Raw genomic sequence first — 54,537 nt, forward strand, 5'->3', positions numbered from 1 at the left:
ACCACGAGATTCCATCGGTCGCCAAAAAGGCTGCCTGGGGCTTGAAGTACACCCGTTCGATCTCCGATCCGAAGTTCGAAACCGGTACCGTTGAGACTGACAAAGAGCTGCTGCGCAACCTGGTGGCCTACTACTGCGTACTGGAAGGCATCTTCTTCTACTGCGGCTTTACCCAGATTTTGTCCATGGGCCGTCGCAACAAAATGACCGGCGTGGCCGAGCAGTTCCAGTACATCCTGCGGGATGAGTCGATGCACCTGAACTTCGGTATCGATGTGATCAACCAGATCAAAATCGAAAACCCGCACCTGTGGGATGCCGAGATGAAGGAAGAAGCGACCCAGATGATCCTGCAAGGGACTCAGCTGGAGATCGAATACGCGCGTGACACCATGCCGCGTGGGGTGCTGGGGATGAACGCGGCGATGATGGAGGACTACCTCAAGTTCATCGCTAACCGTCGTCTGTCGCAGATTGGATTGAAGGAAGAGTATCCAGGCACCACCAACCCGTTCCCGTGGATGAGCGAGATCATGGACTTGAAGAAAGAGAAGAATTTCTTTGAGACTCGTGTGATCGAGTATCAGACTGGTGGTGCGCTTAGCTGGGATTGATTCCTTAGCCAACTGAATAGCCCTGACTTGTTCAGGGCTTTTTTGTATTTGCAGAGTGCCAAATCCTACAGTCTCGTAGGAAATTTCGTAGACGTGCTAGTGGCCACTCAGTATCGTCCGAGGACTTTCTACCCTCGGCGACTGTATGGATATTACAAAAGACAGCATCGACTGGAGCGACGAGGAATTAGCCGCGGCAGTCGAGACCTACTTGAAGATGTTGGCGTTGGAGAAGAGCGGCCAACCCTTTAATAAAGCCCATGAAAACCGATTGCTACGTCAGGGACCAATCGCAGGTCGTACAGAAGGCTCCATCGAGTTTCGCATGCAGAATATCTCTGCGGTTCTGGTCCAAATGGGCCTGGATCGGATCAAGGGGTACAAACCTGCAAATAACGTGGGCTCGGGAGTAGAACAACAGATTCGCAAAGCCCTCACTGCCCTTCGTATATTTGAATCAGATGAAACAGCGCAAACTGCAGATGAACAAATCCTCGTCCGCCGAGCCTCCAAGCTACTGCAGCAGCCCATCGAGAAGGTGCCGGACGGAATTGCGAAGCCACAGAAAGTGTCCATTGTCGGTACGGCTTTTGTTCGCGATCCCAAAGTACGCGCTTGGGTATTGAATGAGGCCAATGGCATTTGCGAAGGCTGCGGTTCAAACGCTCCCTTCGAAGTGGATGGCTTGCCATTTCTTGAAGTACATCACGTCAAGCACCTCGCCCAGAAGGGTTCGGATCGCATCACCAATGCTGTAGCCTTGTGCCCGAATTGCCATCAGCGTTGTCACCGATCAAGTGACCGCGGTGACTTCACCAAAGGGCTTTACTCGAAAATCGAAAGATTGAAAGAAGAGTAAACTTCTGTGGTCACAACTGATGTATTACCAAAATTACGAGATAGGACCGAGACCCGCCCGTGAACCCAGACATGCTCGAATCCGGCCCCTTGGATGCCAAAGTACTCTCCGTCTTTGACTTCGACGGCACCCTGACCCACCACGACAGCTTCGTGCCGTTCCTGAAGTTCGCCTTTGGTAAAGGCGAGTTCGTGCGCAGGATGGTGAAGCTGGCGGTGCCTGGCGCGCAGTTTCTGTTGCGCGTCATCAGCCGTGATGAGCTCAAGGCGCAGTTGATCCGCACCTTTATGACCGGCGTGGACAAGGCGTGGGTTCAGCAGAAAGCGGAAGCGTATTGCCAGGCGTATTGGAACAAGCTGATGCGCCCAACCGGGCTGCAATCGGTGGCCGATGAGGTGAAGTCCGGGGCGGTGGTGACGCTGTGTTCGGCATCGCCGGCGTTGGTGTTGCAGCCGTTTGCGGATCGGCTTGGGATCCGGTTGATCGGCACTGAGCTTGAGGTGGTTGACGGAGTATTGACGGGCAAGCTCACGGGGAATAATTGCCGGTGTGAGAATAAGGTGCTTCGGCTTGAGGCGGTTTATGGGGATCTGGGGGAGTATCGGCTCAGGGCCTGGGGTGATACGCGCGGGGATCGGGAGTTGTTGGCGGCGGCGCAGGATGCGCATTTTCGGCATTTTCATGCGAAGAAGAAACGAATCAAGCAACGCTGAATCGCCTGGACGACCTATCTGTGTGCGCTGGATTGACTGCCGTAGGCGGCGATCCAGTTTTCCACGATCAAGCCATTCACTCGCTTGAACTCACCTTCGTTGTTAGTCACCAAGACCAATCCTGAGCTTCTGGCGTGGCCCGCGATGTGCAGGTCATTTACGCCGATTGGAGTGCCCTTCTTTTCGAGATCGGAGCGGATCGAGCCGTAGTGAAAAGCGGCCTTGTCATCGTAGTGAATGACGTCAAGCCGGGAGATGAAGTCCTCCACCGCCCGAGTATTTCTCTCAACAAACTGGCTTTTTTCGGCCCCGTGCATCAATTCCGCAAGGGTGATGGAAGAGATCACCATACGACCTACATTCGCATTGAATTTTTCCAGTATTTCCATAGGCCGACGCTTGATGATGTAGATCACGATGTTCGTATCAAGCATGTACTTAATCATCGAAGGACTCTCGCTCTTGCTGGGTTTGGTCGGCGCGCTCCTCCATAAAATCATCAGATACCGATTCGCTTGCAAGGAAAAAGCTGTCCCAAGTGTTTTCAACCGGCGAAATAATCAGTTCGCGCCCCACGGCACGCACCTCTACAGTTTTCACCCCAGCGGGAAAACGCATATCAGCAGGGATGCGGATATTTTGTGTACGGTTATTGGTGAAGATCGTTCCAGTAGACATAAGGAACACCTCTCTAGGCATGGGAAGACAGGTAAGAATGATAGTTTGCAGATGCTCTATTGCATAGCTCTATAGCAGCTACCCGACAAGCGTAGCCGAACAGGTAGCTGTTGGTAGCGGCGCAGGAAGCGCATTTTCATGCGAAGAAGAAGTTGGGCAAGTTGCGGCGGTGATGCGGGTGGATAGGGTCTGCGGGTAGACCGAGTTGATCCCATCGCAGCCTCGCTGGGGCTCGACAGCTCCCACAGGGGATCTCTGTAGGTTCTTAGGGGGTGGTGGGAATTCGTTAGATTGGCGCTTTGAGATCCACGCCGAGTGCCGTTGCGAAGGCTTTGACCAGCGGGCTTCGTGGGGCGTTGTGGCGCAGGATGAGGTTGAACGGTGTGCTCAGGTGGATCTGCTCCGGGCATAACACGCGTAGGCGCCCTTCCCTCACCAGCGGCGCGGCGTAGTGTTCGGGGAGGAAGCCCAGGAAGCGGCCGGTGAGGATGAGGATGGCGACGGCTTCTACCTGTGAGGCCGAGGCGGACTGGCTGTCGTAGCTGACGAAGTTGGCCTTGTCGCTGTGGATCGCGTAACGATGGTTGACCACTTCATGCTGGCGCAACACATCTGCGTTGATGTCACTCGCTTCAAACAGCGGATGCCCGACGGCGCAGTACGCGTGGGACTTTTCTTCGTATAGCGGGAAATAATCGAATTCTTCCCGCCGCTGGTACACCGGGACGATGCCGACAATCAGCCGCCCTTCCACCACGCCCCGTTCAACTTCGTCCAGTTGCGAGGCATGTAGACGTAATCTTATTTTTGGCGACTCTGTATGTAATCTTCCCAGCGCGTTAATCAATGGTGAATTAACGTCGGAGACGGTGTTATCAATAACGCCCACACTAAGGTCGCCGATCAGTTCATTCTGTGCCGAACTAAGCTTGTCTCTGAAACTGTCTACCGAGGCAAATAATTCAATGGACGCTTGATAGACTAATTTGCCTTCTTCGGTCAGGCCAAACCCTTCCCGCCCTCGCGTACACAGGCGCATGCCGATGCGAATTTCCAGGTCGGAAATCTGCTTGCTGATCGCCGCCAAGCCCACATTCAGCTCGTTCTGCGCCGCGCTGAAGCCGCCCGCTTCGACCACAGCCTTGAACACCCGCAGCAATTTGAAATCCAGGCCGCTGAGTTGCAGGGGCGGTCTTGTGCCGGGTTTTGGCGGTATGTTTCCAGAATTGGAAAGTGGGGTTTCCATAATACGTGTTGACCTCAAGTGCCATATTCAACAGGCTTTGACCTACTCCATGAACATCGCCGGGCGGCAATAATGAACATACTTAACCGCCCTTGGCAACCTTGAATATAGCGGGTTGAACAGCTTTTACCGGCTGATTTAACGCCCATAAAAACCTGACACTACGATCAGGACTTTTCGTTTTGCTACTGCCCTCCGAATCCATAAGGCCAAGCCACGTCCATCGGGCTTGTCACTTCTAAAAACAAGCGTGAGGAACACCATGTCTCAGCCCACCGATCGCCTCTGGGGTGCTCGTTTCAAGTCCGGCCCGTCTGCTGCTTTGGCGGCGCTGTCCCGTTGCCCCGAGCGCTATTTTCGCCTGACGCCCTACGACCTCGCCGGCTCCCGGGCCCATGCCCGTGAGTTGCAGCGCGCCGGGTTGCTGGATGAGTCGGAAACCTTGCGCACCCTGGAAGCGCTGGACCGCATCGGTGAGGACTTTGCCGCTGGCCGCCTGCACCCGACGCTGGATGACGAGGATGTGCACACCTTCATCGAGCGGGTGTTGACCGAGCGTTTGGGCGCCCTGGGCGGCAAGTTGCGCGCCGGACGTTCGCGCAATGACCAGACGGCCAACGATTTGCGCCTGTTCCTGCGAGACCACGCGCGCACCATCACCACCGAGGTGTTGGGCTTGCAGCAGGCGCTGGTGGACCAGGCCGAGCAGCATATCGAGAGCATCTGCCCGGGCTTCACCCATTTGCAGCAGGCGCAGCCGATTGTGTTCGCCCATCACTTGCTGGCTCATGCGCAGTCAATGCTGCGGGACGTGCAGCGCCTGGTGGATTGGGATGCGCGTACGGCGTTGTCGCCGCTGGGTGCTGCAGCGATGGCGGGCTCGGCAATTGCTCGCCAGCCGGAGCATTCGGCCAAGGAGATGGGTTACACCGGGCCGTGCGAAAACTCGATTGATGCTGTAGCCAGTCGTGACCACGTGGCGGAGTTTCTGTTTGTGGCGGGCATGCTCGGGGTGAATATTTCGCGGCTGTCGGAGGAGTTTTGCCTGTGGTCGTCGCGGCAGTTTCGCTGGGTGCAGTTGGACGATGCCTACGCCACCGGTAGCTCGATCATGCCGCAGAAGAAGAACCCGGACATTGCCGAACTGGCGCGGGGTAAAGCGGGGCGGTTGATTGGCAACCTGACCGGGCTGATGTCCACGCTCAAGTCCTTGCCGCTGTCGTACAACCGCGATTTGAGTGAAGACAAGCACAGTGTGTTGGACAGCGTGGATACGTTGCTGCTGGTGCTGCCGGCGATGGCCGGGATGGTCGCGACGATGAAGGTGCAGGTGGAAGAGCTGCGGCGTCAGGCGCCGATGGGTTTCACATTGGCAACTGAGGTGGCGGATTGGCTGGCCACTCGTGGTGTGCCATTCAAGGAGGCCCACGAGATTACCGGTGCCTTGGTGCAAGCCTGTGAGAAGCATGAAATTGAATTGTGGGAAGTCTCGCCGGCGTTGTTGGCAGAGGTGGATACGCGGCTGACGCCGCAAGTGCGTGAGTGCCTGACCCTGGAAGCGGCGATTGCGGCGCGCAGTGGTTGGGGCGGTACGGCGCCAGAGCGGGTGCGGGAGCAGATTGGGCGGTTGAAGGTGGCCCTGGCTGCGCAACAGAAGTGGGCAGAAAACTACACCGGCTTTCGAATTTAAAGATTGTTCCCACGCTCTGCGTGGGAATGCCTCTTGTGACGATCCGCGTCACGCTTTGGGGACGCAGAGCATCCCTTGCTGCATTCCCACGCAGAGCGTGGGAACGATCAGTGTATTCAGTTGTTTTGGAGAGTCACCATGAAACAAACCCCGGCAGAGCGCTTGCAAGCCGAGCGCCAGCAGACCGAGAACCAGTTCGATATCACCCAGTACGAGCATGTGCCCCGTCGCTATTACGGGCGGATGTTTTTTGCCACGTTGATCGTGATCGCACTGGCTGCCTTGCTGCGTGCATTCGCCAACGGCCAGATCGAATGGTCCTACATCGGTCAGTTCCTCACGTCCGAGGCGATCATCTGGGGCCTGGTGAACACCATCATCATGTCGATCCTGGCCATGGCGCTGGGGGTGGTGATCGGGGTGATCACGGCGATCATGCGCATGTCGGCCAACCCGATCCTGCGCTACGTGGCCATCACCTACACCTGGCTGTTCCGGGGTACGCCGCTGATTCTGCAACTGCTGTTGTGGTTCAACCTGGCGCTGATTTTCCCGGTGATCGCGATTCCCGGCCTGTTCAGCATCGACACCGTGGACCTGATGACGCCGTTCGTGGCCGCCCTCCTCGGCCTGAGCATCAACCAGGGTGCCTACACCGCTGAAGTGGTGCGCGCCGGCCTGTTGTCGGTGGACACCGGTCAGTACGAAGCCGCCAAGTCGATCGGCATGCCGAGCCTTCAGGCGCTGCGTAGGGTGATTCTGCCCCAGGCGATGCGGGTGATCATTCCGCCTGTAGGCAACGAGTTCATCAGCATGGTGAAAATGACCAGCCTGGCGAGTGTGATCCAGTACTCGGAGCTGCTGCACAACGCGCAAAACATCTACTACGCCAACGCCCGGGTCATGGAGCTGCTGATTGTTGCAGGCATCTGGTACCTGGCGGTGGTGACTGTTCTTTCATTCGGTCAGAGCCGCCTCGAGCGTCGTTTTGCCCGCGGCGCCGGCAAGCGCTCGTAAGCCCTGACTGAGGAGATTTGCCCATGAGAAGCATCGTCAAGGCCGTGAACCTGAACAAGTATTACGACCAGTATCACGCGTTGCAGGACATCAACCTGGAAGTCGAACAAGGCGAAGTGCTGTGCATCATCGGCCCGTCCGGTTCCGGCAAAAGTACCCTGCTGCGCTGCGTCAATCAGCTGGAAAAAATCGACAAGGGCGGCCTGTGGGTCGATGGCGAACTGGTGGGTTACCGGGTCGTCGGCAACAAGCTGCATGAGTTGAATGAATCACAGATTGCTCGTCAGCGCCTGGCCACCGGCATGGTGTTTCAGCGCTTCAATCTGTTCCCGCACATGACCGTGTTGCAGAACATCATCGAGGGCCCGTGCCAGGTGCTCAAGCGCTCGCCCAAGGAAGCCACCGAGGACGCGTTGGAGTTGCTGGCCCGCGTCGGCCTGGCGGACAAGCGCAATGCCTACCCGGTGGAGTTGTCCGGCGGCCAGCAACAACGTGTGGCAATTGCCCGTGCGCTGGCGATGCGCCCCAAGCTGATGTTGTTTGACGAACCCACGTCAGCCCTCGACCCGGAGCTGGTAGGAGAAGTGCTGTCGGTGATGCGCGATTTGGCCACCACCGGCATGACCATGATTGTGGTCACCCATGAGTTGGGCTTCGCCCGCGAAGTGTCCAACCGCATGGTGTTTATGGATGCCGGCCAGATTGTGGAAGCCGGCAGCCCGGAAGAAATTCTAATAAGCCCACAAAACCCGCGTACCCAAAGCTTTATTTCTGCCGTTCGCACTTAACTAAAAAACTAACGAGAACGCCCCCATGAAAAATCTGTTTCTTCCAAGTTTGCTCGTAGGCCTGATGGCCTCCACTTCGGTTTTGGCGGCATTGCCGGCAGCGATCAAGGACAAGGGTGAGATCAGCGCGGCCATCGTGCCGAACTACCCGCCGATGGATTTCAAGGACACCGCCACCAACAAGCTCACCGGCCTGGACTTTGACCTGGGCAACGCCCTGGCCGAGCGTTTGGGGGTGAAGATCAAGTGGCAGGAAACCGGCTTCGAACAAATGCTCAGCGGCCTGACCACCAAGCGCGTGGACATTGTGCTGTCGGGCATGACCGACACTGCCGAGCGTCAGAAGGCGGTGACCTTTATCGACTACTTCACCAGCGGCCCGCAGCTGTACACCCTGGCCAAGCGTGAAGACCTCAAGGAATTGACTGACCTGTGCGGTAAAAAAGTCGGCACCAGCCGACGTACGACCTGGCCGTCGGAAATTGCCGCGTGGAGCAAGGAAAACTGCGAGAAGGCCGGTAAGCCAGCCATCGTAGTGATTGGCACTGAGGGTTCGGCGGATGCGCGGGCACAGTTGCAGCAGAACCGTCTGGATGCGGCGATGCAAGGCAGTGAAACCATTCCTTACCTGATGTCGCTGGACAAAGGTAAATACAAGCCGGTGGGCCTGGCGATTTCCAAGCAGTTCACCGGGCTTGGGATTGAGAAGAGCAATACCGAGTTGGTCACGGCCATCAGCGAGGCGTTGCAGGGCATGATTGATGACGGGACGTACGGCAAGATTCTGAAGAAGTGGGATCTGGAGCAAGGTGCGGTGGAAAAAATCAGCATCAATGCCGGCCAGTAACTCGATCTAAATGTGGGAGCGGGCTTGCTCGCGAATGCGGTGGATCAGCCAGTACAGTTGGCACTGACACACCGCATTCGCGAGCAAGCCCGCTCCCACACTGGATCTTCATCGCCTTGAAAAAAGAATAAGGACATCCGCCCCACCGTGGCCACTTACTCCCTGGTAATCCGCCGCCTGATGATCTGCTCGGTGACCATCGTCGTCAGCCGCGCCATGACCAGCCCATTGCTCGCCCTGTTGCTGAGCACCCGCCTGGGCCTCAACCAGCAAGACATCGGCTTGCTGATGGGCATCGCCGTGTTCATCGCCACCCTGCTGGGCCTATATGGTGGCTACATCATCGACCGCCTGGAAAAGCGCAAGCTGCTGATCCTGGCGATGCTTTCCAGCTCCATCGGTTTTCTGTTGCTGACCTTCGCCAGCAACCTGTACCTGACCACCCTGACCCTGGTGATCACCGAAGCCGCTTCGGCACTGTTCCTGATCGGCTCTAAGGCGATCATCAGCGAGAACCTGCCGGTGGGCCAGCGGGCCAAGGTGTTTTCCCTGCGCTACACCCTGACCAATGTCGGCTACGCCACCGGCCCGATGCTCGGCGTGGTGATTGCCGGGCAGATGCCCCTGGCACCGTTCCTGATCGCCAGCGCGATTGCCTTTGGCAGCCTGTTCCTGATGATCGGCATCCCACCGACCCAGCGCGACGACAGCAACAAACCCTTAAGTTTTCTCAGCACCCTGAGGACGCTGCGCAGCGATCGCACCTTGATCCTATTCACCAGCGGCAGCCTGTTGAGCACCATTGTCCACGGGCGCTACACCCTCTATCTGTCGCAATTTCTGCTGGTGGCCTACAAGCCGGAGAACGCGCTGAAAATTCTCTCTGCGGTGCTGGCGTGCAACGCCATCACGGTGATCCTGATGCAGTACCAGATCGGCCGCTTCCTCAAGCGTGAACAACTGCGCTACTGGATCGTGCTCGGCACCTCACTGTTTATTGCCGGGTTGATCGGCTTCAGCATGGCGGACGGCCTGGTGTCGTGGTGTGTCGCGATGTTTGTGTTCACCCTCGGGGAGATGATCATCTACCCGTCCGAGTTCCTGTTTATCGACACCATCGCCCCGGACGCCCTGCGCGGCAGTTATTACGGCGCACAAAACCTGGCGGCATTTGGCGGCGCCTTGAGCCCGGTAATCTGCGGCTACCTGCTGATCAATGCATCCCCCGCCTCGATGTTCTATGTACTGAGCGGGTTGACGGCAGTGGGTGGCACCTTGTGTTTCCTGAGTGGCCGGCGTGTGGTGGTCCGTGCGTAATTTCTACTGATATTTGCTCGATATCCCGCTATTAATAGCGAAATCTCTCACGGACCCGAGCCCCATGAAATTCGACACGGCCTACAGCCTGAGTCTCGACGACAAGCTGTCGATCTATGACGTGCGCGACCTGAATTTCGACGAAACCGCCGCCTTCGATTCCGACAAGGACAGTTTCCTGTGCCCCAACGACGAATGCCGGGCGGCGTTTGCGGCGGGCAATGTGTTGGGCACGTTCAATGCAAAAAACGTCAATTACCTGCGTACGCCCCACTTCAAGAACATCCCCAGCACCCGGCATATTGAAGGTTGCCGGTACGCCAGTCGCCCTGCCGGAAAAGGCGAAGCTGAAGACGGGCCGGAAGAAAATTTCCCGTCGGAATTTGTCCTGACGCGGCGCCAGTACGAACGCAAAACGCCGGTCATCGGTGCTGAGGCTGGCACCCCACAAGAACCACCGAAAACGCCGGCAACCCGCAACGCCTTGTCTCACAGCTCAAGCGACACCACCCCGGACAAGACCAGCGTCTTTGCCCACCCCGTGGAATGCTACGTGTCGAATATCGGCGATAAGGAAAAGCTGAAAAGCATGCCCTTGAAGATCGGCGATCACACCGCGACCTACTGGACGTTTTTCAAGAAGATCGAATACCTGCAAGACAACAAAGGCCTGATCTACTGGGGCAAGATCAAGGAGATCAAGGACTACACCAGCAGCTTTCGCATCGACTTCGAAAAGAAAGCCTGGCTCGACAAGAAGCCCTATTCCATCAACGTTTACCTGAGCAAAAAACTGATCGAGAACTACCGCAAGCGCAAGGCGTTCCTGGAGCAGATCAAGGCCGCGGTGGACAGTGATCGAGTGCTGTATTGCTTCTTCTACGGGGTGACGCCGGAGCTGAAACAGGTGCCAAGCAAGAAAAACCCCGAGCAGACGTTCGGGGTGTTCAGTGCCAATATCGAGAACCTCGATCACCTGATTATTCGCGAGGCGCCGGGGTTGGGAGAACGGTAATGCGATTCCAGGTCAGGCCCTTCGGCTGAATAAACGGTACTTTTCACGTGCAAGTGCGGCGCCCGCAGGGTCCAAGCCACCTACCGTGACCAACCAGTGAATCAGCATTTCCTCATCCGGTAAATGAAGCCCCTTCACATCTTTCAAGCTTCGAGGCGTATGGTTGATTCGAGCGTCGTAATGCAGAGCGCTCCAAGGCATTGCAACAAGATCCACGCCTTCTGCGTCCATCTCAAAACTCCGCAATATTTCGTTGATTTGAGTCTGCGCACTCCGATCACCCCGCTGCTGTAGAGAGTACGACTCGACCAAACTGACGAATTGCTGTTCAGGCACAGACGGATCAACCAAATCCAAAACATCAGACTTCAAGGCGAGATCCAAAACACCACTCATCCACCGATTAATAAAGGTGCGCACGAAGCCATCGGCGTCGGCTTTTTTCATATCAAAAAACAGCATGCAATAGCGGGTTTTCAGATGTATCGCCAACAGCACATGTTTACGTTGCACCGTCGCGGCATGGACCAGCCACTGATGAGGGTCGGCGTACAGGTCATCGCCCTGGCGCTCTTGTGTCGGCAGTTTTTGAACCGGGGTAATTTTTTTGCCTTTGTGAACCCGGCTAAAAAAATTACCAGCCGCCTGCGTACAATTAAAACTAAGCATCAAGATATTTCCTGAACATTCTGACTGAAGTCTAAGACAAGACTCAGTCGCCTTGTACGTGTGCAGCAACCCACTCGATTTCGTAACGCTGCCTGACCGCGTAGCCGATAGCGCTCAATGTCTCTTCGCTTAATACCGACAACTCTGAATCACTCAACAAATCATGCCTGATCATTTGCGCAAGGCTCTCGCGGGCTTTCGAACGACTGTAGAGATCAAACATTCGGACGACATCGTTATCGCGATCCCTGGTGAGGCTATACAGCGTCCTGTACCGAGCCTCGGCAGAAAGCGTTTCGCGCTCGCTGATGGTCTTTGCATCAGCCAGTACGCCTAGGTAAAAGCGTTCAAGCGCCAATGCCCTGAGGACCTTGAACTTCTGCCAATCGCTTTCGGAAATGGACATGACATCCCCCGGTCACTTTCTTTTGAATAGAGAAGTAACCCTAGCCTGCGGCTAAAAGAACGCAAAATCCACTTGCGTCAGACCAGCATGCTCACCATCACCACGCCCAACAACCCGATATACACCCGCGCATGCAGTGCATCCGGGATGCGACCGATCCACGGCGTGGCCAGGCGAATGCCCAGCAGCGAGCCCAGGGTGAGGATGGCGAACGCCAGCAAATCGACATAGCCGACATACCACGTGCCCAATTGCACCTTGGCGAATCCCGCCATGAGCATGTAGGTAAATGTACCGGCCAGCGCCACCGGCACGCTCAGCGGGTTGGCCATGGACGTGGACTGGGACATGCTCAAGCCACAACGGCGCAACAGCGGCACGGTCATCACGCTGCCGCCCACCCCCAGGAAGGTCGCGATCAGGCCAATGGCGATGCCGCCGCCCGTCACTTCCATGCCGCTCAGGCGTCGTGGCTGGAGTGTGTCGTCCTGGCTGAGAAAGCCCCTGCGCAACAGACAATCGACGATGGTGATGGCCAGGTAGGCGATAAAGGCGTACCGCATGAAATCGCCGCTGGCGAACATTGCAGCCCCTGCCCCCAGCACGGCGCCAACCCCGATGTACCCGCCCAACGGCCACAGGTAGTGGCGAATCAGATTACCTTTGCGACGGTGTTTTCCAGTGGCGATCAGCGCGTTGACGATCATCACGCAGGTCGAGGTGGCGACCGCGATATGCATCGCTGATCCACTCACGCCCGCGTCGTGGCTGAGCTTGAGCATGCCGTACAGCAACGGCACCACCACGAACCCGCCACCGAAGCCGAACAGCACAGCGGTTACGCCGGTCATGCAGCCGAACAGTGCCAGTAATAGATAGAACATCGAGAATCGCCTTCAGTATCAGGGAGAGCTGTCGACGATAGAGACTCAAGGCTTGGCCCGCTTGGGCATGTCGGCCAATAATGTGCGAGATATTGCCACTTCCGGAATCAGCTCCATGCGCAACGTTTCCATCGCTCAGCTCGACCTGACCCCGCGAACGGTCGTGGCAATCGGCACCGACTATCCCCACGGCTATCTGCTCAAGCGCCACAGCCATCGGCGCGGCCAGTTGCTGTATGGCGCCACCGGGGTGATGCAAGTCAGCACCCAGCAAGGCAACTGGGTTGTGCCGCCCCAGCGCGCGGTGTGGATTCCCGCCCAAGTGCCCCATGAAGTGCTGATGCTCGGCGTGTCGACGCGCAGCCTGTATATCGAACCGCACGCCGTCACCGACTTGGGCACCGACTGCCACGTCATCAACGTTTCCCCCCTGATGCGCCAGCTGCTGATGGAGGCGGTGGAGCTGCCGCTGGAATACGACGAGGCCGGGCGCGCCGGTGCGCTGGTCAGCCTGCTGTTGCATGAACTGGCACGCGCCACGCACTTGCCCCTGCATATCCCGCTGCCGGAGGACCCTCGCCTGCTTGCTCTGTGCCTGACGTTTCTGCAGCGGCCGGACGTGCACCAGTCACCGGTTCAATGGGCGCAACAATCGCACCTGAGCCTGCGCACCTTCAGCCGGCATTTCCGCCAACAAACCGGCCTGAGCTTCGTGCAGTGGCGCCAGCGGGCCTGTGTTGTGCAGGCCTTGGCGCGGTTGGCCAGCGGTGCAAGCGTCACCCGGATCGCCCTGGACCTGGGCTATGAAAACCCGGCGGCATTTTCCAGCATGTTCCGCCGGGTGCTTGGGCAGTCACCGAGCACCTACCTGGAAGGGGCGAAATAGAGCGGCGGCAGCGCTATCGGAAAATCCAGTTGATGAGCGGTCAAAACAACTGTACAAAAACACAGTATAGTTTGCCCTCCCCCGTCGAACCTGGAGAAAGTCCATGTCCTCTCTGGCAATGAGCAGCACTGTAGAACAGCAGATCGTCCTTCATCAATTCACCCCACGGCACAGCGTCCAGGCCCGCCTGATGCTGGGCTGGAGCCGGGAAGACCTGGCCCGGGAAGCGGATGTGGAAGTGGACGCCCTTCAACGTTTTGAAAGCCATGGCGACGTGGACGATGCTGTCCGCCTGAGTGTGGCGTTTCGCCTGGAGGCTGAAGGGTTGGTGTTTTTCCCGGGCTTTGCGCCGGGTTGGGGGATGAATGTGCGGGGCTCTTTGCCACTGTCGTCAGAGCATTCAGTGCTTGAAACGGTTGAGTAAGATTTCTCTTCGCGCTGACGCTTATCCCTATTTAGGTATATCCTCTCATGAGTTCATGGAAGCCACTCCTCTGGGTGGGCGGTAGCAAGAAAGATCTGCAGCAAATGCCTGGGCCTGTTCAAGATGTGTTTGGCTTTGCGCTCCACCTCGCCCAAGGAGGAGGCAAGCACTCACAGACCAAGGCATTGAAAGGGTTTGGCGGTAACGCGGTACTTGAGGTGGTGGAGGATTTCGACAGCAACACTTATCGTGGTGTGTATACCGTCCGTTTCGACTCAGCTGTTTATGTCCTTCATTGCTTCCAGAAAAAGTCGACGAAAGGCATCGCTACAGCACAGCACGACATACAACTGATCAAACAGCGACTCAAGGCGGCGCAGGATCATGCACAAGCATCACAACGCGATTGAGATCGAAGAAAGCACCGGCAATGTCTATGAAGACATCGGGCAGCCCGACGCCAGTGAAATGCAGGTCAAGGCACAGCTGGCGACGAAGATTGGTGAGATTCTCAAGGCACGTAGCCTCACTCAGGCACAAGCCTCCGTCATTCTCGGTTTATCCCAACCCAAGGTGTCTGAAATGCTGCGTGGCAGGTTTCGGGGTATCAGTGAAGCCAAAATGCTTGAGTGTTTGTCGCGCCTGGGGCGCGATGTGCAAATCGTTATTACGGCTGCGCCAGCTTCACGTACTCAAGGACGTATTGAAGTGCTATTCGCCTGAGTTGCCCTAGGTTCTGGCTCCCGCAAGTTCACGCCTGCAACTGCAACGCCCGACGGATCATTTGTGGCGGTTGGCCAAACGCTCGCAGGAAGGCTCGACGCATGCGCTCCGGGTCACCGAAGCCCGTCTCCCGAGCGACAACGTCGATGGAGTGGCTGCCGGATTCGAGCATCAACCTCGCCGCTTCAATGCGCAGGTGTTCTACCGCCTTGGCCGGCGATTGCCCGGTTTCCGCGCGGAACAGTCGGCTGAACTGACGCGGGCTGAGGTGTGCCGCTTGCGCCAGTTGTTCTACCGAGAGGTCCTCGTGCAAGTGCCCTTTGGCCCACGCCAGGGCGGTTTGTACGCGGTCGGACTTTGGGTCCAGTTCCAGCAACGCCGAGAACTGTGACTGGCCACCGGCACGGCGATGGTAAACCACCAGTTTTTTCGCCACGTCGCGGGCCACTTCCACGCCCAAATCGTGCTCGACCAGGGCCAGGGCCAGGTCGATGCAGGCGGTCATCCCGGCAGAGGTCCAGAGCGGGCCATCGACGGTGAAGATCCGGTCTTCCTCCAGCTTCACGTTGGGGTAGCGCTGGCGAAACGTCATGGCGTGGTACCAGTGGGTGGTTGCCTTGCGCCCTTCCAACAGGCCGGCCGCTGCCAGGTGGAACGAACCGGTGCAGGCCGATGTAACCCGGCGCGACGCCGTCAACGACGCTTGCAGGTACTCCACCATGCCAGGAGTGGGCTCAAGTAGTTCGTTGTCCCCCAGCACCAGGATCGTGTCGTAGACCTGCTGCCCGAACGCTAGGCTATCAATGGCAAAGCCCATGGAGCTTTTTATCGGCCCGCCATGCTCCGACAACAAGTCCACGCGGTAGAACAGTCGCCCCACCACGAAGTTGGCAAACTCGAACACGCTGCTGGTGGACAGGCTGAGCACCTGGAAACCGGGAAAAAGCAGGATACCGACGGATACCATGGCCAAACCTCATGTCTCTAAAGGAGGGATATATGACATTGCAGCCATCACATTACACCCATAATCTTGGTTCCAACAAGGCCGATCCCCTCCCCGGCCCATTTGGAGCAACTGCCATGTCGCAACACAAAGGTTATGCCCTGATTACCGGTGCCTCGTCAGGAATTGGTGCGGTGTATGCCGACCGCCTGGCCCGTGCCGGCTACGATCTGATTCTGGTGGCCCGCAACCAGCAACGTCTGGAGCAGTTGGCAACACGCTTGAAAGCCAATACCCAGCGTGACGTGCAGGTGATAGCGGCCGATCTCAATCTGCCAGCCGACTTGGCGCGAATCGCCCGGATCGCGCACGAAGACAGCCGTATCAGCCTGCTGGTGAATAACGCCGGTGTGGGCGCCACGGCTTCGCTGCTGGAGTCGGATGCCGACAAAATGGACGCGATGATTCTGCTGAACGTACTGGCGCTGACCCGCCTGGCCAAAGCCGCGGCAACCAACTTTGTCGCCCAGGGCCGTGGCACGATTATCAATATCGGCTCGATTGTCGCTCTCGCTCCCAAAGTGCTGAACGGCGTGTATGGCGGTACCAAAGCGTTCGTGCAGGCGTTCAGCGAATCGCTGCAGCATGAGCTGAGTGACAAGGGCGTGGTGGTCCAGGTAGTGCTGCCAGGCGCTACCGCCACGGAGTTCTGGGACATCGCCGGCCTGCCTGTGAACAACCTGCCGGAAGCCATGGTGATGACCACCGAGAACCTGGTGGACGCCGCCCTGGCAGGCCTTGCCCAGGGTGAAGCCGTGACGATTCCGTCCCTGCCGGACAGCGCCGATTGGGACACCTACGAAAGCGCACGGCTGGCCCTGGGCCCGAACCTGTCGCACCGTGAACCCGCCGCTCGTTATGGGTTGAAGTAATCCGGACTAGCGCAGGCCGGGTGTAAACGCAGGCTTCCTGATTGCATGGGAGGCCTGCTCGTACCCGTAGGCGACCGACAGCAACGTGGCTTCGCTCAAATTTGCCCCATAAAAGTGAACAGCCGTTGGCATCCCTTCGTCGTCCATTCCCGATGGCATGGAGATACCGGGATAACCGGCCACTGCCGAGTAGTAGTAACTGTACGAGTGAAAATTGGACACTATTGCGTCAAGCTTATGCTCGGCCAGCGGCTTATCGATGGTGCTTTTGAAAATCGGGCCGATGGCAGCCCATAACTCAATGCGCGCCTCATCACTGATATCCATCCCGTTGATCATGGTGAGCATCTGTTGATCCGGCACACCCGGACCGCTGTTGCGCTCGTTGAATTCAATCAGCTCAGCCAGCGACTTCACCGGCAAGCCTGCCCGTCCGGCCAGGTAGGCTTCAAGCTGGTGTTTAACGTCCGATAACAACGCGTCGTTATATTGTTCATGGGTTTCGTACGGGACGCCCTCACCCAGTTGACCCACGGGTACCAATGTCGCGCCCTTGCCCCGCAGCAACGTAATGGCATCCTCGAAGTGCTGCCTGTCGGCTATTTTCGCCGGGTCGTTGGCATCTTCTGCTGATAACTCAGGCAACGGCGTATAGCCGATGCGCTTGCCCACCAAGGCGTCAGGCTTGATTCCCTGGGTGTAGCGGTTGGTATCCGTCATCGCATCCAGTGCTTGCGCCGCATCACGTACGTTACGGGTGAAGGTGCCCACCGTGTCCTGGCGGGAACTGGTCATCACCCCTTCAGTGCTCACTAACCCTTCGGTCGGTTTGAAACCAATAACACCGTTGTAAGCCGCCGGCGTAATGATTGAACCATTGGTTTCGACCCCCAATGCCAAGGGCACAATCCCTTGAGCAACGGCTACCGCAGAGCCCGTACTCGATCCCGCCGCCTGGCCATCCAGCCGATGCGGGTTGAGGGTCAAGCCGCCCCTGGAGCTCCAGCCATCAACCGGAGCCTCAGAGCGAAAATTGGACAATTCGCTCATGTTGGTTTTTCCAATAATCACAACGCCAGCCTCCAGCAGGTTGTCCACCACCTTGGCGTTCCTTGAAGCGGGCCTGCCCACCAGCGCCATGGAGCCACCGCTGGTCTGCATCTTGTCGCCGGTTTCGAACACATCCTTGAGCGCTATCGGAACGCCATGCAAAGGCCCGCGCACTTTGCCTTCGGCCCGTTCCAGATCCAGCGCACGGGCTTTCACACGAGCGTCAGGATTGATTTCAATGAATGCATTGCCGCCCTGCAAGCCCTTGTCCATGTTGGCGATCAGCTTCAGCGAATCCCTCACCACCGAATCGGAACTGGCCCCATTGGGCCGGGTCATGGCCGCCGCCAAATCGTCGGCACTCCTGTAGGCCTGTGGCGGGTTCACCACTGCATCGAAAAGCCCCGCTGCCCATCCCGCGCCCAAACCTGGTCCGATCATAAATACTCCCCGCCTGCCTGAATGTTGGGAATACCGTTCGATATCCCTGCCTCAGTCTAAGAAGCGAAATACTCGATGACTCGGGGGCAACTCTTACCGCGGCGTACGATCACTCTCCCCATGGCGTAGGCCCTTAATGCCGCCCTAGAACCTGCTGACAACCTCGCACCAACGCCGCCAGACGATCTCTGGACCAGTGCGCACCATAGAACCAGACGACCCTCGACACCCCGTCGACGTCGGTGCCCGCGGGCACGCTGAAGCGTGGGTTATCGGCAGTCGCTGCTTTGTGGAAAGCAACACCTTGCGCATCCGCCACCACCCCATCCAGGCGGTTTTCCGTGACCCGGTCGTTAATCTCATTGCCGGGGTCCAGGGTGAAGTGACGTGTGTCATCGGTCACCCGCGCCGTCACAGGCACCAATTGCGCACCGGCTGCACGCAGTACGTCCAGTACCCAGGCAAAGTGCGAGCTGTGTTTGGCGGGTTTGCGCACATCACCGGTAACGTACTCGCTGGCAAAACCAATACGGCTGCCAGCCAGGGGCGGTGTGTTGATCAGATGACCCGGATCAGCGACGGGTGGAATCTCCACCATCACCCGCCCCTCAGGGTCGACACCGCTGAGGGCAATCAGTGATAACGCGGGATCGCGCACGCTGTGCATCATGGGGCCAGGGAGGTCGAGCCTGGGGCCGTAACCGCCCGTGGAGCCAAACTCCAGGCCGCCCTGGTGAGTGGCCGAATTGACGATCGTACCGGCCGCATGACTGCCAAACACAACACCCTGGCTGGCAGTGGGGGCGCAAGGCTGGGGAGTACAACTGTCCCCCGATCCTGAAGGCTTGAACAGGCAGCGCACGCCCGGCCCCGTGACCTTCCTACTCTTATCGTCCATACACTCCCACGCCCCGGAATAAAGTTTCGAGGCGTGATTGCATCCCTTCAGCGAGGTGGATGTCTGTCGGAAATGGCTGGTTATGGCTCGTTCAAAATCCCTGAGCGCGCGATCAGACGGTGATTATCCGCTGACGTGCGCTTCACTGCCCTGATGCTCGACTTCCAGCCACCAGGCCTGCCCGCGCTCCGGCTGGTTGAGCATGAACGCCTGCCCCATCGCCGGTGTGGTGATCGACACGTTACGCTCCCATGCCAGCGCCATGATGCGGTCGAAGGGTTCGTGCCACGCATGAAACGCCAGGTCGAACGTGCCGTTATGGATCGGCAGCAGCCAGCGGCCCTTCAAGTCGATGTGCGCCTGCAGGGTTTCTTCCGGTTGCATGTGCACGTGGGGCCAGTCGACGTTGTAGGCACCCGTCTCCATCAGGGTCAGGTCAAACGGGCCGTACTGCTCGCCGATACGCTTGAAGCCCTCGAAATAGCCGGTATCACCGCTGAAGAAAATTCGCCGTGAGCCGTCGATCATCACCCACGAACACCAGAGCGTCTGGTTGCCATCGAACAGGCCGCGCCCGGAAAAGTGCTGGGCCGGCGTGGACACAAAACGAATCCCGTCCACTTCAGTGCCCTGCCACCAATCCAGCTGCCGCACCTTGCTGGCATCCACGCCCCACTTGACCAGGGTATCGCCCACACCCAGCGGCGCGAGGAAATAGCGGGTCTTGTCCGCCAGTTGCACCACCGCCTTGTGGTCCAGATGGTCGTAGTGGTTGTGGGAAAGAATCACCGCCTCGATCGGCGGCAGGTCCTCAAGGCTGATCGGCGGCTGATGGAAACGCTTGGGGCCCGCCCAACTGAACGGTGAAGCACGCTCGGCGAACACCGGGTCGGTCAGCCAGAACTTGCCGCGCATTTTCAGCAGCACGGTGGAATGGCCGAGGCGGAAAACGCTATGGTCCGGGGCGGCAAACAGTTGCTCGCGAGTCAGCGGCTGCACCGGAATCTCACCCACCGGGCGCGTGCTGCGGGGCTTCTGGAAGAGCATCTTCCACATGATGCCCAGGGTCTTGCCCAAGCCGCCATGCTGGATGGGCTTCTGATTGGTGAAGTGACCTTGATGCTGTTCGGAAGACTTGGGCGCTGTAGAAGAACTGTCGAGACGGGTTGAGATCGTGGCCATTACCGAGGAACTCCTGCAGACTGCTCTAAAAATTACACTGCACAGTGTAGTTTCTAGATTGCAACAAAACCGGGAGCAAGTAAACTACCGAGTGTAAGTTTCCCTTCAGAGCCGAACTCCCACCATGACTGTACCCCTGCGCCTCACCGACCGTAAACGCGAAGCCATCGTGGCAGCCGCCATTGCCGAGTTTCGTGACAACGGGTTCGAGGTCACCAGCATGGACAAGATTGCCGCCACGGCGGGGGTTTCCAAGCGCACGGTGTACAACCACTTCCCGAGCAAGGAAGAGCTGTTCGCCGAGATCCTGCATCAACTGTGGGCCAGCAGTGTTGCGCAACTGGACGTCAGCTACGCCAGCGACCGCCCGCTGCGGGAGCAACTGCGCGGGTTGCTGCAGGCCAAGATGACGATGATGTCGGACGCCAACTTCCTCGACCTGGCCCGGGTCGCGATTGCCGCCACCATCCACTCGCCGGAACGTGCCCAGGACATGGTCAACCGCCTGAGCAAGCGTGAAGAAGGCTTCACCCAATGGGTACGCGCCGCCCAGGAAGACGGCCGGCTGAGCTGCACCGACCCATGTTTCGCCGCCCACCAGGTGCAAAGCCTGCTCAAGGCCTTTGCCTTCTGGCCACAGATCACCCTCGGCCAGCCGACCCTGGACGCCGACGCCCAAGCGAACGTCATCGAGTCGGCCATCGACCTGTTCCTCGCAGGCTATGAGGTCGTGCCGCAGCGCTGACCTGTTGCAGGAACGACATCCAAGGTCGTTTTTATCTGATTCGCCGCGTGTCCTTTGCAAATGGCCTGGAAGGACACTGATTATTCCCACGCGAATAACTGACAATATTCACACGTATTATCCGACCAGTGGTTTTCCCGATCACGTGTGCCGTCGTACCTGCAAAAAAAGAATCGACCCAGGAATCTATGGAAAACCAACGAGGCAAAGGGCTGTCATTTGCCAGACGTATCTACAGGCCAAGGATCATCGGCCTGGGCATCGGCTGCATCAGCGTCATCGCCGCGCTCTACCCACTGCAAATGCCAGGCTGGGTCTGGGCGTTGCTGCTGTTCAATGGTTTTGGCTGGGCGCACCTGGCCTATCAACTTTCGACCCGCTCCGATTTCCCCTACAAGGCGGAACGGCGAAACCTGCTCTACGACTCACTGCTCGGCGGGTTCTGGGCGGCGACTACACAATTCACGCCACTGACGGCCGTGACCATCCTGTCGATGATGACCATGAACAACGTCGCCGCCGGCGGCAAACGCCTGTTCCTCCACGGCATCGTGGCGCAACTGGCAGGTATCGGCGTGTCCTGGCTGCTGTTTGGCATCCACTTCAATCCCGACGTCAGCCTGGTCCAGGTCTACGCCTGCCTGCCGATGCTGACCCTGTATCCCATGGCGCTGGGCATGGTCTGCTACCGCCTGGCGATCAAATTGTCGGAACACAAACGCGCCCTGAGCGCCTTGAGCCGCACCGACAGCCTCACCGGCCTGCTCAACCACGGTTCTTGGAAAGACCTGCTGCACCTGAAGTTTCACAAGTGCCAGCAACAACATGGGAACGCCACCATCGCGCTGATCGACATCGACCATTTCAAGCAGATCAACGACAGCTATGGGCACATCATCGGTGACCAGGTTCTGCGCCAACTAAGCCTGGAACTTCGACGCAACCTGCGGGCAAACGACCTGGCCGGGCGATACGGCGGCGACGAGTTCTGTGTGATTCTTCCGGACATGCCCATGGAACAGGCCGCGCAAGTCATGGAACGCATGCGCGAGGTGTTCAGCAATTACCGCAACCCGGAAATCCCCGAACTGCGGGTCAGCCTGAGCATTGGCCTGGCGTCTTTCCAGAGCACCTTCACCGACGCGGCCATGTGGCTCAACGCAGCGGACCGCGCGCTGTACGCGGCCAAGGACACCGGCCGTAACCGAGTCAATATCAGCGACTACGTGGTCGCCCATTCCGCCTGAATCCCGCCCTCTGCATCTCGTCTGAATTAAACGCGCCCGTCGCCGACCGATAGCATAATGCCGCCATTGGTCGACTGGCATAGAACTTCTTGCCGGCCATACGACTCAGAACCCGCTGTTCCACCCCGCTGCCAGCACAAGGAAGCTGGCAATGAGCACGTTTGCCGTATGGCCAGGCCTTACGGTGGCAGGCGCCCCCATGGATACCCCTGACGCTTGCTTCCCCCGAGCACACGACCATGCTATTCAACGCCCATAAAAAAACCATCAGTACCCTGCAAGCCACCCTTGCCCAGCAAGCCAGCCTTCTCGACGCCATCGACCGCTCCATGGCGGTGATTGAATTTGATCTGCAAGGCACAGTCCTGCGGGCCAACGAGAATTTCCTCAAGGCCATGGGCTACACCGCCGACCAAGTCGTGGGCCAGTCCCACCGCCTGTTCTGCACCCCGGCCTTTGCCCGCAGCGCCGAGTACGGCCAGCTGTGGACGCAATTGCGCAACGGCCAATTCCAGTCCGGCACCTTTGAGCGCGTGACCAGCGGCGGCCAGCCGATCTGGCTGGAGGCCAGCTACAACCCGGTGCGCGACGAGTCCGGCAGCGTGGTGAAAGTGGTGAAGTACGCCATGGACGTCACCCCGAAAATGCAGGCCGAGAGTGAAGCCAACGCCAAGTTGCAGGCCATCGACCGCGCCATGGCGGTGATCGAGTTCAACCTCGACGGCACCATCATCAGCGCCAACCAGAATTTCCTGCAGCGCATGGGCTACAACCTGGCGCAGGTGCAGGGCAAGCATCACCGCATGTTCTGCACACCGGAGCTGGCCAACAGCAGCGCCTACAGCGATTTCTGGCGACGGCTGAACCAGGGTGAGCTGTTCAACGGCCAATTCGAACGCATCGACAAAAACGGCCAGGTGGTGTGGCTGGAAGCCAACTACAACCCGGTGTACGACGCCAGCGGGCGCCTGTGCAAGGTGGTGAAATACGCCTCCGACGTCACGGCCATGGTGGAGAAACACGCGGCCGACGCGCAAAGCGCCACCCAGGCTTATCACATCTCGCTGCAAACCCGGGACATCGCCGAAAAAGGCGCCGAGGTGATCCAGCAGACCGCCACCGGCATGCGTGAGATTGCCGCCAATATCGACGGTTCTTCCGCGCTGATCGCCAAGCTGGGCGAGCGTTCGCAGCAGATCACCGCCATCGTCAACACCATTCGCGGGATTGCCGACCAGACCAGCCTGCTGGCATTGAACGCTGCCATCGAAGCCGCACGCGCCGGCGAACAAGGGCGTGGCTTTGCGGTGGTGGCCGATGAAGTGCGGCAATTGGCGGCGCGCACCAGCGGTTCAACGGCCGAGATTTCGTCGATGATCGAGATGATCCAGACCGAAACCCGCCAGGCCATCGACAGCATGGACGGTACCCGCGACCGCGCCGCCCAGGGCGTGGACCTGGCCAACCAGGCGGGTACGGTGATCCTGCAGATTCGCGAAGGCGCCAGCGAGGCGGTGCAGGCTGTGAGTGCGTTTGCCAATGAACGGGGCAACAGGTAAGCGACAGGCTTCTTCATGTGCCAGGCCGAGGGCTCGGTCTATAGTGGTGGCTTGTCTTACGCCACGGATTCGAGCCCGCCATGACCCCGGATAAACCTGAAGCCAACGTTGACCACCTGCGCTTTCATCGTAAACACGCCCATCTCGCGCCGACCTTTGGCAACGACACCTTTGCGTTGAAAGCCGAAGCCTTCGCGCGCTTCTTTGGCACCCCGACGTTCCTGGGGGCGCAAACGGCAATCGTGATTCTGTGGGTCGTGCTCAACATGACCGGCATCACGCACTTTGACGTCTACCCGTTCATCCTCTTGAACCTGGCGTTCAGCCTGCAATCGGCCTACGCCGCGCCTTTGATTTTGCTCGCCCAGACCCGCCAGGCCGCACGGGACAAGGCCCAATCCGACGCCGACGCCCAGCACCGCGAAGCCCTGGCCGTGGCCAACACCGAACGCCAGGCCCAGGCGGCGCAGACCACCAAGCAACTGCTGGAACTGTTGGAGCAGAACACCAAGCTCACCGAGATGACCAAACAACTGACCGAACGCATCGAAGGGCTGACCAGCGAAATGCACGACCAATTCGTGCGCAAGACCTGACCCTCCCACGCATCCAGTGTGGGAGCTGGCTTGCCTGCGATTGCATCACCGCGGTATGCCTGATGCACCACAGCGCCTGTATCGCAGGCAAGCCAGCTCCCACAGTTATCTCACCGGCAAGCGCACATGCTGGCCCAACTGATCAAATAACGTCACCACCGAGCGCAAGGCCCGGCAATCGGGGCGCGTCAGCAGCCACAGGGCGGTGTCGTGCCCCACCAGCGGCGGGCTCAACGGTTCCAGACCCGCGCCCAGCAGGTAATCCGGCAACGCGGCCACGCCGAGTCCCGCGCGCACCAGCTCGGTTACCGAAACCATGCTGTTGCAGCGATAGGCTGGCATCACTCCCGGCAAGTGCTGGCGCCGCCAGGTGACGGTGGGGTGATCCGGCAGGAAGTCATCCGGCGCGATCCAGTTCAGGGCCGCCAGTTCCTCCCCCCCATGCTGGCGGGAATAGTCGGCACTGGCGCACACCCGATACGACACCGTGCCCAGGCAACGTCCTACCAGATGCTCGGGCGGTGCCTTGGTCAGGCGCAGGGCGATATCCGCATCGCGGCGGCTGAGGTTGGCGAAGTCATTGGACGTGCTCAGCTCCAGGGTCAACGCCGGGTAGCCCGGCATGAACTGCGCCAGGGCCGGCAGCAACAGTGACTGCAATACCGAGTCCGTGCACGTCAGGCGCACCGTACCGCTGATCACTTCACCGCCCTGCTCCACTCCCACCCGTGCTGCCTCCAGCGCCTGTTCGGCACGTTCGGCCTGCTCGGCGAGGGTGGTGGCCAAGGTGGTGGGCAGGTAGCCGGCGCGGCTCTTTTCGAACAGCGTCTGGCCCAATGCCGTCTCCAGCCGCCGCACTGCGCGAAACACCGTAGACACATCCACCCGCAGCAACGCCGCCGCCCGCGCGAGCGTGCCGCCGCGCACCAGGGCGAGGATCAGGGAAAGGTCTGGGTAGTCGATCTGATAGTGCGCCGCTGCATTGAACATGTGTGTTAACGCCAATATTGATTGCGTGAACGCCAATCTATAGTGAGCGCCAGGACTCAACAAGCCACGGATACCCTCGATGAATAAAACCACCCTGCACCTGGCCCTGATCGGCGACTACGATGCACAGGTCACCGCCCACCAGGCCATTCCCCTGGCGTTGCAACAGGCCGGCGCGGCGCTGGGCCTGACGGTGCGGTTCGACTGGCTGGCCACCGACACGATCAAATCCACCGAACAACTGCAGCACTACGACGGCTTCTGGTGCGTCCCCGCCAGCCCTTACCGTGATCTGGACGGCGCCCTGCTGGCCATCCGTTATGCCCGTGAACAGCGGCGCCCTTTCCTCGGCACCTGCGGCGGTTTTCAACACGCGGTGCTGGAATATGCCCGCAACGTGCTGGGCTGGGCCGACGCAGAACACGGCGAACTGGCTCCCGATTCGCCCCGTGCAGTACTCACGCCCCTGACCTGTGCGCTGGTGGAAGCGACCGACACCATCCGCTTGATGGCCTATACCCGCATCGCCGAGGCCTACGCCACCCTGGATATCCATGAAGGCTACCGTTGCCGCTATGGCATCAATCCAGCGTTCGAAAGCGCATTGCTGGAAGCCGACCTGATTGCCAGCGGCCATGACTCGGCGGGTGACCTGCGGGCGGTGGAGTTGCTGGGCCATCCGTTTTTTGTCGCCACCCTGTTCCAGCCGGAACGTGCGGCGCTTAAAGACGTCACCCCGCCGCTGGCCATTGCGCTGCTGAAGGCCTGCGCATGATCGCCAAGACACCCAAACCGCCGTACTACGCCGTGGTGTTCAGTTCATTGCGCACTGAAGGTGACAACGGTTACGGACAAGCCGCCGACCGCATGCTGGAACTGGCCCGGCAACAACCCGGTTTTCTCGGCGTGGAATCGGCGCGCGGGGACGACGGGCTGGGTATCACGGTGTCCTACTGGAGCAGCGAAGCCGCGATCCTGGCGTGGAAGCAGCACGCCGAACACACTGAGGTGCGCGAACAGGGCCGCGCCACCTGGTACTTGGCGTGCCATACACGAGTGTGCAAGGTGGAGCGGTCTTACGCGTTCGAGCGCTGAAACCTCAGCCTGTGTAAAACACTTAATGTGGACAAGGGAGGCTCTGTGGTGAGGGCGCTTGCTGTAGTGAGGGAGCTTGTGTGGTGAGGGAGCTCCCTCACCACAGCAAGCTCCCTGCCACAGCGAGCTCCCTCACCACAGCAAGCTCCCTAGCCACAAAAAGCGCTCCAGCCGCAGGGCTATGCGGCACTCAACTGACCAGACTGCGCACCGCACTGATCTGTGGAATCTCCACCCGACGCATGTACACCCGCAGCGGTTCCGTGATGTTGATGCGATCGTCGATGTTCTGGTCCAGCAACAACTGGATCCGCTCGCGGGACAAGGTCATGGCCTGCCCGTCGACCGGCAGCCAGACAAACTCGGCGGTTGGGATAATGCCGTCATCGGCCACGTCCATGCCGAAGGAGTCTTCGCTGAAACGGACGATGTACTGGCCAGTCATGCGGTTCAGGCCGACAAAACCCTGGAGTTGGTCGGCGGCCTGGCAGATAAGCTCGGAGGTGATGCGCATGGTAAACCTCACTGAAAAGTCCTACTTGGACTGGAAAGATGGTTTACACGCGTGGCAGGAAAATCTGCCCTCTGATGGGGCAATTCAAGGCAAGAGTACTGCATCGCACCGCACAAAAGTGCAGAAAAATGGCCGGTGAACACGTTAATGTCGGTTTGGTGATAGCGCCATTCGCAAGCAATTGTTAAAAAGGAGCCCTTCTCAAAGTTACCTCCACGAAAGGACTTCGCATATGCCTGTCACGTTTACCAAGAGTGCCCTGCTGCTGGCCCTGATGCTGGGCCTTGGCCACGCACAGGCGGCAAGCCCGATCAGCCCTACCGAATTGGCCACCAACGAAGGCATTCCGCACCCCGCCGTGATTGCCCACCGTGGCGCCTCCTTCGATGCACCGGAATCCACCGCCGCCGCCTACAAAGTCGCGCGCGACCTGGGTGCCGACTACCTGGAAATGGACCTGCAACGCAGCAAGGACGGCGTGCTATTCGCCCTGCATGACAACAACCTCCAACGCACCACCGACGTCGCCACCAAGTTCCCCGAGCGCAAGGACAGCCCGGCCAACGAATTCACCTGGGCCGAGCTTAAAACCCTGGACGCCGGCAGCTGGTTCAACGCCGCCTACCCGGACCGTGCCCGCCCGGGCTTCGTCGGCCTGAAAATCCTCAGCCTGGACGAAATCATCAAGATCGCCGAAGGCAATCCGCAGCACAAACCCGGCCTGTACATCGAAACCAAAGAGCCGAAGCAATTCCCGGGCATCGAGGCCGACCTGAAGAACAAGCTGCTGGATAAAGGCTGGTTGAGCTCCACCGGCTCCAACCAGGCCCAGAAAAACATCGGCGTAGGCCAGGGCAAGGGCCGCGTGGTGCTGCAAACCTTTGAGAAAGACAGCCTGAAAGAACTGCAAAAAGAGATGCCCAACACCCCGAAAATCCTGCTGTTGTGGGTAGGTGAAGGCAGCATCGAACCGAAATCCAAGGTGCCCTTCGCCGAGTCCGGCGAGCCGAGCAAAGCCGCCTACTACGCCAAGCAGGAGCCGAAGGACGCCGCCGAGTTCGAAAAATGGATCGACGAGGCCAAGAGCCTGGGCGCCATCGGTACCGGCCCTTCGGCACAACTGACCAACCTCGGCGACCAGAGCTACTCCGACCTGGTCAAACCCGAGATGAACCAGTTGACCCACGACAAGGGCTTGCTGGTGCACGTGTACACCGTGGATGAGCCGGTGGACTTCGACAAGGTGATGAAAGCCGGCGTCGACGGCATCTTCACCAACCGCGCCGCCGAACTGCTGAAGTACTACAAACGCTGGCCGTCCTCGAGTGTGGCCGACCTGCTGCAGGACAACGGTTACTGAGTGAGCCCCGAATGGTCAGGTCGCCTGTGGCTCGGGCCTGACTACGGGCTGATCCAGGGCACACCGGGGCGCACCGCGCCCCATGCACACTATGCCCATCAGCTGATGTTCTCCGCGGGCGGGCCGGTCACGGCCAGCCTCGATGGCCGTGCCACCACGGCCCATCGCCTGTTTATCCCGTCCAGAATGCCCCACGCCATCCTCCAAACCCATGGTGAGGTATTGATGGTGTATGCCGAACCCGGCGCCTTTGACTTCGACTCTTTGCAGGCCGCCCTGGCCGACAGTGAACGGTCCCTGGAAGCACTCGAGCGCACGCTGCGCCAATTGCCGAGACGCGCACTGGAAGATGCCAGGGTGGAGCGCGCGCTGTCGGCGCTGGATCAGCAACTGAGTGGCAAGGTCTCGGCCCAAGCCCTGGCACAGGCGGCGCACGTTTCGTTAAGCCAGCTGGAACGTTTGTTCGCCAACCAACTGGGTTTGCCGGTACGTCGCCTGGTGTTGTGGCGGCGCTTGCGAGTGGCGCTGGGACTGGCGCTCGGCGGCAGCACCCTGACCGAGGCTGCCCATGGCGCCGGGTTCGCCGATTCGGCGCATTTTTCCCGGACCATGAAACAACTATTCGGCGTCACGGCCGGGGCGTCGTCGCGCAACCTGCACGTACGAATCCTCGACTAGACCGACGGGAACCGGCGGCTCCTTGCTCAATTGCACCGTCCTGAACGGATCGCGCAACTGCGCCACATACTCCCGCGGAAAATCCGGCCGGCTGCCAATCCCCAAGTCGCCCTGCCCCATTCGATAGTCATGGCTGTAAAACGCCGTGCCCAAGAGCCAATCCCACAGATTGAAAAACAAGCCGAAATTCACATCCCCAGCCCGGCCATATTTCATGTGATGAAAACGATGCACCGGCGCCCAGGCGAACACCCAGCGCAGCGGCCCCAGGCGCATGTCGACATTGGAATGCTGCAACAGCAGCTGCACGGCAATCGCCAGGGCCAGCAGCAGCGCCACCTCCGTGGGAATGCCCAGCAGGATCAACGGCGTCAACCCGGCCGTGGCTTCCAGCATCTGGTGCAACGGATGCTTCATCAAGCCATTGAAGCCATACAGCCGTTGCACGCTGTGGTGCACCGCATGCAGGCGCCACAAGGCAGCGACTCGGTGGCTGGCGTAATGCATCAAGGTGATGCCCGCATCGGCAATGAAGATCGCCAGCAGCAATTGCGCCCAGAGCGGCCACGCCCGCGGCCATACACCGTCGACGGCCAACAGCGCGGTCAGCACCGGCAAGATCAACAAGCCCGCCGCATTGAGGCCCTCATTGACCAATGCGTGAATCAAGTCGCGACGACGATCACCCTGGTTGCGATTCCACTGCGGCTCATAGGGCAACCACCACTCGGCGATAAACGACACCGCCACCGCCAGAACAAATACCAGCCCCAGCCACTGCAGCGCATCCCTCTGCACCAGCCACAGCGCCCACCCGATAAACCCCGCCCAGAACAAGGGCGCATACACCCAGGCCATTAACTGTTTCATCTGTGCCTCCCGTAAGTGAGACGCCAGCATGAAACCCCGCACTCGCCGCCGATTGAACAAACGGCGCAATCTTAAGGGTGAGTTAAGTTGCGCTGGTTAACCTGATCCCACTTAAACAGCTCACCCCAAAGGATCACACCATGAAAAACCTGACCGCTCTGTTCGCTGCTGCCGCCTTGACCCTTACCGCCGGTTTGGCCCAGGCCGATGTTCGCCCGGACCAGATTCCGAGCCTGCTCAAGTCCGGTGCCGTGATGGATTTTGAAAAGCTCAACGCCAAGGCCGTGGCCCAGCACAAAGGCGCCACCATCGTTGACACCGAACTGGAAGACAAAGCCGGCCGCCTGGTCTACGAGACCGAACTGCGTGACACCAGCAACGTGAAGTGGGACGTGAAGCTGGATGCCAAGACCGGCGAAGTCCTGGAAAACAAGCAAGACACTTGAGTTGAACCGCAAAAACGCCGCGCCGCCTTCGGGCCGCGCGGCTTTTTTATGCGCGCTCGTCGCCCAGAAGAGCAATTAGTCTAATTAGCGTGAACGAATTTGTACCTTACGCCGCCAAGCTCGCTAGAATCCCAACCATCAGCCAAGGCACAACGCCAGCAGCATCAGGACCGGAACCGTTCGCCATGGGGCAAAAAGCCGTCGACATTGCCACCATTGGCAGAATCAGCGCCGTCCCGGCGATTCTCCAGGTAGTCAGCGAGATGACCGGCTTGCGTTTTGCGGCCGTGGCCCGGGTCACCGACGATTCCTGGACCGCCTGCGCCGTGCGCGACCAACTGGACTTCGGCCTGCCCGTGGGTGGCGAGCTGGACCTGACCACCACCCTGTGCCACGAAATACGCGACTCCCACGTCTCGATCGTGATCGACAAAGCCAGCGAAGACCCGCTGTACCGCGACCACCACACGCCGCGCATCTACCACTTTGAAAGCTACATCTCGGTGCCGGTGTTCCGCACCGACGGGCGTTTCTTCGGCACCATCTGTGCCCTGGACCCGAACCCGGCGCAACTGCGCAGCAGCACCATCCAGTCGACCATGGAGTCGTTTGCCCGGGTGCTGTCGCTGCAGATCGAAGCCGAAGAAAGCCTCCAGCAGACCGAGGCCGACCTGCAGCAGGAGCGGGAAACCGCCGAACTGCGCGAACAATTCATCGCCGTGCTCGGCCACGACCTGCGCAACCCGCTGTTCGCCATCAACGTCGGCGCCGAACGGCTGCTGCGCAAACACCCGGACCCGGCCACCGACACCCTGGTGCGGCACATGCTGGCCAGCGGCCGCCGCGCCTCGCAACTGGTGGAGGACGTACTGGACTTTGCCCGCGGGCGAATGGGCAGCGGCATCCCGGTGAACATCAGTGAATGCACCGGGCTTGAAGACACTTTGCAGCATGTGGTGGAAGAGGTGCAGCACGTGCACCCCAAGCGGCTGATCCACGCCCGCATCGGCAATCTCAAGGGTGTGAAAGGCGACCGCGAGCGGCTCGCGCAATTGCTCTCCAACCTGGTGGCCAACGCCATCAGCCACGGCAGTCCCGAAGGGCCGGTTGAGGTCAGTGCACAGGTCAACGCCGGCACGTTTGAGTTAACGGTGAAAAACCTTGGGCTGATCAGTGAGCAAGCCATGCCGCTGCTGTTCCAGCCCTACTCCCGACCGACGGGCGCCTTGCCCCAGGCCGGGCTGGGCCTGGGGTTGTACATCGTCAAACAGATTGCCGACGCCCATGGCGGGCGGCTGGAAGTGTCTTCCAGCGAGCAGGACGGCACGGTGTTCAGCTTCAGTTTGCCCGCAGGCGATTGACGGCCACCTCAAACCGTCACAAAACCGTCAAATCCTGTTGCCATGATGCGCTCAAGTGAACCTGTGAAATTTCCTACAGGCACTTTCCCTGCGAGCCTCCATGAACCACAGCATCGACCACAGCCACCAGGACTCAGACCTGTTTGGCTTGCTCTACGGTTTTCGTTTCCGCCCCGGTGAAAAGGGCGAACAGATTGATTCAGCCACTGCCCTTGCGGCCTTGCAGCAGCCCGGAGACCCCGACGAATTTCTGTGGCTGCATTTGAACCTGGCCCACGCCGCCTGTGAGCGCTGGATGCAGGCGCACCTGAACCTGCCGGAAGAATTCTTCGAAGCCTTGCACGAAGGCTCACGCTCCACCCGCATCGAACACGTGGACTCGGCCTTGCTGGCGGTGGTCAACGACGTGGTCTTCAACTTCAGCAGCATGGTGTCTTCAGACATTTCCACCTTATGGGTGTGCGCCCGCAGTCGGCTGCTGATCAGCGCGCGCCTGCAACCGCTGCATTCGGTGGACAAGCTGCGCTCGTCGGTGAAGGCCGGTGAACACTTTCGCTCGCCGCTGGAACTGTTGGTGCATTTGCTGCGGGACCAGGGCGAGGTGCTGACACAGATCGTGCGCAAGACCAGCCTCAGCGTCGACCAGATCGAGGACCAGTTGCTGTCGTCACGCCTGTCCACCAACCGCGCCGAACTGGGTGCCGCGCGCCGGGTGCTGGTGCGCCTGCAACGGTTGCTGGCGCTGGAGCCGGGCTCGTTGCTGCGACTGCTCAATCGCCCGCCCCAGTGGTTGCAGAAGGAAGACGTGAAAGAGCTGCGCAAATCCACCGAGGAGTTTGCGCTGATCATCAACGACCTGATGGCGTTGGGTGAGCGCATCAAGCTGCTGCAGGAAGAGATCGCCGCCAACCTCAACGAACAGAGCAACCGCACGTTGTTCACCCTGACCGTGGTCACGGTGCTGGCGTTGCCGATCAACATCATTGCCGGTTTTTTTGGCATGAACGTTGGTGGCGTGCCGCTCTCCACAGACCCGGAAGGCTTCTGGATTCTGGTGGCGCTGGTGGCGACATTCACCCTGATTGCCGGACGCTGGGCATTTCGCAAGCGCAAGGATTATTGAATTTGAAATGCGATCAAGTGTGGGAGCTGGCTTGCCTGCGATAGCGGTGGTGACTGATACACCGCTATCGCTGGCAAGCCAGCTCCCACATTTTATCGGCGGTGTTTTATAGACCGGCGGCAACTTCAATTCCCTAAACACTGATTTACCGCAGCATCTCTGTAACATTCTGCAACGATCATGACGGATATCCTCCCTCAACACTGGATGTTCCGGCATGGCAACCCCTTCGCTGACCGCCTCCACCGCCTCCGTCACCAACGATCTCAAACCGCGCCTGGACAAAAAACCGGGCCTGGTGACGGTGATCATTTTCTTCGCCGTACTCGCCATGGGCCTGTTGTTCACCGCCTACAGCCTGATGCACGACATGCACGAGCTGGGCACGGTGGTCACCACCTGGACGCCGTTCCTGCTGCTGGGCGTGGCGCTGTTGATCGCCCTGGGCTTCGAGTTCGTCAACGGCTTCCACGACACCGCCAACGCGGTGGCCACGGTGATTTACACCAACTCATTGCCACCGCATTTCGCGGTGGTGTGGTCGGGCTTTTTCAACTTCCTCGGCGTGCTGCTATCCAGCGGCGCGGTGGCGTTCGGCATCATCGCCCTGCTGCCGGTAGAGCTGATTTTGCAGGTCGGCTCCTCCGCCGGCTTTGCGATGATCTTCGCGCTGTTGATCGCCGCGATCCTGTGGAACCTCGGCACCTGGTGGCTGGGGTTGCCGGCGTCGTCGTCCCACACCTTGATCGGCTCGATCATCGGCGTGGGCGTGGCCAACGCCCTGATGCATGGCCGCGACGGCACCAGCGGTGTGGACTGGGGCCAGGCGATCAAGATCGGTTATGCGCTGCTGCTGTCGCCGCTGATCGGCTTCGCCTTCGCTGCCCTGCTGTTGCTGGCGCTGCGGGCCTTCGTGAAAAACCGCTCGCTGTACAAAGCGCCGAAAGGCGATACCCCGCCGCCTTGGTGGATTCGCGGCATGCTGATCGCCACCTGCACCGGTGTGTCGTTTGCCCATGGTTCCAACGATGGCCAGAAGGGCATGGGCCTGATCATGTTGATCCTGGTGGGCACCCTGCCGATGGCCTACGCGTTGAACCGCACCATGCCGGCCGGTGAGTCGTTGCAGTTTGCCGCGGTGGCCGAAGTCACCCAGGCCGCCCTGGTAAAAGCGGCGCCGCAACTGGCCCCCGCCGACTCTCGCGGCACCTTGTCGACCTACGTACGCACCAAGGAAGCCACCCCGGAACTGGTGCCCGCCCTGGCCGCCATCACCGGGCATATCGGTGAGGAAGTGAAGAGCTACGGCTCCCTCGCCGCCGTACCGGCCGAGGCCGTGGGCAACGTGCGTAACGACATGTACCTGACCAGCGAAACCATCCGCCTGATGGACAAGGGCAAGGTCGGCAACTTCGACGCCGACACCCAGAACAAGCTGCAACTGTTCAAGCAACAGATCGACAACGCCACACGGTTTATCCCGCTGTGGGTCAAGATCGCCGTGGCCATCGCCCTCGGGCTCGGCACCATGGTCGGCTGGAAACGTATCGTGGTGACCGTGGGCGAGAAGATCGGCAAGACCCACCTGACCTACGCCCAGGGCGCATCCGCCGAGATGGTGGCGATGCTGACCATCGGCGCGGCAGACATGTATGGCTTGCCGGTGTCCACCACCCATGTGTTGTCGTCGGGTGTGGCCGGGACCATGGTGGCGAACGGCGGTGGCTTGCAGATGAAGACCATCCGCAACTTGCTGATGGCCTGGGTGCTGACGTTACCGGCGGCGATTCTGTTGTCGGGCAGCCTGTACTGGCTATTCACCCAATTGTTCTGACACAACCCGATAAAAATGTGGGAGCGGGCTTGCTCGCGAATGCGGTGGCTCAGTCACAGACTTATTGACTGACACTCCGCTTTCGCGAGCAAGCCCGCTCCCACATTGGGTTCAGTGGTGAGTTCAGGTGCTAAACAACCCACCCATCACCTTCAGCCGCTTTTTGTACACCCGCCGCGCCTCCAACGCTTCCTCCAGCGTCACCGCCACAAACCCCGCCCGCTGGTTCGGTTGCATCTGCCCGATCAGATCCAGGTCGGCACTGATCACCGTGCCAATCATCGCGTAGCCCCCGCCCGACACCGCGTCCCGGTGCAGCACGATCGGCTCCAGGCCCGCCGGCACCTGGATCGAACCGATGGGGTAGCAACTGTCGACGATGTTCGACGGATCGGACCCGGCGCCAAACGGCTGTTCCCGTGGCTGAAAGCTCAAGGCATTGCCGCCCTTGAAGCGATAGCCGATGCGGTCGGCCTCCGACCCCACCGTCCAGGGCTCGGCAAAAAAGCTGCTTTTGGCGGCGGGCGTCAGTCGCTCGTAATACAGCCCCGGCACCACCCGCAGGGTCACGTCCCCACCCACCGATTGGCGCAACACCATGGGCAAACTGTTCCCCGCCCGGCCTTTGCCGCTGGCTTCGCCCACGGGCAGTTCATCACCCTCCACCAGCCGCCGCCCCTGAAACCCGCCCAATGCGCCGAGGGTGTAAGTCGAGCGGCTGCCTAACACCAGCGGCACATCGATGCCACCGGCCACCGCCAGGTAAGTCCGCGCGCCGGCCCTGGGAAATTCAAAGCGCAGCACTTGCCCGGCCCGCACTTCAAACGCGGTGTCCTGATGCACCACCACGCCGTCCAGGCGCGGCGACATCAGCGCCCCGCACAACGCCACCAGGGCATCCTGCTGAAACTCCAGCTCCGGCCCGATCAACGTGCATTCCAGCCCGGCAGCGCCGATGGGGTTGCCCACCAGGTGGTTGGCCGCGCTCAACGCGTATTGGTCCAGGGCGCCGGATGGCGGGATGCCGAGGTGGTAATAACCTTCGCGGCCAAGATCCTGCACGGAGGTGGCGAGGCCGGGTTTGAGTACCTTGATCATGCCAGCGCCTCCTGCAAGGTTTTCGGGTAGCCGATGGGGTCGGCGAGAAAGGCGTCGAGGGAAAACTCCACCGGGCGGATGCGCAGGTCGAAGCGCCCTGCGTCCACTTCTGCCACGGCCAGGTCATAGGCGTCGCGGTCCATGGGTTTGAACTGCACGATGTCGCCGGGGCGGAAGAACACCATGTGCTCTTTCAGGTAAGCCAGTTGCTGTTGCGGGTCGTAGATCGGCGCCGGGGTGACGCCGAACATCTGGTAACCGCCGGCGCCGCGTACCGAATAGATACAGCCAAAGCAGCCGCCATGGCCGAGGGTCAATTTCGGCGTGTCGGTGCGTGGGCGCAGGTACTTGGGCACCTGCAACTGCCGCTCGCGCTCCACCATCTGGAACATGAACGGCAAGCCCGCCACAAACCCCACCATCGAGACAAACCACGGCGCGCCACTGTGGGCCGCGATAAACGCGTCCACATCCGCCAGGCCGTTGATCCGCGCTGCGTATTCCAGGTCGGTACCGGTCGGGTCCTGATGACGGTCGCGAAAGCGCATCAGGGTTTCATGGGTCCAGGGGTCGTTGTACAGCACCGGGATTTCGATGATGCGGGTGTGCAAGGTGCGTTCGGCCACGGCCTGGGCTTCGGCGCTTTGTACCGCGTCGAGCAGCACGTGGGGCGCGATGCGGTCCGGGTCGAAGCGAATCTGGAACGAGGCATTTGCCAGGCAGACGTCCAGCACACCGTCCAGGGCCAGGCGTTCCACCGCGCGGGTGACGGCCATGCCCTTGAAGAAAGCCTCCAGGGACATGCTCTCGCTGACCTCGGCAAACAGGTGTTCATCACCGCCAAAGCTGTAGCGGATCGGGGAAGATTCAGCCATGTCTGTTCCTCTTGGAATCATTGTAGAAAGGCAGGCAAAAAATCAGTCAGACCCGGTGTCTGGGCACCGGTGTCGGTCAGCGGGGTGTGCGCACTTCGATGCCTGCCTGATCCAGCGCTTCACGAGTGGCTTCCACCAGTTCAAGGGCGCCGGGGGTGTCGCTGTGCAGGCAAATGGAATCAAATTCGATAAACAGGTCTTCGCCTTCAACCGTGCGCACCAGGCCGGTCTGGCAGGCACGCAGGACACGCGCCGCAACCGTCGCCGGATCCAGCGCCCGCACATTGCGGGTAAACACGATGGAGCCGGTGAGATCGTACTCACGGTCGGCATAAAACTCCCGCACCACCGGCTGGCCGAGTTCCTTGGCGATACGCCAGATCACCGAATTCGGCATGCAATACAGCAGCAGCGTGGGCTCCAGCCGTTGCAGGTTTTCCACGAGCAACCGCGCCGCTTCTTCATCCCGCGCCAGGTGCATGTACAGCGCGCCGTGGGGCTTGATGTGTTGCAGCGTGAGGCCCTGCACCCGGGCGATTTCCCGCAGGGCGCCGAGTTGATAGAGCATGTCGTCCACCAGCTCCTGGGCCGGGGCGTTGATATGGCGTCGGCCGAAACCGACGAGGTCGCGAAAACCCGGGTGCGCGCCAATCGCCACGCCCAACTGCTTGGCGCGTTCGACGGTACGGCGCATGGTGCCCGGGTCGCCGGCGTGAAAGCCGGTGGCGATGTTGGCCGAGCTGATGTAGGCCATCAGTTCGCTGTCGACGCCGTCGCCGATGGTCCAGGGGCCGAAGCCTTCGCCCATGTCCGAATTGAAATCCACTGCCTGCATCGGGGTCGCTCCGTTGAAGTTCTTGCGATGGAAATTAGGCTGCGGCTTGACCCCTTGGGAAGATCTATTATCAGATGGCCCATCTTCTGAAAATCAGATACCCGATACTGATCGTTCCCACGCTCCGCGTGGGAACGAGCGGAGAAACCATGTCCCTGACCCTGCGCCAAATCCGCTACTTCGTCGCCACCGCCGAAATCGGCCAGATCTCCCAGGCGGCGATTCACCTGAACATCTCCCAATCGGCGGTGACCACCGCGATCAAGGAGCTGGAAGCGATGCTCGGCGCGCAGCTATTCGTGCGCTCGGCCCAGGGCATGAGCCTGACCGACGCCGGGCGGCATTTCCTCAACCGGGCGTATGTGATTGTGCGCAGCGTCGACGATGCCCTGAACAGCCCGCTGCCGGACTACCGCGCCAGCGGCGTATTGCGGGTGGCCGCCAGCTACACCGTGCTCGGTTACTTCCTGCCGCACCACTTGCAGCGCATGGAACACTGGCACCCGGACGTGACCATCGAGGTGTTCGAACAGGAACGCCAGGCCATCGAACACGGCCTGCTCAACGGCCAGTTCGACATGGCCGTGGTGCTCACCGCCAACCTCACCCACGCGGATATCGTCTCGGAAATCCTCTTCAACTCCGAACGCCGCCTGTGGCTGCCCAGCCATCACCCGTTGTGCGAACGCCCCGCCGTGAGCCTCGCCGATGTGGCCAGGGAGCCGTACATTTTCCTCACCGTCGACGAAGCCGAACAAAGCGCCATGCGCTACTGGGAACAGGCCGGGCAAACCCCCACGGTGCGGCTGCGCACCAGTTCGGTGGAGGCAGTGCGCAGCATGGTCGCCAACGGCAGCGGCGTGGCGATCCTGTCAGACCTGGTGCATCGCCCGTGGTCACTGGAAGGCAAACGCATCGAAACCGTGAGCGTCACCGACAAGGTCACGCCCATGAGCGTCGGCCTGGCCTGGCACCGCGAGCGCGATTTCACGCCGGCGATGCAGGCGTTTCGGGATTACTTCCATGATGCATTCCTGGCGCCGCAGCAGTTGTCTGCCCGGCGTTGAAAGCAGCCTGCAAGGTGGCGGCCAGCCAATCCATGAACACCCGCACCCGCAGCGGCAAATGCCGTTGGCCGGCGTACAGCAGGGACACGTCCAGTGCCGGCGCCGGATAGTCCGGCAGCACCGCCACCAACTCGCCGCTGGCCAGTTGATCGTGAATGCCCAGGGCGGGCACCTGGGTCAGGCCAAAGCCACCGATGCACGCCGCCCGGTAAGCGTCGGTGCTGTTGACCGTGACGCGCCCGGCCATGGGAATCCGCTGCACCTTGTTGCCTTGTACGTATTCAAACCCTGGGGAGCGTGAGCCCAGCGGGCGTACGTAATGCACCAGTTGATGGTGAGCCAAATCAGCGAGCGTCCTGGGTACGCCGTGGCGCTTCAGGTACGCAGCACTGGCGCAGTTGATCATCGGCATGCTGCACAACAAGCGGGCTACCACCGACTGGTCCGGCTGCGCACCGACGCGCAAGACGCAGTCGAAACCTTCCGCCAGCAAATCAACCTGGCGGTCGGTGCTGCTGATTTCCAGCTCGATCAGCGGGTGCAGGTCCATGAACTCGGGCAGGCGCGGCAGGATCAATTCCCGGGCCATGACATTGGGCATGTCCACCCGAATGCGCCCCGCCAGCTGCGCTTCATCCTGGCGAAACAAGCCTTCCAGCTCTTCCATGTGCGACAGCAAATCCTTGCTGCGCTCATACAGCACGCGCCCGTCCTGGGTCGCCTGAACCTTGCGCGTGGTGCGCTGCAACAGGCGCGCGCCCAGCAACTCTTCCAGCGCCTGCACATGCTCGGAAACCGTGGAGCGCGGCAAGCCCAGGCTCTCGCCCGCCTGGGTGAAACTCGACAGTTCGGCAACGCGCACGAAGGTACGCAGCAACTCTAGTTTGTTCATGGGATTGTTCGCCTTATCCGGCCAGTGATTCCGGCATAGCTCTGTTTATCACGTTATGGCCGGACAAATACACTCAGTCCCACTAACCATCACACGCCCCGAGGACTTCACCATGACCCGTAAAATCGCACTCATCACCGGCGCCAGCCGCGGCCTGGGCAAAAGCGCTGCGCTGCACCTGGCGGCACAAGGCGTCGACATTATCGGTACCTACAACAGCGCGGCGGACGAAGCCCAGGCCGTGGTCGCCCAAGTCGAAGCGCTGGGCGGCAAGGCGGCCATGCTGCAACTGGACGTCAGCCAGAGTTCCACCTTCGAGGCGTTCACCGCCCAGGTCGGCTCGGTATTGAAGGACGTGTTCGGCCAGGCGCACTTCAACTTCCTGATCAACAACGCCGGGATCGGCGCCCACGCCAGCTTCGCCGACACCACCGAAGCACAGTTCGACCAACTGGTGGCGATCCACTTCAAGGGCCCGTTTTTCCTGACCCAGAAACTGCTGCCGCTGATCAGCGACGGTGGCCGCATCATCAATATCTCCAGCGGCCTGGCGCGCTTCAGCCTGCCGGGTTATTCGGCCTATGCCTCGATGAAAGGCGCGGTGGAAGTGCTGACCCGCTACCAGGCCAAGGAACTGGGTGCCCGTGGCATCACCGTGAACACCCTGGCCCCCGGCGCGATTGCCACCGACTTCAGCGGCGGCGTGGTGCGCGACAATCCGGACGTGAACGCGATGGTCGCCAACAACACCGCCCTCGGTCGCGCAGGCTTGCCGGATGATATCGGCGGGGCGATTTCCACCCTGCTGGCCGACGGCAGCAACTGGATCACCGGGCAACGGGTCGAGGCCTCGGGCGGGATGTTTCTGTAACGCTCTCGGATTCTCCGCTAGCATCAATGCTTTCGGATACCTGACAGGCAATCACCCATGAGTTTTGATCCAGGACTGGCCGGTGGCATGGGCGTACTGGCCGCCGTGGTCGACAGCGGCAGTTTCGCCCGCGCCGCCGACAGCCTGGAGATGACGCCTTCGGGGGTCAGCCGGGCTATTTCGCGGCTGGAAAAACGCTTGGGCATCCGCCTGTTCGACCGCACTACCCGCTCGGTGCAATTGACCGACGAGGGCCGGCGTTTCTACCAGGAAATCGCCCCCCTGCTGGCCGGCCTGGAAGAAGCCGCCAGCTCGGCGGCCGACAGCGCCCTGACGGTTCGCGGGCGGTTGCGGGTGAACATCGACCCGTACTTTTCGCGGCTGGTGCTGGGGCCGGTGCTGGGTGAATTCATGAGCCAATACCCGCAGCTGCAGTTGGACCTGCACACGCGGGATCAACTCGGGGACCTGGTGGCGGATGGCTTTGACCTGGCCATCCGTTTTGGCATTCCGCAATCGTCCTCGCTGATCGCCCGCAAGCTGATGGAAGTGCGGGTGCTGACGTTGGCCTCGCCAGCTTATCTCGAGCGGCATGGTCGCCCTTCACACCCCAAGGACCTGGAAGACGGCCAGCACGTGTGCATCGACTTTCGCGACTCCCAGACCGGCCGGCCGTTTGGCTGGGAATTCCACCGGCCGGGCGAGCAGGTCAACATCGCCACCAGCGGGCGGCTGGTGGTCAACGATGCCGGGACCTTGTACAGCGTGTGCGAACACGGCCATGCAGTGGCGCAAATGCTCGACCTTGGGCTGGCACCGGCGCTGAAATCCGGCGCGTTGATCGAGTTGTTTCCCGACTGGCCCGACGAGCGCTTCCCGTTGTATGCCTTCTACCCGTCGCGGCACTTGCCAGCGGCCAAGGTGCGGGCGTTCCTCGATTTTGTGGCCGCCCTACAACCCCTGTAGGAGCTGGCTTGCCGGCGATGACGTATCCAAAATCGCCATCGCCGGCAAGCCGGACTCCTACGCGGTGCGCATCCGTTTCTGCATAATCCGCTCCCGCGCGGCGTCATACCCCCAGTGATACACATAGGTGTACGGCAGGAAAAACAGCAACACGCCGATGTCGAGGATAAACGCCTGCATCAGGCTGATGTCCAGCCACCAGGCAATCAACGGCACACAGATCGCCACCAGCCCGCCTTCAAACATCAACGCATGCAGCACGCGGGTCCACACCCCGCCAGACAGTTGCAGGCGCGCCTTGAGACGGTCAAACAGGCCGTTGAAAATCACGTTCCAGGCCAGTGCCATAAGGCTGATGGCCAAGGTCACGACGCCCATCTCCAGGGCCGGTTTATCCATGATCCACGCCAGCAGCGGTGTACAGATCAACAAGGCCAAACCTTCAAAACCAATGGCCTGCCAAACGCGTTCAGTAATCGACTTGGTGGGTGTCATGACCCGTTCTCCGTGAGTGACGATGGTTGCCATCATTACCCTTTGACTCGATACTTCATAACCAGTAACCATCGATCAAGGCGATAGTCATGGCATCCCACGAAGTGCTTCAGGCGTTTGTGCAGGCGGCGACCCACGGTTCGTTTTCAGCGGCGGCGCGCAAGCTGGGCAAGAGCCAGTCCACCGTCAGCGCGGCGGTGGCCAGCCTGGAGATTGACCTGGATGTGGTGCTGTTTGATCGCAGCAGCCGCAAGCCGACGCTGACCCCGGCCGGGCATGTGCTGCTGCAACGCGCCGAGCAGGTGCTGGAAGCCAGCAGCCGCCTGGAGCTGGCGGCCAGCCAGTTATCCCAGGGGTTGGAGCCGAAGTTGAGTATCGCGATGTCCGATACGTACCAGTCGGACCGTTTCGAAACCGCCCTCAGCGCCTTCGAGCAGCGCTACCCGGACCTGGAACTGGAATGCCTGATCGCCGAATGCGAGGACTTGATCGCCCTGGTGCAAAGTGGCCGGGCGCAGATTGCGTTTATCGAGATGCAGGAGGTTTACCCGCCGGACCTCACCAGCACCACCGTGGAAGAGCGCACGGAAATCGCGCTGTTTGTCTCACCCAGACATCCGCTGGCGAACCTTGCGGACATCGACCAGCAAACCCTGGAACAACACCGCGAACTGCGCCTGGCGAGCATCATCAACCCGAATGAAACCCGCGGCCTGGGCCGAGTGTGGTCAGCGCCCAGTTACCTGATGCTGATGGAAATGGCGCAGCTGGGTTTTGGCTGGGCACCGCTGCCGCGCTGGCTGGTGGAGCGGTTCGGCGGCGACCACCTGTGTGAAATCAAGGCCCGGGGCTGGCCGCGCTCGGTGGCGGTGGACGCGTTGTGGTCACGCCAGCATCCGCCCGGCCCGGCCGGCAGTTGGTTGCTGGGCAAGATGCTGGAATAACGGCGGAACACACTATTCGCAACAATGAAGATCAAATGTGGGAGCTGGCTTGCCTGCGATAGCGGTGTCAATCACCACCGCTATCGCAGGCAAGCCAGCTCCTACATTGAATTTGCGGTGAATTCAAAGGCGCCGTCAGGCCGCTTCAATCTGCGGCGGGCGGTTGTTCTGGAAATACTCATGCAAGGCCCGCAACGCCGGCAACTCCAGGGCCTGGGCGGCAAAGCACAACCCCACCCGGCGCGTCGGTGCCGGCAGGTGCCAAGGGCGAATCACCACCCCGGCCCGCTCCGTCGCCAGCGACTGCGGCAACATCGCCACGCCGACACCGGCCGCCACCATGTGCAATGCCTGGGTCAACGAACCGGCATGCCCGGCCACCGCCTGGGGCGAGCGGCCGTACAAGGCCATCAGCCGTTGGTGGGAATCATGCTGCGGGCAGGTGATCCAGTCTTCGATCGGCGCCCAGGCCTGCTCCTTGCCGCCCGCCGCCATCGGGTGCGCAATCGGCAGTGCCATCACGTAGGACTCTTCCCAAAGCGGCAGGAATAATTCGTCCTCGCAGCACATTTCCTCTACCGCCAGGCGCCCTTCTCCTTCGCAGCCTTCCTGCAAGGTCAGCAGCAAACCCGGCAGGCCCTGGTGCGCCATGCGCAGGAAGGTTTCGATCTGGCTGTCGGCAATATCGCCTTCCACACCCAGTTCCAGGGCGATGCGGTTTTCGCGCCCGCGAAACAAGCGGCTCAACGCATCGGCCTCGGCCACCATGCGCCGGGCTTGCGGGTACAGCACCCGCGCCTCGTCACTGACCTCGACCCCACGAGGCTGGCGCAGAAACAGCGCCACGCCCAGTTCTTCTTCCAGTTGCTTGATGGTCACCGACAACGTCGGCTGGCTGATGAACAGGCGCTGGGCGGCGGCGGTGATATTGCGTTCCTCGAATACCGCGAGAAACGCCTTGAGATGACGCACATCCATAGTTAATACCGATGACAGACAGAGGAATAAGGCATTTTTCAGCCAGCCGAGGGCTAAATATACTGCGCTCCACGTTCAGTTATTTGTTTTTCTTATTTCAGGAGTTCCACCATGAGCAAGCCATTGATCATCATCACCGGTGCCAGTTCGGGCATTGGCGAAGCGACTGCGCGCTTGCTGTCGGCCGCCGGCCACCCGCTGTTGCTGCTGGCCCGCCGCATCGACCGGCTGAATGCGCTGGAGTTGCCGAACACCTTGAGTCGCGGTGTCGACATCACCGATCGCGCTGCGCTGGTGGCAGCGGTGAAAGAAGCCGAAGCGCAATTCGGCCCGGCCGATGCACTCATCAACAATGCCGGCGTGATGCTGCTGGGCGCGGTCAGCGAACAGGACCCGGCACAGTGGGAGCAGATGCTCGACGTCAACGTAAAGGGCCTGCTGAACGGCATCCATGCGGTGGCTGGCAGCATGGTCAAGCGCAAGGGCGGCACCATCATCAACGTCAGCTCGGTGGCCGGGCGCAAGACCTTCCCCAACCACGTCGCCTATGTAGGCACCAAGTTCGCCGTGCATGGAATTTCGGAAAACCTGCGGGAAGAAATGTCGCCGCACAACGTGCGTGTGATCACCATTGCGCCGGGCGCGGTGGAAACCGAACTGCTGAGCCACACCACCGACGAAGCCATCAAGACCGGCTACCAGGCGTGGAAACAGGACATGGGCGGCACCGTGCTGAGCGCCGATGATGTGGCTTCGGCGATTGCCTATGCCTACCAGCAGCCGCAGCATGTGTGCATTCGCGAGATCGTGTTGGCGGCGACGCGTCAGCAGCCGTAACTCATTCATCAAGACAACATCGAACAAATGTGGGAGCGGGCTTGCTCGCGAATGCGGTGGATCAGTCACTGAAATGTTGACTGACACACCGCATTCGCGAGCAAGCCCGCTCCCACATTTGGATCTCCGGCGCCTGCACTATTTGAGTTCGGCCAATCGCCGCTCGATAAAGCGCTTTTCGGGCACTTGCTGGGTCAATGCCAGCGCCCGTTCAAACGCTCGCCGCGCGTCCTCCACTCGCCCCAATCGCCGACAAAACTCGCCCCGCGCCGAGTACGCCAGGTGATAGTCCACCAACTCCCCCCGCGCCAGAATGCCGTCCACCAATTGCAAACCGGCCTGCGCCCCATCGCGCATCGCAACGGCCACCGCGCGATTCAGCTCGATCACCGGCGATGGCATCGCTCCAAGCAACACGTCATACAGCCCGACGATCTGCGGCCAATCAGTCTCATCGGCGCTCACGGCTTCAGCGTGTACCGCCGCAATCGCTGCCTGCAGGCTGTAGGGCCCGAAGCGGCGTGTGGTCAGGGATTTCTCCACCAGGGCGCATCCTTCAGCAATCAACGACGCATCCCACAGCGAACGGTCCTGCTCATCCAGCAACACCAACTCACCGCCGGCCGAAGTGCGTGCCGGGCGCCGGGATTGGTGGAGCAACATCAGCGCCAGCAAGCCCATCACTTCCGGTTCCGGCAACAACTCCATCAGCAAACGGCCCAGGCGAATCGCTTCGCGGGTCAGGTCTTCACGGGTCAGGTCGGCGCCCATGGACGCCGAATAGCCTTCGTTGAACACCAGGTAAATCACCCGCAGCACACTGTCCAGGCGCTCGGGCAACTCCGCCAGGGATGGCACCTGATAGGGGATCTTCGCTTCGCGGATCTTGCCCTTGGCCCGCACGATGCGCTGGGCGATGCTAGTGGGCGTGGCGAGAAACGCCCGGGCGATTTCCTCGGTGGTGAGGTCGCAGATCTCACGCAAGGTCAGCGCCGCCTGGGCATCCGCCGCCAGCGCCGGGTGGCAGCAGGTGAAGATCAGGCGCAGGCGGTCGTCTTCCACGTCTTCAACGCTCCAGTCTGCCGCTTCCAGCGCATCGGCTTGCGCCTGCAACAACGGGGTAAAACGCGCCTGGCGACGTAAACGGTCGATGGCCTTGAAGCGCCCGGTCGAGACCAGCCAGGCCCGGGGGTTATCCGGCACACCGTCCTGCCCCCAGCGCTCGACTGCGACGAAGAACGCCTCGTGCAAGGCTTCTTCAGCCAGGTCGAAATCGCCAAGCAAGCGAATCAGGGTCGCCAGGATGCGCCGCGATTCGCTGCGATAAACCGCTTCAACCCGGGCCTGCACCGTCAATCGCGCAGGCCTTCGGTCACCAGCGTCACCAGCCGGTCGAGGCTCTGTCCCCAGCCTTCGTGAAAGCCCATGGCTTCGTGGGCCTGCTTGGTTTCGGCGCTCCAGTGCATGGCGCGGGCGGTATAGAGGGTTTTGCCGTCGACGTCTTCAAAGGTAACTTCTGCGGTCATGAATGGCTGGCCCGAAGGGATCCAGCCGGGGGTGAAGGCGTCGGTAAACACCAGCCGACTGGGGGCGGTAATCTCCAGGAATACGCCCTGGGTTGGGTATTCGCTGCCGTCCGGCGCGCGCATCAGCGTGCGAAATTGCCCACCCACCCAAAGGTCCATTTCGCACTCGGGAGTGGTCATGCCGTGTGGCCCCCACCACTGCTGCAACAAGGCCGGCTCGGTCCAGGCGCGGAACACGCGGCTGCGAGGGGCATCGATCAAGCGACTGATGGACAGTTCAAATTCGGCGGGTTTGGGTTGAATGCTCATGGGAAACCTCCTGGGTTTTATTGTTGTGATCAGAGATTCAATTCACGCACGGGGCGTACTTCCACACTGCCGACCCGAGCCGCCGGTATGCCGCCGGCCACCTGGATCGCTTCATTCAGGTCCTTGGCTTCGATCAGGTAAAACCCGGCGAGCTGCTCCTTGGTTTCGGCAAACGGTCCGTCGGTGATCGACAACTTGCCATTGCGCATGCGCACGGTGGTGGCGGTGCTCACCGACTCCAGCGGCTCGGCGGCGAGCATGCGCCCGCTGGCCTGCACGGACTGGCCATAGGCGAAACATTCCGGGTCCTTGGGGCTGTCGGGCGAATCGTGCAGCACCTGTTCGTTGCTATAGATCAGGCAGAGGTATTTCATGGGATTCTCCGTTTTCGGACAACTGACTATAGTTCGCGGCGCTCAAGGTTTCAGGTCGAACAGACCGGCGCCGGTTTCCATGTCGAACGGTGCCGACCAATGTTCATGCACCACTTTCCACTCGCCGCCAACGCGCTGGTAGCCGGCGCTGACGCGCATCCAGCAGGTCTTGAGTACGCCGTCGGGCCCGGTGCCGCCACAGTGCGCGAGCCAGTGGGCAAAGGCGCTGTTATCGCCGGCGACGATACGCATCTCATGGAAGTCAAAGACCCCAGGGCCCGGGCAGAACTCCATGCACGCCTTCCAGTGCGCCTGATAGGCGGCCTTGCCCTTGAACTGCAGGGCGCTAACGGCGTCGAACGCGACGATATCGTCTGCGTAAAAGCTGACTATTTTCTCGACATCCTTGGCGGTGACCGCCTGTTTCCATTGTTCGATCAAGCTGCTGATTGCGGTGCTCATGGCGATACTCCTTGCGGGAAAAATCACGGAAGACACCCTTAGTCGACTGAGCCCCAGGCCAATCGACAGTCCCGCAAAAAATAATTGCGACTACCGCAAACCCGCTAGAATCCGCGCTTCTTTGTAGGATTTCGGATGCTACGCCGATGGAAACCCGCCTCGTCGCCTATCAGACGTTGACTGCCCTGCAACAACAGCAACTCAACGCCCTGGAAGTGCATCCCGAACAACTGGGTTTTTCCGGCGATATCTACTGTGCGCTGAACACCCTGCTGGTCAATCCGAATCCCGGCGTGGCAGGCTTTGCGTTACTCGCCGACGAGATTCCCGTGGCCTTCCTGCTGCTCAAACGCCCACCCTGCCTGCCCCATTGGGCGGATGAACACAGCGCCACGCTGCACGCGTTGCAAGTCGATCGCCATCAGCAAGGCCTGGGGTTTGGCAAAGCCTGCCTGCAAGCCCTCCCCGCCGCCGCGCGCCTGGTCTGGCCGCAGATCAAGGCACTGGAGCTGTCGGTGGACACAGATAATGTGGCGGCAATGGGGCTGTATTTGCAGCAGGGCTGGGTGGACAGCGGGGAGGCGTATAAGGGGCGGATTGGGTATGAGCGCCGGTTGGCGTGGGTGTTTTAAACAATAAGGAGTTGGTGAAGATGCTAACAACCCTGGAACAACTCGAATCCCTCTACGGCCTGCCCCACGAACGGGCCGTGCGCAAGGAAATCCCGTTTCTCAACGAGGATTACCAGGCCATGGTCCGCGCGTCACCCTTGGTGGTGGTGAGTTCATCCGGCCCGGACGGCATCGACGGTTCGCCCCGTGGCGACGTGCCAGGTTTTGTACGAATCATCGACGAGCGCACGTTGGCGATTCCGGATCGGCCGGGGAATAACCGCCTCGACACCCTGCGTAATCTGGTGGTGGACCCGCGCATAGCGTTGCTGTTCATCATCCCGGGGATTGGCGAGACGTTGCGGGTCAATGGCCGGGCGCAGATTTCCATCGAGCCTGAGTTGCTGGAGAGCTTTGCGGTAAATGGCAAAGCGGCCCGTTCGGTGATTCTGGTGCAGGTGGAGGCGGCATATTTTCATTGCTCCAAAGCCTTTGTGCGCTCCGATTGCTGGAACCCGGAAAAGCATCTGGATCGCTCGGCACTGCCCTCCGCCGGGGCGTTTCACAAGCGCTTGAATGATGGGGCGTTCGACGCCGAAGCCTATGACCGCGAGATGCCGGAGCGGGTCAAGGCCACGCTGTATTGAGAGGCCACTGCAGGAGCGAACGTGCTCGCTCCTGCCGGTGGCGCGGTCAGGCGGATTCGGCGTTGATGGGGATCCAGATTTCCACGGAGCCCGTGCCTTTACCCACATCGAAATCGGCGCTGTAGCGCTCAAAATCAGCCCCGACCACCTTGTACCCGGAGGCCGGCAGCCATTCGAACATGATGCGTTCATAGGTCTGCGCCAGCGCCTGCACCGGGCCAAAATGCGGGAACACGGCATAGCGATGGGCCGGGATTTCAATCGACTGGAAGTTGCTCGGTACATCGCCCTTGGCCGGGACTTCAACGCCGGCCAGGTAGTCAAATTCATCGTGTTTGGCGTTGTAGCACACGCCATAGGTCACGCCGCCGACGCGTTTCTTGATCTCTGTGAAGCAGCTGTCGAACAGCTCCCACAACTTGGGAATATCGCCAATCGTGGCCTTTGAATAACGCCCTTGCACACCCGCGATCACCAGGGCCTTGCCCTCTTCCATGCGCGGCTGTAACGGCAGTTTTGTCTGTTGATCCATCTGAACAGTCTCCTTCTTATGAGGGAACAAACCCGCGTCGAGTATAGGGGCATATCCCCGTTGCACTCCAAGCAGAAATTTTTCCTGCAGCATCTGGACAATTGGCCATCACCGACCGTATTGTCTGCCCCGCAGGCCACCGCAGTGGCCGACGTCGCTCGGACGGTTCCGGGCGCTTACGTATTTCGAGGCAACAATGGCCGAACCCCGTTCGCCGCGCCGCTTTGCGCGCATAGATCGACTCCCCCCTTACGTGTTCAATATCACTGCCGAGCTGAAGATGGCTGCGCGTCGGCGCGGCGAAGACATCATCGACTTGAGCATGGGTAACCCGGACGGCGCCACTCCACCGCACATCGTGGAAAAAATGGTCACCGTCGCCCAACGCGAAGACACCCACGGCTACTCCACTTCCAAAGGCATTCCGCGGCTGCGCCGGGCGATTTCGCGCTGGTACAAAGACCGCTACGAAGTGGACATCGACCCGGAAACAGAAGCCATCGTGACCATCGGTTCCAAGGAAGGCCTGGCGCACTTGATGCTGGCCACCCTGGACCAGGGCGACACGGTGCTGGTGCCCAACCCCAGCTACCCGATTCACATCTACGGTGCCGTGATTGCCGGCGCCCAGGTGCGTTCGGTGCCGCTGATTCCGGGGGTGGACTTCTTCGCTGAACTGGAACGTGCGATTCGTGGCTCGATCCCCAAGCCGAAGATGATGATCCTCGGCTTCCCGTCCAACCCCACCGCGCAGTGCGTGGAGCTGGACTTCTTCGAACGGGTGATCGCCCTGGCCAAGCAGTACGACGTGCTGGTGGTGCATGACCTGGCCTACGCCGACATCGTCTACGACGGCTGGAAAGCTCCGTCGATCATGCAAGTGCCGGGCGCCAAGGACATCGCGGTGGAGTTTTTCACCCTGTCCAAGAGCTACAACATGGCCGGCTGGCGCATTGGTTTCATGGTGGGCAACCCGGAACTGGTCAACGCCCTGGCGCGGATCAAGAGTTACCACGACTACGGCACCTTCACCCCGCTGCAAGTCGCGGCGATTGCGGCGCTGGAAGGCGATCAGCAGTGCGTGAAAGACATTGCCGAGCAGTACCGTCAGCGCCGTAACGTGCTGGTGAAAGGCCTGCATGAGCTGGGCTGGATGGTCGAGAACCCGAAGGCGTCGATGTACGTCTGGGCGAAGATCCCCGAGGCGTACGCCGCAATGGGTTCGCTGGAGTTTGCCAAGAAGCTGCTGCTTGAGGCGAAGGTGTGTGTGTCGCCGGGGATTGGCTTTGGTGAGTATGGTGACGACCACGTGCGCTTTGCACTGATCGAAAACCAGGACCGAATTCGCCAGGCGGTGCGGGGCATCCGGGCGATGTTCCGGGCGGATGGGCTGGTCAAGAAAGCTGACGCCTGACCCGATCCAACTGCAGGACCCAATCAATGTGGGAGCGGGCTTGCTCGCGAAGGCGGTGGTTCAGTCAACTCATATGTCGACTGATTCACCGCCTTCGCGAGCAAGCCCGCTCCCACATTTTGTTTTGCGGTGTGCCTGTTAGACCACCAGCGACAGCAACATGATAAAGCCCAACGCCACCACCGACAGGATGGTCTCCATCGCCGTCCAGGTCTTGAACGTCTCGGCCACGGTCATATTGAAGTACTGCTTCACCAGCCAGAACCCCGCATCGTTGACGTGAGACAGCACCAGCGAGCCCGCCCCCGTCGCCAATACCAGCAACTCGCGGTTCACCCCCGGAATCATCCCTACCACCGGCACTACAATGCCGGCACCGGTAATGGTCGCCACCGTCGCAGAACCGGTAGCCACACGAATCACCGCCGCCACCAGCCAGGCCAGCAGGATCGGGTTGATCTGCGCGGTCACCGCCATATGGCCGATCACATCACCTACGCCGCTGGTCACCAGCATCTGCTTGAAACCACCACCGGCGCCGATGATCAGGATGATCGCTGCAGTCGGCGCCAGGCTGGCGTCGAGCAGCTTGAGGATTTGCTTGGAGCCAATGCCCTGGCGATGGCCAAAGGTGTACAGCGACAACAGCAAGGCCAGCAGCAAGGCGGTGATCGGGTGACCGATCATGTCCATCCAGTTGCGGATCACGTGGCCGTCCGGCAGGGCGACGTCGGCGAAGGTTTTCAGCAGCATCAGGAACACCGGCAACAGCACGGTGATCAGGGTGATGCTGAAACTCGGCAGGGTCTTGGATTCCGGTTGCTCACTGGCCAGTTGGTCTACCAGTTCCTGGGACGGGTTGCCCGGAATGTACTTGGCGATAAACGAACCGTAGAGCGGGCCAGCGATGATCGCCGTAGGCAGCGCGACGATCAGGCCGTAGAGAATGGTCTTGCCGATGTCGGCACCGAACACGCCGATCGCCAGCAGAGGGCCCGGGTGCGGTGGCACCAGGCCGTGTACCGCCGACAGGCCGGCCAGCAGCGGAATGCCGATCTTGATCAGCGACACACCGGTACGGCGCGCGACGATAAACACCAGCGGGATCAGCAACACAAAACCGATCTCGAAGAACAGCGGAATGCCCACCAGGAACGCGGCGAACATCATTGCCCACTGCACCTTCTCCTTGCCGAAGGCCCGCACCAGGGTTTGCGCGATCTGATCGGCACCGCCGGAATCGGCCATCATCTTGCCGAGCATCGTACCCAGCGCGAGGATAATCCCGACAAAGCCGAGCACCCCGCCGAAGCCGTCCTGGAAGGCCTTGATGATCTTGTCCACGGGCATGCCCGAGGTCAGGCCGAGAAAGCCTGCGGCGATGATCAGCGCAATGAACGGGTGGACTTTGAACCGGGTGATCAACACGATCAGGCCGATGATGGTCACCACTGCATCGAGCAGCAGATAGGTATCGTGGGACAAGCCAAACATGGGGGTCTCTCCTGTTTGTTGTTGTTATTAAAGCCGGTAAAAAATTCAGTGCAGGCGGACAGCGCTATCTTGTCCGGCAAAAAATTATTTGTTTGGTTCAAAGCCGTGTTCGAGCCACCAGGCATTGGTTTGCTCGGCCAGTTCTTCAACGCTGTCTTCACTGGCGTTGAGGGCCAGGGTCAACGGCTCGCCCACCGGGGATTCCAGGGTGGCGAACTGGCTGTCTATAAGGCTGGCCGGCATGAAATGGCCGGGGCGATGGGATACACGGTCGGCGGCGACTTCGCGGGTCAGCTCCAGAAACACAAACCCCAGGCCCGGCGCGGCTTCGCGCAGGTGGTCGCGGTATTTCTTCTTCAGGGCCGAACAGGTGAGCACCGGATGCTCGCCGGCCTTGAGCGAGCGGCGCAGCTCATCGCACAGGATGTCGAGCCAGCCGGCGCGGTCTTCGTCGTTAAGGGGATGGCCGGCGCTCATCTTCTCGATGTTCGCGGCGGGGTGAAAGCTGTCGCCTTCGATGGCGGTGGCGCCGTTCAGCAGGCACAGGGCCTCGCTGACGCTGGACTTGCCACAGCCGGAAACACCCATGATCACGAGGGCAGTAACAGGTTGACTCATGAAACACCTCAAGACGCAGATAGCGCTACCTTTGCACGCTGTAAGGCTAGTGCAAAAACAGGCTTTTCCCGCGCCGTCTTGTCATTTTTATGGAGTGACGCGTGCATCTGCTCCAAAGGTTTGAACGGGAACAGGCATCCCGACGTTCAAGAATTTGCAGGGTCTTGGAGACAGCGCTACCTTAGTGCCTCGATTTTTGTTTGGCAAGCCGCCTGATGACTCCCAAGAACGATAAAAATACCCGCACCACGGGCCGCCCTACCCTCAATGAAGTGGCCCGCCTGGCTGGCGTGAGCCCGATTACCGCCTCCCGGGCCTTGCGCGGCATCAGCACCGTGGCCACCGAACTGGTGGAAAAAGTACAAAAAGCCGCTGCCGAACTGAGCTACGTGGTCAACCCGGCCGCCCGTGCCCTGGCATCTGCCCAGAGCCAGTCGGTGGTGGTGTTGGTGCCGTCGCTGTCCAACCTGCTGTTTATCGAAACCCTGGAAGCCATCCACCAGGTGCTGCGGCCCAAGGGCTTTGAAGTGCTGATCGGCAACACCCACTATTCCCGCGACGAAGAAGAAGACCTGCTGCGCAACTACATGGCCTACCAGCCACGGGGGTTGCTGCTGACCGGGTTTGACCGTACGGAAAGCGCCCGGCGCATGGTGGAATCGAGCAATGTGCCGTGTGTGTACATGATGGACCTGGACCCGGGCGCCGGACTGAACTGCGTAGGATTTTCGCAATTGAACGCCGGGGAAACAGCGGCGGCGCATTTGATCTCACGGGGGCGCAAGCGGTTGGCCTACATTGGCGCGCAATTGGACCAGCGGACTTTGCTGCGCGGCGAAGGCTTTCGCCGGGCGTTGCAGCAGGCGGGGTTGTACGACCCGGCACTCGAAGTGCTGACGCCAAGGCCATCGTCGCTGGGCCTGGGTGGTGAATTGTTCCTGCAGTTGCTGGCCAGCCATCCGGATGTGGACGCGATCTTCTTTGGCAACGACGACCTGGCTCAAGGTGCGCTGCTGGAAGCGCTGCGCCATGGCATCAAGGTGCCGGAGCAGATCTCGGTGCTGGGCTTCAACGACCTGCCGTCTTCCTCGTTCATGGTGCCGCGTTTGAGCAGCATCAGCACCCCGCGTGAAGCCATTGGCCGGCGGGCAGCCGAGCATTTGTTGACGGTGATGGCCGGCAACAAGATCGCCCGGCCGGTGGTGGACATGGGGTTTGAGTTGAAGGTGCGCGAGAGTACCTAGGCGGTAGCTGTAGGAAGTGGCTGGTGTTGATGGCAGCGCCTTGCTCCGTTACCTACAGGTACGTCAGAATCCGCCGGCTTGTGCGCCTGGGTAGGGCTCTCTAAGGTTGCCCGGTCGCTGAATTTCTCAGTGATCGGGTTTAGTAGCCCGAGCAACCCCTCACAAATGTGCATGAGCTTCATCTATCGGACTTACCTGTCTGTGCTTGATGGTGGCTGTGCGCAGGGCGCCCTCGTGGCGCGCCGGGTTTTGTGAGGGTCTACCGGTCTACTAACCTGCGTGCAGCCGCCACCCTTTCGTTTAGTAGCGATCAGGTGGTGGCCCAGTTAGAGAACTCACCTATGTTCAAAGCAACTCCAAATCCTCCCGCCTTATTCACCGTCAGCCCCGACGCCAGCAGCGAAAGCCTGATCGCCAACAGCTACGAGACGTTTTCCTCGGTCAGCACGTTATTGCTCGACCTGTCTGATGAACTCACCGGCAAAGACCGCGACACCGCATTGGCGATTCACCAGTTGAGTGAGTTGGGCGTATTGCTGATGGGCAAGCTGATGGACCAGGAATCACCACTGATCTAACAGACCGCACGCGGTCAAACTGTGGGAGCGGGCTTGCTCGCGAATGCGGTGTGTCAGCCGAGCTTTCCATCACTGATACACCGCATTCGCGAGCAAGCCCGCTCCCACATTTTTGATCCTGCCCACTTAACAACCTCGCCGTGCCTTCTGGCCCCTGCTAAATTGCCCCCTGCCTTCTCACCCTCGTCAGGAAAGCACCATGGGCCATTCGCTGAAAATCCTCGGTC

The 54,537-nt window shown here is 60.3% G+C and carries 63 protein-coding genes (1 of these 63 running past the window's edge); 37 read left to right on the forward strand and 26 right to left on the reverse strand.

The features are described from left to right. The 3 genes from HX821_RS01730 to HX821_RS01740 all read left to right on the forward strand — a co-directional run. The coding region (locus HX821_RS01730; protein ID WP_177035193.1) for a ribonucleotide-diphosphate reductase subunit beta at positions 1–614 on the forward strand (614 nt) is incomplete at its 5' end. 145 nt (positions 615–759) lie between these two features. Next, a complete protein-coding gene (locus tag HX821_RS01735) occupies positions 760–1,473 on the forward strand; it encodes an HNH endonuclease signature motif containing protein (protein ID WP_177035194.1) in 714 nt (237 codons plus the stop codon). A gap of 71 nt (positions 1,474–1,544) precedes the next feature. Beyond that, the gene (locus HX821_RS01740; RefSeq protein WP_003211514.1) at positions 1,545–2,186 is read left to right on the forward strand and encodes an HAD-IB family hydrolase; all 642 of its coding nucleotides are present in this window, start codon (positions 1,545–1,547) and stop codon (positions 2,184–2,186) included. 14 nt (positions 2,187–2,200) lie between these two features. On the opposite strand, the gene HX821_RS01745 is transcribed toward HX821_RS01740, so the two are convergent. From HX821_RS01745 to HX821_RS01755, 3 genes are all read right to left on the reverse strand, one after another. Further along, positions 2,201–2,632 carry a type II toxin-antitoxin system VapC family toxin gene (locus HX821_RS01745; RefSeq protein ID WP_003211512.1) on the reverse strand — a complete coding sequence of 144 codons (432 nt, stop codon included), beginning with the start codon at positions 2,630–2,632 and terminating at the stop codon, positions 2,201–2,203. Then, a complete protein-coding gene (vapB, locus tag HX821_RS01750) occupies positions 2,625–2,864 on the reverse strand; it encodes a type II toxin-antitoxin system VapB family antitoxin (RefSeq protein WP_008432930.1) in 240 nt (79 codons plus the stop codon). The genes HX821_RS01745 and vapB overlap by 8 nt, the downstream gene beginning before the upstream one ends. A gap of 286 nt (positions 2,865–3,150) precedes the next feature. Next, positions 3,151–4,110 (reverse strand): LysR family transcriptional regulator, encoded by a 960-nt coding sequence (locus HX821_RS01755; protein WP_102369727.1) that lies wholly within the window; start codon positions 4,108–4,110, stop codon positions 3,151–3,153. A 262-nt stretch (positions 4,111–4,372) separates the two neighbouring features. On the opposite strand from HX821_RS01755, the gene argH reads away from it, so the two are divergent. From argH to HX821_RS01785, 6 genes are all read left to right on the forward strand, one after another. Further along, positions 4,373–5,800 (forward strand): argininosuccinate lyase, encoded by a 1,428-nt coding sequence (argH, locus tag HX821_RS01760; RefSeq protein ID WP_177035195.1) that lies wholly within the window; start codon positions 4,373–4,375, stop codon positions 5,798–5,800. A gap of 138 nt (positions 5,801–5,938) precedes the next feature. Further along, positions 5,939–6,817, forward strand: a complete 879-nt coding sequence (locus tag HX821_RS01765) for an amino acid ABC transporter permease (protein WP_003211504.1) — start codon at positions 5,939–5,941, stop codon at positions 6,815–6,817. A gap of 23 nt (positions 6,818–6,840) precedes the next feature. Then, entirely contained in the window at positions 6,841–7,605 is a 765-nt protein-coding gene (locus tag HX821_RS01770; protein ID WP_003211502.1) for an amino acid ABC transporter ATP-binding protein, read from the forward strand. Positions 7,606–7,630: 25 nt separating this feature from the next. Continuing rightward, on the forward strand, positions 7,631–8,452 hold the full coding sequence (locus tag HX821_RS01775) for an ABC transporter substrate-binding protein (protein ID WP_177027673.1): 822 nt from the start codon (positions 7,631–7,633) through the stop codon (positions 8,450–8,452). Positions 8,453–8,599: 147 nt separating this feature from the next. Beyond that, positions 8,600–9,769, forward strand: coding sequence for an MFS transporter (locus tag HX821_RS01780; protein ID WP_003211499.1), 1,170 nt, complete (start codon positions 8,600–8,602; stop codon positions 9,767–9,769). Positions 9,770–9,833: 64 nt separating this feature from the next. Beyond that, positions 9,834–10,784 carry a hypothetical protein gene (locus HX821_RS01785; RefSeq protein ID WP_177035196.1) on the forward strand — a complete coding sequence of 317 codons (951 nt, stop codon included), beginning with the start codon at positions 9,834–9,836 and terminating at the stop codon, positions 10,782–10,784. 12 nt (positions 10,785–10,796) lie between these two features. On the opposite strand, the gene HX821_RS01790 is transcribed toward HX821_RS01785, so the two are convergent. The 3 genes from HX821_RS01790 to HX821_RS01800 form a co-directional block, all read right to left on the reverse strand. After that, positions 10,797–11,453, reverse strand: a complete 657-nt coding sequence (locus HX821_RS01790) for a hypothetical protein (protein ID WP_102369730.1) — start codon at positions 11,451–11,453, stop codon at positions 10,797–10,799. Positions 11,454–11,496: 43 nt separating this feature from the next. Next, entirely contained in the window at positions 11,497–11,859 is a 363-nt protein-coding gene (locus tag HX821_RS01795; RefSeq protein WP_003211495.1) for a hypothetical protein, read from the reverse strand. Between the two features lie 77 nt (positions 11,860–11,936). Further along, the gene (locus tag HX821_RS01800; RefSeq protein ID WP_003211493.1) at positions 11,937–12,743 is read right to left on the reverse strand and encodes a sulfite exporter TauE/SafE family protein; all 807 of its coding nucleotides are present in this window, start codon (positions 12,741–12,743) and stop codon (positions 11,937–11,939) included. 115 nt (positions 12,744–12,858) lie between these two features. On the opposite strand from HX821_RS01800, the gene HX821_RS01805 reads away from it, so the two are divergent. The 4 genes from HX821_RS01805 (at position 12,859) to HX821_RS01820 (ending at position 14,776) form a co-directional block, all read left to right on the forward strand. Further along, positions 12,859–13,629: a helix-turn-helix transcriptional regulator gene (locus tag HX821_RS01805; RefSeq protein WP_177035197.1), complete on the forward strand. Its 771-nt coding sequence runs from the start codon at positions 12,859–12,861 to the stop codon at positions 13,627–13,629. Positions 13,630–13,732: 103 nt separating this feature from the next. Then, on the forward strand, positions 13,733–14,053 hold the full coding sequence (locus HX821_RS01810; protein WP_023659239.1) for a helix-turn-helix transcriptional regulator: 321 nt from the start codon (positions 13,733–13,735) through the stop codon (positions 14,051–14,053). A 47-nt stretch (positions 14,054–14,100) separates the two neighbouring features. Then, positions 14,101–14,463: a type II toxin-antitoxin system RelE/ParE family toxin gene (locus HX821_RS01815; RefSeq protein WP_003211487.1), complete on the forward strand. Its 363-nt coding sequence runs from the start codon at positions 14,101–14,103 to the stop codon at positions 14,461–14,463. After that, entirely contained in the window at positions 14,438–14,776 is a 339-nt protein-coding gene (locus HX821_RS01820) for a helix-turn-helix domain-containing protein (RefSeq protein ID WP_003211485.1), read from the forward strand. Before HX821_RS01815 ends, HX821_RS01820 begins: the two co-directional genes overlap by 26 nt. A gap of 28 nt (positions 14,777–14,804) precedes the next feature. On the opposite strand, the gene HX821_RS01825 is transcribed toward HX821_RS01820, so the two are convergent. Further along, positions 14,805–15,743, reverse strand: coding sequence for a GlxA family transcriptional regulator (locus HX821_RS01825; RefSeq protein WP_177035198.1), 939 nt, complete (start codon positions 15,741–15,743; stop codon positions 14,805–14,807). Positions 15,744–15,859: 116 nt separating this feature from the next. Between HX821_RS01825 and HX821_RS01830 the strand changes: the two genes are divergently transcribed. Next, positions 15,860–16,654, forward strand: coding sequence for an SDR family oxidoreductase (locus HX821_RS01830; RefSeq protein WP_008432939.1), 795 nt, complete (start codon positions 15,860–15,862; stop codon positions 16,652–16,654). Between the two features lie 6 nt (positions 16,655–16,660). On the opposite strand, the gene HX821_RS01835 is transcribed toward HX821_RS01830, so the two are convergent. From HX821_RS01835 to HX821_RS01845, 3 genes are all read right to left on the reverse strand, one after another. Further along, the gene (locus HX821_RS01835; RefSeq protein WP_256348919.1) at positions 16,661–18,043 is read right to left on the reverse strand and encodes an amidase family protein; all 1,383 of its coding nucleotides are present in this window, start codon (positions 18,041–18,043) and stop codon (positions 16,661–16,663) included. A 235-nt stretch (positions 18,044–18,278) separates the two neighbouring features. After that, a complete protein-coding gene (locus tag HX821_RS01840) occupies positions 18,279–19,043 on the reverse strand; it encodes a hypothetical protein (protein WP_177035199.1) in 765 nt (254 codons plus the stop codon). Positions 19,044–19,166: 123 nt separating this feature from the next. Beyond that, entirely contained in the window at positions 19,167–20,225 is a 1,059-nt protein-coding gene (locus tag HX821_RS01845) for an MBL fold metallo-hydrolase (RefSeq protein WP_003211475.1), read from the reverse strand. Between the two features lie 124 nt (positions 20,226–20,349). Between HX821_RS01845 and HX821_RS01850 the strand changes: the two genes are divergently transcribed. From HX821_RS01850 to HX821_RS01865, 4 genes are all read left to right on the forward strand, one after another. Continuing rightward, positions 20,350–20,970 carry a TetR/AcrR family transcriptional regulator gene (locus HX821_RS01850; protein ID WP_177035200.1) on the forward strand — a complete coding sequence of 207 codons (621 nt, stop codon included), beginning with the start codon at positions 20,350–20,352 and terminating at the stop codon, positions 20,968–20,970. Positions 20,971–21,158: 188 nt separating this feature from the next. Continuing rightward, positions 21,159–22,217 carry a diguanylate cyclase gene (locus HX821_RS01855; protein WP_003211472.1) on the forward strand — a complete coding sequence of 353 codons (1,059 nt, stop codon included), beginning with the start codon at positions 21,159–21,161 and terminating at the stop codon, positions 22,215–22,217. A gap of 239 nt (positions 22,218–22,456) precedes the next feature. Continuing rightward, a complete protein-coding gene (locus tag HX821_RS01860) occupies positions 22,457–23,776 on the forward strand; it encodes a PAS domain-containing methyl-accepting chemotaxis protein (RefSeq protein WP_177035201.1) in 1,320 nt (439 codons plus the stop codon). Between the two features lie 80 nt (positions 23,777–23,856). Continuing rightward, positions 23,857–24,372, forward strand: a complete 516-nt coding sequence (locus HX821_RS01865; protein ID WP_003211469.1) for a DUF1003 domain-containing protein — start codon at positions 23,857–23,859, stop codon at positions 24,370–24,372. A 105-nt stretch (positions 24,373–24,477) separates the two neighbouring features. On the opposite strand, the gene HX821_RS01870 is transcribed toward HX821_RS01865, so the two are convergent. Continuing rightward, the gene (locus tag HX821_RS01870) at positions 24,478–25,362 is read right to left on the reverse strand and encodes a LysR family transcriptional regulator (RefSeq protein WP_177035202.1); all 885 of its coding nucleotides are present in this window, start codon (positions 25,360–25,362) and stop codon (positions 24,478–24,480) included. A gap of 79 nt (positions 25,363–25,441) precedes the next feature. On the opposite strand from HX821_RS01870, the gene HX821_RS01875 reads away from it, so the two are divergent. Together HX821_RS01875 and HX821_RS01880 are read left to right on the forward strand one after the other, a co-directional pair. Continuing rightward, positions 25,442–26,137: a CTP synthase gene (locus HX821_RS01875; protein ID WP_177035203.1), complete on the forward strand. Its 696-nt coding sequence runs from the start codon at positions 25,442–25,444 to the stop codon at positions 26,135–26,137. Beyond that, the gene (locus HX821_RS01880) at positions 26,134–26,457 is read left to right on the forward strand and encodes an antibiotic biosynthesis monooxygenase (protein ID WP_177027668.1); all 324 of its coding nucleotides are present in this window, start codon (positions 26,134–26,136) and stop codon (positions 26,455–26,457) included. The genes HX821_RS01875 and HX821_RS01880 overlap by 4 nt, the downstream gene beginning before the upstream one ends. 190 nt (positions 26,458–26,647) lie before the next feature. Here the strand turns inward: HX821_RS01880 and HX821_RS01885 are convergent, their stop codons facing one another. After that, positions 26,648–26,971 carry a DUF2025 family protein gene (locus tag HX821_RS01885; protein ID WP_177035204.1) on the reverse strand — a complete coding sequence of 108 codons (324 nt, stop codon included), beginning with the start codon at positions 26,969–26,971 and terminating at the stop codon, positions 26,648–26,650. A gap of 232 nt (positions 26,972–27,203) precedes the next feature. Between HX821_RS01885 and HX821_RS01890 the strand changes: the two genes are divergently transcribed. Both HX821_RS01890 and HX821_RS01895 read left to right on the forward strand, forming a co-directional pair. Further along, the gene (locus HX821_RS01890; RefSeq protein ID WP_008432958.1) at positions 27,204–28,331 is read left to right on the forward strand and encodes a glycerophosphodiester phosphodiesterase; all 1,128 of its coding nucleotides are present in this window, start codon (positions 27,204–27,206) and stop codon (positions 28,329–28,331) included. Further along, positions 28,332–29,009 (forward strand): helix-turn-helix domain-containing protein, encoded by a 678-nt coding sequence (locus HX821_RS01895; protein WP_177035205.1) that lies wholly within the window; start codon positions 28,332–28,334, stop codon positions 29,007–29,009. Here the strand turns inward: HX821_RS01895 and HX821_RS01900 are convergent. Beyond that, the gene (locus tag HX821_RS01900; protein WP_177035206.1) at positions 28,950–29,879 is read right to left on the reverse strand and encodes a sterol desaturase family protein; all 930 of its coding nucleotides are present in this window, start codon (positions 29,877–29,879) and stop codon (positions 28,950–28,952) included. The genes HX821_RS01895 and HX821_RS01900 overlap by 60 nt on opposite strands. 140 nt (positions 29,880–30,019) lie before the next feature. On the opposite strand from HX821_RS01900, the gene HX821_RS01905 reads away from it, so the two are divergent. The 4 genes from HX821_RS01905 to HX821_RS01920 all read left to right on the forward strand — a co-directional run bounded on the left by HX821_RS01905 (position 30,020) and on the right by HX821_RS01920 (position 34,643). Then, complete coding sequence (locus HX821_RS01905; RefSeq protein ID WP_003211453.1) at positions 30,020–30,325, forward strand: PepSY domain-containing protein; 306 nt, start codon at positions 30,020–30,022, stop codon at positions 30,323–30,325. A 185-nt stretch (positions 30,326–30,510) separates the two neighbouring features. After that, positions 30,511–31,686 carry a GAF domain-containing sensor histidine kinase gene (locus HX821_RS01910; RefSeq protein WP_003211451.1) on the forward strand — a complete coding sequence of 392 codons (1,176 nt, stop codon included), beginning with the start codon at positions 30,511–30,513 and terminating at the stop codon, positions 31,684–31,686. Between the two features lie 100 nt (positions 31,687–31,786). Further along, the gene (locus HX821_RS01915; RefSeq protein WP_003211449.1) at positions 31,787–32,809 is read left to right on the forward strand and encodes a transporter; all 1,023 of its coding nucleotides are present in this window, start codon (positions 31,787–31,789) and stop codon (positions 32,807–32,809) included. A 217-nt stretch (positions 32,810–33,026) separates the two neighbouring features. Continuing rightward, positions 33,027–34,643, forward strand: coding sequence for an inorganic phosphate transporter (locus HX821_RS01920; RefSeq protein ID WP_177035207.1), 1,617 nt, complete (start codon positions 33,027–33,029; stop codon positions 34,641–34,643). 123 nt (positions 34,644–34,766) lie between these two features. Here the strand turns inward: HX821_RS01920 and HX821_RS01925 are convergent, their stop codons facing one another. From HX821_RS01925 to HX821_RS01935, 3 genes are all read right to left on the reverse strand, one after another. After that, positions 34,767–35,741 (reverse strand): biotin-dependent carboxyltransferase family protein, encoded by a 975-nt coding sequence (locus HX821_RS01925; protein ID WP_177035208.1) that lies wholly within the window; start codon positions 35,739–35,741, stop codon positions 34,767–34,769. Continuing rightward, positions 35,738–36,616: an allophanate hydrolase subunit 1 gene (locus tag HX821_RS01930; protein WP_008432967.1), complete on the reverse strand. Its 879-nt coding sequence runs from the start codon at positions 36,614–36,616 to the stop codon at positions 35,738–35,740. Before HX821_RS01930 ends, HX821_RS01925 begins: the two co-directional genes overlap by 4 nt. Before the next feature lie 76 nt (positions 36,617–36,692). Continuing rightward, complete coding sequence (locus tag HX821_RS01935) at positions 36,693–37,451, reverse strand: 5-oxoprolinase subunit PxpA (protein ID WP_003211441.1); 759 nt, start codon at positions 37,449–37,451, stop codon at positions 36,693–36,695. A 149-nt stretch (positions 37,452–37,600) separates the two neighbouring features. On the opposite strand from HX821_RS01935, the gene HX821_RS01940 reads away from it, so the two are divergent. Next, positions 37,601–38,518 (forward strand): LysR family transcriptional regulator, encoded by a 918-nt coding sequence (locus HX821_RS01940; RefSeq protein ID WP_177019369.1) that lies wholly within the window; start codon positions 37,601–37,603, stop codon positions 38,516–38,518. Here the strand turns inward: HX821_RS01940 and HX821_RS01945 are convergent. Then, a complete protein-coding gene (locus HX821_RS01945) occupies positions 38,439–39,410 on the reverse strand; it encodes a LysR family transcriptional regulator (protein WP_008432970.1) in 972 nt (323 codons plus the stop codon). The genes HX821_RS01940 and HX821_RS01945 overlap by 80 nt on opposite strands. A 112-nt stretch (positions 39,411–39,522) precedes the next feature. Between HX821_RS01945 and HX821_RS01950 the strand changes: the two genes are divergently transcribed. Continuing rightward, positions 39,523–40,281, forward strand: a complete 759-nt coding sequence (locus tag HX821_RS01950) for an SDR family NAD(P)-dependent oxidoreductase (RefSeq protein ID WP_003211435.1) — start codon at positions 39,523–39,525, stop codon at positions 40,279–40,281. A 57-nt stretch (positions 40,282–40,338) separates the two neighbouring features. After that, entirely contained in the window at positions 40,339–41,247 is a 909-nt protein-coding gene (locus HX821_RS01955; RefSeq protein ID WP_003211434.1) for a LysR family transcriptional regulator, read from the forward strand. Positions 41,248–41,304: 57 nt separating this feature from the next. Here HX821_RS01955 and HX821_RS01960 read toward each other — a convergent pair whose 3' ends face one another. Continuing rightward, positions 41,305–41,742, reverse strand: a complete 438-nt coding sequence (locus HX821_RS01960; protein WP_177035209.1) for a multidrug/biocide efflux PACE transporter — start codon at positions 41,740–41,742, stop codon at positions 41,305–41,307. Between the two features lie 89 nt (positions 41,743–41,831). Between HX821_RS01960 and HX821_RS01965 the strand changes: the two genes are divergently transcribed. Beyond that, complete coding sequence (locus tag HX821_RS01965; RefSeq protein ID WP_087693158.1) at positions 41,832–42,686, forward strand: LysR family transcriptional regulator; 855 nt, start codon at positions 41,832–41,834, stop codon at positions 42,684–42,686. 135 nt (positions 42,687–42,821) lie between these two features. On the opposite strand, the gene HX821_RS01970 is transcribed toward HX821_RS01965, so the two are convergent. Further along, positions 42,822–43,664 (reverse strand): LysR family transcriptional regulator, encoded by an 843-nt coding sequence (locus HX821_RS01970; RefSeq protein ID WP_008431643.1) that lies wholly within the window; start codon positions 43,662–43,664, stop codon positions 42,822–42,824. 111 nt (positions 43,665–43,775) lie between these two features. Between HX821_RS01970 and HX821_RS01975 the strand changes: the two genes are divergently transcribed. Next, positions 43,776–44,501 carry an SDR family oxidoreductase gene (locus HX821_RS01975; RefSeq protein ID WP_177035210.1) on the forward strand — a complete coding sequence of 242 codons (726 nt, stop codon included), beginning with the start codon at positions 43,776–43,778 and terminating at the stop codon, positions 44,499–44,501. A 138-nt stretch (positions 44,502–44,639) separates the two neighbouring features. On the opposite strand, the gene HX821_RS01980 is transcribed toward HX821_RS01975, so the two are convergent. Genes HX821_RS01980 through HX821_RS01995 form a run of 4 tightly spaced genes read right to left on the reverse strand, consistent with a single transcriptional unit; the run spans position 44,640 to position 47,172 of the window. Beyond that, the gene (locus HX821_RS01980) at positions 44,640–45,851 is read right to left on the reverse strand and encodes an RNA polymerase sigma factor (RefSeq protein WP_102370297.1); all 1,212 of its coding nucleotides are present in this window, start codon (positions 45,849–45,851) and stop codon (positions 44,640–44,642) included. 2 nt (positions 45,852–45,853) lie between these two features. After that, positions 45,854–46,336, reverse strand: coding sequence for an SRPBCC family protein (locus HX821_RS01985; RefSeq protein ID WP_003213108.1), 483 nt, complete (start codon positions 46,334–46,336; stop codon positions 45,854–45,856). 29 nt (positions 46,337–46,365) lie between these two features. Beyond that, positions 46,366–46,710, reverse strand: a complete 345-nt coding sequence (locus tag HX821_RS01990; protein WP_003213107.1) for a YciI family protein — start codon at positions 46,708–46,710, stop codon at positions 46,366–46,368. Between the two features lie 42 nt (positions 46,711–46,752). Then, a complete protein-coding gene (locus HX821_RS01995) occupies positions 46,753–47,172 on the reverse strand; it encodes a nuclear transport factor 2 family protein (RefSeq protein ID WP_003213104.1) in 420 nt (139 codons plus the stop codon). Between the two features lie 146 nt (positions 47,173–47,318). On the opposite strand from HX821_RS01995, the gene HX821_RS02000 reads away from it, so the two are divergent. Both HX821_RS02000 and HX821_RS02005 read left to right on the forward strand, forming a co-directional pair. Further along, a complete protein-coding gene (locus HX821_RS02000) occupies positions 47,319–47,804 on the forward strand; it encodes an N-acetyltransferase (protein ID WP_134327202.1) in 486 nt (161 codons plus the stop codon). Positions 47,805–47,824: 20 nt separating this feature from the next. Then, on the forward strand, positions 47,825–48,430 hold the full coding sequence (locus HX821_RS02005; protein ID WP_063027754.1) for a pyridoxamine 5'-phosphate oxidase family protein: 606 nt from the start codon (positions 47,825–47,827) through the stop codon (positions 48,428–48,430). Between the two features lie 46 nt (positions 48,431–48,476). Here HX821_RS02005 and HX821_RS02010 read toward each other — a convergent pair whose 3' ends face one another. Next, positions 48,477–48,962 carry a GyrI-like domain-containing protein gene (locus tag HX821_RS02010; RefSeq protein ID WP_134327203.1) on the reverse strand — a complete coding sequence of 162 codons (486 nt, stop codon included), beginning with the start codon at positions 48,960–48,962 and terminating at the stop codon, positions 48,477–48,479. A 196-nt stretch (positions 48,963–49,158) separates the two neighbouring features. Between HX821_RS02010 and alaC the strand changes: the two genes are divergently transcribed. Beyond that, positions 49,159–50,376 (forward strand): alanine transaminase, encoded by a 1,218-nt coding sequence (gene alaC / locus HX821_RS02015; RefSeq protein WP_003213096.1) that lies wholly within the window; start codon positions 49,159–49,161, stop codon positions 50,374–50,376. A 138-nt stretch (positions 50,377–50,514) separates the two neighbouring features. Here the strand turns inward: alaC and HX821_RS02020 are convergent, their stop codons facing one another. After that, complete coding sequence (locus HX821_RS02020) at positions 50,515–51,870, reverse strand: GntP family permease (RefSeq protein WP_008431626.1); 1,356 nt, start codon at positions 51,868–51,870, stop codon at positions 50,515–50,517. Between the two features lie 84 nt (positions 51,871–51,954). Then, complete coding sequence (locus HX821_RS02025) at positions 51,955–52,488, reverse strand: gluconokinase (protein WP_087693163.1); 534 nt, start codon at positions 52,486–52,488, stop codon at positions 51,955–51,957. A 212-nt stretch (positions 52,489–52,700) separates the two neighbouring features. Here HX821_RS02025 and HX821_RS02030 point away from each other — a divergent pair, with 212 nt between their 5' ends. The 3 genes from HX821_RS02030 to HX821_RS02040 form a co-directional block, all read left to right on the forward strand. Beyond that, a complete protein-coding gene (locus HX821_RS02030; protein WP_167665540.1) occupies positions 52,701–53,732 on the forward strand; it encodes a LacI family DNA-binding transcriptional regulator in 1,032 nt (343 codons plus the stop codon). A 341-nt stretch (positions 53,733–54,073) separates the two neighbouring features. After that, positions 54,074–54,310, forward strand: coding sequence for a DUF6124 family protein (locus HX821_RS02035; RefSeq protein WP_003213089.1), 237 nt, complete (start codon positions 54,074–54,076; stop codon positions 54,308–54,310). A 199-nt stretch (positions 54,311–54,509) separates the two neighbouring features. After that, positions 54,510–54,537, forward strand: the start of a protein-coding gene (locus HX821_RS02040) for a glutathione S-transferase family protein (RefSeq protein WP_177035211.1). The gene runs 605 nt beyond the window's last position; 28 of the gene's 633 nt are visible here — the first part of the coding sequence; it begins with the start codon at positions 54,510–54,512; its stop codon lies beyond the right edge, outside the window.

Source organism: Pseudomonas sp. B6001 (assembly GCF_013386015.1).
Taxonomy (GTDB): domain Bacteria; phylum Pseudomonadota; class Gammaproteobacteria; order Pseudomonadales; family Pseudomonadaceae; genus Aquipseudomonas.

Coding starts and splice junctions, on each gene's coding strand:
- HX821_RS01735 (WP_177035194.1), top strand. CDS start 760: ATGGATATTACAAAAGACAGCATCGACTGGAGCGACGAGGAATTAGCC.
- HX821_RS01740 (WP_003211514.1), top strand. CDS start 1,545: ATGCTCGAATCCGGCCCCTTGGATGCCAAAGTACTCTCCGTCTTTGAC.
- HX821_RS01745 (WP_003211512.1), bottom strand. CDS start 2,632: ATGATTAAGTACATGCTTGATACGAACATCGTGATCTACATCATCAAG.
- vapB (WP_008432930.1), bottom strand. CDS start 2,864: ATGTCTACTGGAACGATCTTCACCAATAACCGTACACAAAATATCCGC.
- HX821_RS01755 (WP_102369727.1), bottom strand. CDS start 4,110: ATGGAAACCCCACTTTCCAATTCTGGAAACATACCGCCAAAACCCGGC.
- argH (WP_177035195.1), top strand. CDS start 4,373: ATGTCTCAGCCCACCGATCGCCTCTGGGGTGCTCGTTTCAAGTCCGGC.
- HX821_RS01765 (WP_003211504.1), top strand. CDS start 5,939: ATGAAACAAACCCCGGCAGAGCGCTTGCAAGCCGAGCGCCAGCAGACC.
- HX821_RS01770 (WP_003211502.1), top strand. CDS start 6,841: ATGAGAAGCATCGTCAAGGCCGTGAACCTGAACAAGTATTACGACCAG.
- HX821_RS01775 (WP_177027673.1), top strand. CDS start 7,631: ATGAAAAATCTGTTTCTTCCAAGTTTGCTCGTAGGCCTGATGGCCTCC.
- HX821_RS01785 (WP_177035196.1), top strand. CDS start 9,834: ATGAAATTCGACACGGCCTACAGCCTGAGTCTCGACGACAAGCTGTCG.
- HX821_RS01790 (WP_102369730.1), bottom strand. CDS start 11,453: ATGCTTAGTTTTAATTGTACGCAGGCGGCTGGTAATTTTTTTAGCCGG.
- HX821_RS01795 (WP_003211495.1), bottom strand. CDS start 11,859: ATGTCCATTTCCGAAAGCGATTGGCAGAAGTTCAAGGTCCTCAGGGCA.
- HX821_RS01800 (WP_003211493.1), bottom strand. CDS start 12,743: ATGTTCTATCTATTACTGGCACTGTTCGGCTGCATGACCGGCGTAACC.
- HX821_RS01805 (WP_177035197.1), top strand. CDS start 12,859: ATGCGCAACGTTTCCATCGCTCAGCTCGACCTGACCCCGCGAACGGTC.
- HX821_RS01810 (WP_023659239.1), top strand. CDS start 13,733: ATGTCCTCTCTGGCAATGAGCAGCACTGTAGAACAGCAGATCGTCCTT.
- HX821_RS01815 (WP_003211487.1), top strand. CDS start 14,101: ATGAGTTCATGGAAGCCACTCCTCTGGGTGGGCGGTAGCAAGAAAGAT.
- HX821_RS01820 (WP_003211485.1), top strand. CDS start 14,438: ATGCACAAGCATCACAACGCGATTGAGATCGAAGAAAGCACCGGCAAT.
- HX821_RS01825 (WP_177035198.1), bottom strand. CDS start 15,743: ATGGTATCCGTCGGTATCCTGCTTTTTCCCGGTTTCCAGGTGCTCAGC.
- HX821_RS01830 (WP_008432939.1), top strand. CDS start 15,860: ATGTCGCAACACAAAGGTTATGCCCTGATTACCGGTGCCTCGTCAGGA.
- HX821_RS01835 (WP_256348919.1), bottom strand. CDS start 18,043: ATGACCCGGCCCAATGGGGCCAGTTCCGATTCGGTGGTGAGGGATTCG.
- HX821_RS01840 (WP_177035199.1), bottom strand. CDS start 19,043: ATGGACGATAAGAGTAGGAAGGTCACGGGGCCGGGCGTGCGCTGCCTG.
- HX821_RS01845 (WP_003211475.1), bottom strand. CDS start 20,225: ATGGCCACGATCTCAACCCGTCTCGACAGTTCTTCTACAGCGCCCAAG.
- HX821_RS01850 (WP_177035200.1), top strand. CDS start 20,350: ATGACTGTACCCCTGCGCCTCACCGACCGTAAACGCGAAGCCATCGTG.
- HX821_RS01855 (WP_003211472.1), top strand. CDS start 21,159: ATGGAAAACCAACGAGGCAAAGGGCTGTCATTTGCCAGACGTATCTAC.
- HX821_RS01860 (WP_177035201.1), top strand. CDS start 22,457: ATGCTATTCAACGCCCATAAAAAAACCATCAGTACCCTGCAAGCCACC.
- HX821_RS01865 (WP_003211469.1), top strand. CDS start 23,857: ATGACCCCGGATAAACCTGAAGCCAACGTTGACCACCTGCGCTTTCAT.
- HX821_RS01870 (WP_177035202.1), bottom strand. CDS start 25,362: ATGTTCAATGCAGCGGCGCACTATCAGATCGACTACCCAGACCTTTCC.
- HX821_RS01875 (WP_177035203.1), top strand. CDS start 25,442: ATGAATAAAACCACCCTGCACCTGGCCCTGATCGGCGACTACGATGCA.
- HX821_RS01880 (WP_177027668.1), top strand. CDS start 26,134: ATGATCGCCAAGACACCCAAACCGCCGTACTACGCCGTGGTGTTCAGT.
- HX821_RS01885 (WP_177035204.1), bottom strand. CDS start 26,971: ATGCGCATCACCTCCGAGCTTATCTGCCAGGCCGCCGACCAACTCCAG.
- HX821_RS01890 (WP_008432958.1), top strand. CDS start 27,204: ATGCCTGTCACGTTTACCAAGAGTGCCCTGCTGCTGGCCCTGATGCTG.
- HX821_RS01900 (WP_177035206.1), bottom strand. CDS start 29,879: ATGAAACAGTTAATGGCCTGGGTGTATGCGCCCTTGTTCTGGGCGGGG.
- HX821_RS01905 (WP_003211453.1), top strand. CDS start 30,020: ATGAAAAACCTGACCGCTCTGTTCGCTGCTGCCGCCTTGACCCTTACC.
- HX821_RS01910 (WP_003211451.1), top strand. CDS start 30,511: ATGGGGCAAAAAGCCGTCGACATTGCCACCATTGGCAGAATCAGCGCC.
- HX821_RS01915 (WP_003211449.1), top strand. CDS start 31,787: ATGAACCACAGCATCGACCACAGCCACCAGGACTCAGACCTGTTTGGC.
- HX821_RS01920 (WP_177035207.1), top strand. CDS start 33,027: ATGGCAACCCCTTCGCTGACCGCCTCCACCGCCTCCGTCACCAACGAT.
- HX821_RS01925 (WP_177035208.1), bottom strand. CDS start 35,741: ATGATCAAGGTACTCAAACCCGGCCTCGCCACCTCCGTGCAGGATCTT.
- HX821_RS01930 (WP_008432967.1), bottom strand. CDS start 36,616: ATGGCTGAATCTTCCCCGATCCGCTACAGCTTTGGCGGTGATGAACAC.
- HX821_RS01935 (WP_003211441.1), bottom strand. CDS start 37,451: ATGCAGGCAGTGGATTTCAATTCGGACATGGGCGAAGGCTTCGGCCCC.
- HX821_RS01940 (WP_177019369.1), top strand. CDS start 37,601: ATGTCCCTGACCCTGCGCCAAATCCGCTACTTCGTCGCCACCGCCGAA.
- HX821_RS01945 (WP_008432970.1), bottom strand. CDS start 39,410: ATGAACAAACTAGAGTTGCTGCGTACCTTCGTGCGCGTTGCCGAACTG.
- HX821_RS01950 (WP_003211435.1), top strand. CDS start 39,523: ATGACCCGTAAAATCGCACTCATCACCGGCGCCAGCCGCGGCCTGGGC.
- HX821_RS01955 (WP_003211434.1), top strand. CDS start 40,339: ATGAGTTTTGATCCAGGACTGGCCGGTGGCATGGGCGTACTGGCCGCC.
- HX821_RS01960 (WP_177035209.1), bottom strand. CDS start 41,742: ATGACACCCACCAAGTCGATTACTGAACGCGTTTGGCAGGCCATTGGT.
- HX821_RS01965 (WP_087693158.1), top strand. CDS start 41,832: ATGGCATCCCACGAAGTGCTTCAGGCGTTTGTGCAGGCGGCGACCCAC.
- HX821_RS01970 (WP_008431643.1), bottom strand. CDS start 43,664: ATGGATGTGCGTCATCTCAAGGCGTTTCTCGCGGTATTCGAGGAACGC.
- HX821_RS01975 (WP_177035210.1), top strand. CDS start 43,776: ATGAGCAAGCCATTGATCATCATCACCGGTGCCAGTTCGGGCATTGGC.
- HX821_RS01985 (WP_003213108.1), bottom strand. CDS start 46,336: ATGAGCATTCAACCCAAACCCGCCGAATTTGAACTGTCCATCAGTCGC.
- HX821_RS01990 (WP_003213107.1), bottom strand. CDS start 46,710: ATGAAATACCTCTGCCTGATCTATAGCAACGAACAGGTGCTGCACGAT.
- HX821_RS01995 (WP_003213104.1), bottom strand. CDS start 47,172: ATGAGCACCGCAATCAGCAGCTTGATCGAACAATGGAAACAGGCGGTC.
- HX821_RS02000 (WP_134327202.1), top strand. CDS start 47,319: ATGGAAACCCGCCTCGTCGCCTATCAGACGTTGACTGCCCTGCAACAA.
- HX821_RS02005 (WP_063027754.1), top strand. CDS start 47,825: ATGCTAACAACCCTGGAACAACTCGAATCCCTCTACGGCCTGCCCCAC.
- HX821_RS02010 (WP_134327203.1), bottom strand. CDS start 48,962: ATGGATCAACAGACAAAACTGCCGTTACAGCCGCGCATGGAAGAGGGC.
- alaC (WP_003213096.1), top strand. CDS start 49,159: ATGGCCGAACCCCGTTCGCCGCGCCGCTTTGCGCGCATAGATCGACTC.
- HX821_RS02020 (WP_008431626.1), bottom strand. CDS start 51,870: ATGTTTGGCTTGTCCCACGATACCTATCTGCTGCTCGATGCAGTGGTG.
- HX821_RS02025 (WP_087693163.1), bottom strand. CDS start 52,488: ATGAGTCAACCTGTTACTGCCCTCGTGATCATGGGTGTTTCCGGCTGT.
- HX821_RS02035 (WP_003213089.1), top strand. CDS start 54,074: ATGTTCAAAGCAACTCCAAATCCTCCCGCCTTATTCACCGTCAGCCCC.